Below are 55,338 nucleotides of genomic sequence, written 5' to 3'. Positions count from 1 at the left end.
ACAGGTTCTACGAACACCTAGGATTCGAGGCCAGCCATGTCGGGATGAAGTTGACCCTCTGAGGCTTGACTGTTAGGTACCCTAAATGTTAGGCTACCTAACGATGAATGACGTAGATCCGAAACTGCAGGAACTTGCCAGCGGCTTCCGCGAGGCCCTCCGCCACAGCGTTTACCTGGTCCGCCGCCTCGATGCCGACGGTGACCTCAGCGCCGCCCAGCTCAGCACCCTCAAGATGCTGCTCGGCGAAGGCCAGCGCGTCGGCGAGATCGCCAGGAACCTCGGCGTCCGCGTGCCCAGCGCAACCGAGCAGATCATCAAGCTCGAACGCGCGGGACTGGCCCGCCGCGAGCCTGATCCCTCGGATTCCCGCGCTGTCCGGGTGATCCTGACCCCTGAAGGGCGGGCCGCCGTCGACTCCGCGAACAAGCGCCGCAACCAGGTGATGGCCCAAATACTCAGCACGCTCACCGACCAGGACCGCAAGGCCTTGGCGGACGCCCTGCCGGTCATCGACAAGATCAACGCATCCCTCCAGAACTGAACCAGCTAAACCAGCCACGAACTTAGGAGTACCCTCCATGGACGGCCAGCTCGCAGAAACCCTGCAAGCACCAGAATCAACCTTGAAGGCCGAAAAGGCGTCCTTCCTGAAGCAGCCCAAGGCGGTGTGGGCCACCGCCCTGGCCGCAGTGTTTGCCTTCATGGGCATCGGCCTGGTGGATCCCATCCTCCCGGCCATCGCCACAAACCTGGATGCCAGCCCCAGCCAGGTATCCCTCCTCTTCACCAGCTACTTCCTGGTCACGGCGCTGGCCATGCTGATCACCGGGTTCGTCTCCTCCCGCATCGGCGGCAAGAAGACCCTGCTGATCGGCCTGGCCGTCATCGTCGTCTTCTCCTCGCTCTCCGGACTTTCCGCCAGCGTCGGTGAGCTGGTGGGGTTCCGCGCCGGCTGGGGACTGGGCAACGCCCTGTTCGTGGCCACCGCGCTCGCCGTGATCGTGGGCGTGGCCAGCGGCGGCGCCGGCACCGCCATTATCCTCTACGAGGCCGCCCTGGGCCTGGGCATCTCCCTCGGCCCGCTCCTTGGCGCCCTCCTGGGCGGCTGGCAGTGGCGGGCCCCGTTCTTCGGCACGGCCGTCCTGATGGCTGCCGCCTTCATCGCCCTGATCGCCCTGCTGCCCAAGACCCCGTTGCCTGAGCGCAAGGTCCGGCTGCGCGACCCCCTCCTGGCGCTGGGCCACAAGGGACTGCGGACGACGGCGGCAAGCGGCTTGTTCTACAATTACGGCTTCTTCACCATCCTGGCTTTCACCCCCTTCATCCTGGGCATGAACGCCTACGGCATCGGCGGCGTCTTCTTCGGCTGGGGCGTGGCCGTTGCGGTCTTCTCGGTCTTCGTGGCACCGCCCTTGCAGCGACGCTTCGGCGCCGTCAAGGTCCTGACCGGCACGCTGTTCCTGCTCATGCTGGACCTGGCCGGGCTGGGACTGGCGGCCGGGCACTCGGTTCCGGCCGTCGTCGTGCTGGTCATCGCTGCCGGTGCGCTGCTGGGCGTCAACAACACCATCTACACGGAACTGGCCATGGGGGTCTCCGATTCGCCCCGCCCGGTGGCGTCCTCGGGCTACAACTTTGTCCGCTGGATGGGCGGCGCGCTGGCCCCGTTCGCGGCGGCGCAGTTGGGGGAGCGCTTTGGCCCGCAGGTTCCGTTCTTCGCCGGAGCCGTGGCCATGGTGATCGCCATCCTCATCGCCTTCGGTGGTCGGGCCTACCTGTCCGCACACGAACCGCACGTTGTGTAGGCGCTGCTTCCCAAGCGGCAACAGCAAACCCTCCGTCACGCCAGGTGATGGAGGGTTTGCTGTTTATGCGCAGGATGTGATGGGGCGTTAGTTGGCCTTAGCCGAACCCTTCGGCACGAACAGGGTCTCCGCCTGCTCCAGCGACATGCCGTTGGTCTCCGGCACCTTGAACATGACGAAGAAGAAGGACGCGGCGGCAAACAGGGCGTACATGGCGTAGGTCAGCGGCAGCGAGGCCGAAGCCATCACCGGGAAGCTGAGGGTGATCACGAAGTTGGCCACCCACTGTGCGGCAGCGGCCAGGCCCAGGGCCCGGGCGCGGATCCGCGACGGGAAGATCTCGCCCAGGAGCACCCACACCAGGGGTCCCCAGGACGCTCCGAAGCTGACCACGAAGACGTTGGCGGCCACCAGGGCCACGGGACCCCAGGCCCCGGGGAGGGTGATGTTCTCCCCGGAGCCGGTGGCGGAGGAGAAGGCCAGCGCCATGGCGCCCAGGGACACTGCCATGCCGACCGAGCCGGCAAGCAGGATGGGCCGGCGGCCCACGCGGTCCACCAGGGCAATGGCCACCAGGGTGACCAGGATGTTGGTGATTGACGTGGCCACCGAGATGGCCAGGGAATCCTTTTCCTGGAACCCCACGGCCTTCCACAGGGTGGTGGAGTAGTAGAAGATCACGTTGATCCCCACGAACTGCTGCAGCACGGACAGGATGATGCCCACCCAGACCACTGCCTGCAGGCCCAGGGTCTTGCCGCGCAGGGAGCCCTTCTGGCCGGCGAGCTTGTCTTCCTCGATGGCCTCCCGGATTTCGCGGATATGCCGGTCATTGTCCTCGGCCGGAGCGATGGAGGCGAAGACCCGCCGGGCCTCGTCCTCCTTGCCCTTGAACACCAGGAAACGTGGGGATTCGGGCAGGGTGAAGGCAAGCCAGCCGTAAACGACGGCCGGGACGGCGGCAGCAAGGAACATCCACCGCCAGGCTTCGATGCCCAGCCAGAAGGACTGGTCCGCGCCTCCGGCACTCGTGGCCAGCAGCGCATCCGACAGCAGTGCGGCAAAGATACCGGTGGTGATGGCCAGCTGCTGCAGCGACGCCAGGCGGCCGCGCACCTGCCGCGGCGAGATCTCGGAGATGTAGGCCGGGGCGATCACCGATGCCAGGCCGATGCCCAGGCCACCCACCAGGCGCCAGAACACCAGGTCCCAGACGCCGAACGCGAAGCCCGTGCCCACGGCGCTGACCAGGAACAGCAGCGCGCCGAGCTTCATGGCCGGGATGCGGCCATGGCGATCCGCCACCTTCCCCGCCAGGAAGGCCCCGGCCGCGCAGCCCAGCAGGGCGATGGCCACGGCGAAGCCCGTCACGGCCTCGGACAGCGCGAACTCTCCCTTCAGGGCGTCCACCGCGCCGTTGACCACGGACGAATCGAAACCGAAGAGGAATCCGCCTACCGCCCCCGCCAGTGCCAGCCAGATCACCCGCCGCGGTATCCCGGTTTTGGTCTGCTCCTGTGCAGTGGGCATGGTTCTCCCTGGGTTCTGGAATGGGTGGAAGCGGTGCGGACGTCGTCGGCTGCTGAACCGGTTACGTCCCCGGTGCGCTCACGCCAGTGTTCCATGCCCCGGCGCACCGATCCACTTGGCGCCCTGCGGGAGGAGGAGCTAGTGCGCGGGGATCTGCATGTTGTCCTTGTCCTCCGGTGATGCCTTCTGGTCACTCAGTTTCTTCCGGGGAAGGGCGAAGCTGACCAGGAACGCCAGCCCCGTCAGCGCCGCCGCCGTCAGCATCACCGTGTCAATGGACGTGGCGAAGCCCTCGGTGATGGGCCGGGTGAGGGTGCTGTTGGCACTGTGCAGCCAGCTGGTGTCGTTCAGGGAGTCGTTGGAGGCGCCGTTCTTGAAGAAGTCGTACAGCTTGGCGTTGGCCGGATCAGACGCCACGGCGGGGTCCTTCAGGACGGCCAGGTAGGCAGGATCCGTGGCGGCGGACTTCATGCTGTCCGCAATCCGGCTGGCAGCCAGGCTGAAGAGCATGGAGATGAAGACGGCGGTTCCCACGGCGCCGCCCATGGAGCGGAAGAACGCTGCCGAGGACGTTCCCACGCCCATGTCCCGCGGGGGGACCGAGGTCTGCATGGCCAGGGTGAGCGGCTGCATGCAGAAGCCCAGGCCGACGCCGAAGAACACCGCAATCAGGCCCGGAACCCACAGTTCGGTGTCCACTCCCAGGGAGAACCCCATGACCAGGGCGGCCGCGGTCAGGATGCCGGTACCCATGATGGGGAAGATGCGGAACGTGCCGGAGGCCGAGATGGTGCGGCCGGCCGTGATGGAACCGAACAGGATGCCCACCGTGAAGGTGATCATCATCAGGCCGGCCTCGGTGGGAGTGAGCCCCTTCACCAGCTGGAGGTACATCGGCAGCATGGCGATGGCACCGAACATGCCGATGCCGATGATGAAGTTCAGCAGCGAGGACAGCCCGAAGGTCACGTTGTGGAAGAGCCGCAGCGGGATCAGGGCGTAGTCGCCGGCACGCTTTTCTGCCAGCAGGAACCAGGCGATGCCTACCACGCCCAGCCCGTAGCAGAGGAAGGAGTTCACCGAGGTCCAGCCCCAGGTACGGCCCTGTTCAGCCACCAGCAGCAGCGGAACGATGGCAACGGTGATGGCGGCGGCGCCCCAGTAGTCGATCTTCTGCTTCAGGTGCTTGGCAGGCAGGTGCAGGAAAAGGAACACCACGGTCAGTGCGGCCAGGCCGATGGGCAGGTTGATGAAGAACACCCAGCGCCAGCCGTCAAAGCCCAGGATGTTGGCGGAGCCAGCGAACGCGCCGCCCACCACCGGGCCCAGGACGGAAGAGATGCCGAACACGGACATGAAGTAGCCCTGGAACTTTGCGCGGTCCTTGAGCGAGACGATGTCGCCGATGATGGTCAGCGCCAGGGCCAGCAGGCCGCCGGCACCCAGGCCCTGGATGCCGCGGGCGACGGCCAGTTCGGTCATCGAGTGCACGGACCCGGCGTAAAGCGAACCCACCAGGAAGACGGCGATAGCGGTCAGGTACAGCGGCCGGCGTCCGAAGATGTCGCTCAGCTTGCCATAGAGGGGGGTGCTGACGGTGGAGGTGATGAGGTACGCGGTGGTGGCCCACGCCTGCAGGGAAAGCCCGTCCAGGTCGTTGGCGATGGTGTAGATGGACGTGGAGACAATGGTCTGGTCAAGGGATGCCAGGAACATGCCCAGCATCAGGCCCACCATTACGGTGACGATCTGGCGTTGCGTCAGGGCTTCTCCGGCACCGGGCGCGGCAGTGGCTTTGGACATGGGTGCTCCAAGGGGAAAGAAAGGGATATAAGCAGTGATAGTTGCTTTCAGTAACTATCTTACCTGCTCTTTCTATTCCCTTACTGCGAAGTTTTCCCCTACGGCTCCACGAGGATGCCATCCGGGTCGCACCAGATCGTGGCTCCGGGACGGAAGGTCACGCCGTCGATCATGACATCCACGTCCACCTCGCCGGCGCCGGCCTTAAGGCTTTTCCTGGGGTTGCTGCCCAGGGCCTTGACGCCGAGGTTGAGTTCCGCGATCGCCAGGCGGTCGCGGATGGCGCCATTGATGACGACGCCGGCCCAGCCGTTGGCCACGGCGCTTTCGGCGATCATGTCCCCCATGAGGGCAGTCCCCAGCGATCCGCCGCCGTCCACCACCAGTACCGCCCCGTTCCCGGGCGAGCCGAGCGTGGCCTTCACCAGCGCGTTGTCCTGGAAGCAGCGGATGGTACGGACCGGACCGCTGAAATGGGACCGGCCGCCCAGGGACTGGAACTGCAGCGACACGGAGGCCAGTTCGTCACCGCGCTCGTCGTAGAGGTCTGCGGTATTCACCGCTGTACCTTCTGCCGGGACGGGTGCGTTCATCTGGTTCTCCTTGATGGTCAGGCAACGTGGACCGGCCGCCGGGTGCCCCCCGGTAGCCAGGTACCGCCCACGATAGTCTGATTCCACCGCCAACCGGCCGCACCAGGGGGAGCATGCCAATGAGTCTGTCCAACACACCTCCGCCGCCGGGGCGCGCCTTCGCGGAGGAAAGCACGACGGCGGCGCTTGCAGAGCCGGCGCGCAGGGTCACGGCCCGCTGGGTGACCGGCCTGGTGCTGGTGAACGTGGGCATCAACGCCGCGTTCTTTGGCCCCATCAACGTCTTTATTGGCCAGCAGGCGATCAGTATCGACGCGCCCGGCAAGGAATCCATCCTCTCGCTGGTCACGGCCTGCGGCGCGGCTGTTTCACTGGTGGCCAACCCGCTCTTCGGTGCGCTCTCGGACCGGACCACCTCACGCTTCGGCCGGCGCGCCCCATGGGTGCTGGCCGGGGCGGTGCTGGCCACTGCGGCGCTGCTGGCCATGTCCTTCTCGGGCATTGTGGCGCTGATGGTGCTTTTCTGGTGCCTGGTGCAGCTGGGGGCAAACGCCGCCTATGCCGCCATCACGGCCGCAGTCCCGGACCGGGTGCCGGTGGTCCAGCGCGGGCGGGTAGGTGGACTCGCGGCCATGGGCCAGACCCTTGGAATCCTGACCGGGGCTGTCTTCGGCGCGGTGGTGTCAGGCAGTTTCATGGTGGGCTACTGGCTGTGCGCCGGCGCCCTGCTGCTGTCCGTGCTGCCGTACCTGTTCCACCGGAACGACCCCCAGTTGTCCAAGGCACCCCGAGAGGCTTTCCGCGCTGGCGGTTTCCTGAGGGGGTTTTGGATCAGCCCCCGGCGTTATCCGGACTTCGCCTGGGCCTGGCTCACCCGCTTCCTGGTCAACGTGGGCAACCAGCTGACCATCGTCTACCTGCTCTTCTTCCTGCGTGATGCCATCGGTTACGGCGATCCCGCCGCTGGGGTGTTGGTCCTGACGGGCATTTACGCGGTGATGGTGATGGTCACCGCCGTGCTGGCCGGACCCTGGAGTGACCGGGTGGGCAGGCGGAAGCCTTTCGTCATTGGGTCGTCCGCCACCATCGCGATGGCCGGTGCCATCATGGCTTTTTTCCCAGTGTGGCCGGGGGCGCTGGCGGGTGCCGCCGTCCTTGGCGTCGGCTTCGGCGCCTACCTGGCCGTGGACTTCGCGCTGCTGACCCAGGTCCTGCCATCTGCCGCCAGCCGCGGCAAGGACATGGGAGTCATCAACGTGGCCAATTCGCTGCCGCAGGTGGTTGCTCCGCTCCTGGCGCTCCTGGCCGTGACGTACTTGGGCGGCTACCGGACCCTGTTCCTCACGGCGGCGGTCATTGGCCTGCTGGGCGCCGCCTTTGTGGTGAAAATCAAGGGCGTTGATTGAGCCTGCGGGCACCCGGAAGTAAGGCCGCTGACGAATGGCGGCACGTACCTGTGCCGTATAGTTGAAGCGGCTGCAGGGCGGTACGGAAGTGGGGGCGCTCCTGGCCGCAGTCCGTACAACACAACCCCGGAATGCTGATGCCCGAGACTTTTTCAGACCATCCGCCCATGGCCGCACGGCCTTCCGCTCCACGCCAGCGCCTCCGCTACGCGCGGATTCTCGATACTGCTGCTGGGTTTGCCCGCACGGGGCTTGATGCCGTGAAGATCTCCGAGGTCGCAGAAAAAGCAGACGTTCCGCTGGGCACGCTCTACCGCTACTTTCCGTCCCCCACCCACCTGATGCTTGCACTGTACCGGCAGCAGCTGGACGAGCTGCAGGGCAACTCCCGCGGCTCGTCCACCCGCTTCCGGGGCCGGGCCCTCTCCGGACTGCTGATGGAGATCTTCCACATGCGCGTCATGCAGCCCGCGGTGGAGCAGTGCCTCAGCCGCGGCGTGTACCTCCCGGACAAGGACACCACTGAACTCCTGCGCGAGATCGATGCCCTCAGCGAGAAACTCGTAACCGGTGCCTGTGGCGACGCCGTGGGAGCGAGGGTCCTCCTCCTGACGGTCACTGGTCTGGTCCAGTCCGTGCGGAACCGCCGGCTCTCCCTCTTCGAGGCCGAGGAGGACCTTAAAAAGGCGTGCGGAAGGCTCTCCCCCGAGACGGAGTCCGGGTTAACAGTGACCAGATCGGCGTAACTGGTCTAGACCAAAAGAGCCTTAAATCGGCCATAATCCCGTGATGTACGCCACAAAGCGCGGTGCCAAAACGTTTTGGCATCCCCAAAACCTGTCAAGGCGTGCCAGGCCGCAATGCTGACCCTGCCTACCATGGAGGCACCGGAGCGGCAGGGCGGAAACACCCCCGGCGTTCCTTCGGACCCGCCACCCCTGGGTTTCCTGTCGCACTACTTTCCACGCTGGGGCCCGGCCGGGCCCCGGCCCCAGGCGCCGTGCGCCCACGGCAAGCACCAGGAGACAACGACGTGTCCATTGACGCAATCACAGCCACCGACAATTCAGCAGCCGCTACCCTGACCGAAGAAGAAATCTTCGGCGCCCACCAGGGCGGCAAGCTATCCGTCACCAGCACTGTCCCGCTGTCCAACAAGCGGGACCTGTCCATCGCCTACACCCCGGGTGTGGCCGAGGTAAGCCGCGCCATCCACGCCAAGCCGGAACTGGCCCGCACGCTTACCTGGGCCGAACGCCTGGTGGTGGTGGTCAGCGACGGCACGGCCGTCCTGGGCCTGGGTAACATCGGGGCCAGTGCCTCGCTGCCTGTGATGGAAGGCAAGTCCGCCCTCTTCAAGACCTTCGGCAACCTTGACTCGATCCCGTTGGTCCTCAACACCACCGATGTGGACGAAATCGTGGAAACCCTGGTCCGCCTGCGCCCCAGCTTCGGCGCCGTCAACCTTGAGGACATCTCCGCCCCGCGCTGCTTTGAGCTTGAGGAAAAGCTGATCGAAGCCCTGGACTGCCCGGTCATGCACGACGACCAGCACGGAACCGCCGTGGTGGCCTTGGCGGCGCTGACCAACGCCGCCAAGGTGACCGGCCGCGGCCTCGACGACCTGAAAGTGGTGGTCTCCGGCGCAGGCGCGGCGGGCATCGCCGTCGCCGAAATCCTGCTCGCAGCCGGGATCACCGACGTGGTCCTGCTCGACTCCCGGGGCGTCATCAACAGCGGCCGGGCCGACCTCGCCGCCAGCCCCGCGAGCAAGAAGGCTGACATCGCCGGCCGCAGCAACCCCCGCGGTGTTGCCGGCGGTCCTGCCGAAGCGCTGGCCGGTGCGGACGTCTTCATCGGTGTCTCCTCCTCCAAGCTGGACGAGGCCCACCTGGCTACGATGAACCAGGACGCCATTGTGTTCGCCCTGTCCAACCCGGACCCCGAAGTCCTCCCCGAGGTGGCCGTAAAGTACGCCGCGGTAGTGGCCACGGGCCGCAGCGACTTCCCCAACCAGATCAACAATGTCCTGGCGTTCCCGGGCATCTTCCGCGGCGCCCTCGATGCCGGTGCCCGCCGCATCACGCCGGCCATGAAGCTTGCAGCGGCCCGGGCCATCGCCGAACTCGCCGCCGAGGACCTTTCGGCCGACTACATCGTGCCCAGCCCGCTGGACCCGCGCGTGGCCCCCGCAGTGACCGCTGCCGTCGCCGCGGCGGTGGAAGCGGAGTAGGACTCTTCCAGCCGGAAACCACGACGGCGGTGCCTCCTTCGCTGAAGGAGGCACCGCCGTCGGGCGTTGGGACCGCATCCTAGACTGGGGCCATGAGCTCCGAGACCGTGGTGACGATCCTGTGCGGCCTGGCGATCCTGCTTGGGCTGGCCGGTATCATCATTCCCGTCCTGCCCGGCAGCGTGCTGATCGGTGTGAGCCTGCTGGCCTGGGCCATCTGGGGAGGCGTCGGTGCCGCGGGATGGGTTGTCTTTGCGGTAGCCATGGTCTTTGTGGCCGCGGGGATGACGGCCGGTGCTGTCCTCACGGGGAGGAAACTCAAGCAGCATGCCATCCCCGGCCGCAGCATCGTGGCGGGCCTTGTGGGGGGCGTAGCGGGCATGTTCATCATCCCGGTGGTGGGCCTCTTTGTTGGCTTCGCCGCGGGGCTGCTGGTCAGCGAGTTCCTCCGGACACGGGAGTTTTCGACGGCGGCGAGGTCCAGCTGGGCTGCCCTGAAGGCCACCGGCCTGGGCATGCTCGCCGAATTCGGGCTCGCCTGCCTTGCCGCCAGCACCTGGGTGATTGGAGTGTGGATAGCCGCCGCCGGCTGAGCCTAGAGCCCCAGGCCGCCGAGCTTGTCGCCCAGCCCGCCGGGAAGTTTGTCGCCCAGTCCGCCAGGAAGCCTGGAGAGCAGTTCGGCAGGGTTGATGCCGAGTTTGGAGAGCAGGCCTGCGTGCTGTTCGGTGTCCACCTGGTCCGGCAGCTCCGATTCCGCCTGCGCGGCTTTGTCCTGCTCTCCCTGGGACCGCAGGAGCTCGAGGATCTGGTTCTTGTCGATCTGCATGGGTTTCTCCTTGCCGTAATTTGAGTACTAAGGGTGCTTGCCACCCTTCCGGAAAATGAGGGTGGGGACAAGGTCCTGGGCTGATTGCGGGTTCGAATGCCCGGGCCCCGGGCATGGGCTCCCGGTTAGCATGGACAGATGAGCGCCGGGGACACCGCACCGATCTACTGGGACAGCCGCGACCTGACCCCCTTCGGGCAGGCCCAGTTGCGCACCCCTGTCCACGATCTTGCCGGGGGAGTGGGCGGCCTGCTGAGCGGTGTCCTGGGCGGACGCAACCCAGCGCTGCTGTCCATCGACGGCGAGGTGCCGCGGCTCAAGCGCCTGCTCCCCAAACCGGCCAAGGCGGTCCACGAAGCCGTGTTCACCAGCCGCGAACCGGAGCGGCTGATCACCCTGGCGCGCGCCTACCCCGGATGGGCCGGGCTTTGCTACTTGATGGCCGGGTTGCTGGTCTACAAGCACGGCGGCTACCTCCGTGCTTCCGAGCTCCTCCAGCGGGGCCTCACCACCAGGAACGACGACGAAGCCAACAGGTACTCATCCACGTACCTCACCAGCATCGTCACCCGGATCGAACTCGCCGAGCGGGTGGAGATCCCCGTGCTCTTCAGCGAGGAATCGGTGTTCCTCGCCCTGGCCCACTCGTTGCGCGAGACCGGCCGCACGGAAGCCGCGCTCGATGCGCTGTCCGGGCTGCCGCCGTCGCTTCCCATGGCCCTGGCACGCTGCTCCCTGGCCCTCGCCCTGGGTCGAAGCCGCACCGTGATCGACTGGACGGAGGGGCTGCTGAATGCCGATGATCTTTCTGCCGCCCTGCTTCTGGTCCGCGCCCGTGCCCTGCGGAGGGAGGGCCATCTGGATGCGGCGCACCAGGCGATCGCGGAAGTCCTGCGCCGCCGCAAGACACACCTTGCGCTGCGTAATGACGCCCTGACTGACCGGGCTTTGCTGGTGCTGGAATCCGGCCGCCGGTCCCTCAACCCCCGCGACTGGGGGCGCCGGCGCGGGGATCCGGAACCGCAGCGCGAGCTCGAGGGTCCTGCGCCCATCCGCAAGGACGAGGAAATGCGGCGGATCTGGGAGCAGGACTGGAAGGAACTCAGCGGCGACTAGGATCGCCCGGGACTAAGAGCGGATGGCCAGGAAGGGCAGCAACTGTTCGCCGAGCAGGACGGCTCCCAGCGCCACCATGATGATGCCGCTGGCCAGGGTCACTGCCTGTGCGGCGCCGGGCCTGCCCTGCAGCAGCCTGCGCGAGAGCAGGGCCACCACCGTGTAGACCAGGCCAGCCACGGCAACGAACGTTATGCCCAGCAGTCCCGACTGCAGTGGCACGGGCAGCGAGGCGTCGGCGCTGACGAACTGCGGAATGAGCGCCACGTAGAAGAGCAGGCCCTTGGGGTTGATGCCGCTGGTGCCCATGCCCTGCAGGAACGTGCGCAGCTGGGTGACGGGGCCGACGGCGGCATCCGCGCTGAAGGTGGCGCCGCGCCAGGACCTGAGCGTCCCCACCCCAAGCCACAGCAGGTAGCCCGCGCCGGCCAGGGTTATCCAGCCCAGGACGCCGGGCATGCCCGCCAGGACTGCGGCCAGCCCTGCCACCAGCAGGACGGTGTGGAGGACGTAGCCCCCGCAGAGCCCGGCCACAGCCGGCACGAAGCTGCGCTGCCGGAGCCCGGCGGCGATGGTGTAGGCCCAGTCCACTCCCGGCGTACAGGCCAGGGCTGCGGCCACCACGAGGAAGGCCAGGAACAGCTGCGGATTCATCGGGTTCTCCTGTCGAAGTGTTCTCACGAGCAACCATAGGAAGAATCCGGCCAAAAGTGCTGTCTTCTTTTCGCCCGGCCCACCGTACAGGCTGTATGTTTATTGCGTGTTGGATCGAATCGACAGGAATATTTTGCGCCACCTGCAGGAGGACGGACGCATGACTGCCACCGCCCTCGCGGCAAAGGTGGGGCTGACGGTGGCGCCGTGCCACCGGCGGCTGCGGGACCTGGAGCAGTCGGGAGTGATCCGCGGGTACAAGGCGGACGTTGATCCGGCTGCCGTGGGCCTGGGGTTCGAGGCGATTGTGTTCGTCACCCTCCGCCAGGTGGACCGGCCCACCATGGAGATCTTCGAAAACCGGGTGGCGGACAATCCGAACATTGTGGAGGCGCAGCGGCTGTTCGGATCGCCGGACTACTTGTTGAAAGTCATTGCCGAGGACCTGCCGGCCTACCAGCGCTTCTACGATTCGGAGCTGACGTCGCTGCCCGGAGTGGAGCGGTTGACCTCCACCCTGGTGATGAAGAACCTGAAGTCCAACGCCGGGCCGCCTGTGTAGGAGCAGGCTATTCCGGGTTGTCCCCCAGGAGTCCTGTGGTGCGGTACGGTATCACCTCGCGCAGGAACATGCTGGTTGAAGTCCGGACGATGCCCGGGCAGAGCCGGATCTCTTCTGAGACGCGGTAGAGGTCGTCAGGGCTGGAGGCCACCACCCGGATCAGCAGGTCGGTATCCCCGGCGGGCGCATGGCATTCAAGAACCTCGGGGATCTCGCGCAGCGCGGCTATGGCCTCGTTGAGATGGCTCTGGTCCAGTTCTGCGCTCACGGACGCTGCCACGCCCCGCCCCAGCGCCGCGGGAAGGACCCTGCTGCTGTTGGGGCGGAGGGCGCCCGACGCCGTCATGCGCTCCAGGCGGGACTGTACAGTTCCGCGCGCCAGCCCCAGCCGTTGCGCCAGGACCATGATGGGCACGCGGGGATCGTCGTCCAGGGCGGCCAGGATCCGGCGGTCGGTTGTATCGAGTACCTGCAATTTGACTACTCCCTGCGCGCCGGCCTGGCCCCGGTTGGTCAGTTTGACCAGTTGTGCCCCTGCTTGTTGCACCTAATGTAGAGCTTCTGTTGGAATGATGGCAACAAGGGATGCAGGCTACCGCCGCATCCCGCAGGCTACAGGAGCCCCGGCACACCACCCGGTCCCTGGAACAGCCCTCCCGCAAGGAGGCCGCCGCTGATTGACTCTTGTTCACGCATTGTCATTCCGCACCACACGGCAAGAGCCCCTGAGCTACCGACGTCGGCATTCTCCGAAGTCGTCGGTAGCTGAGGGGCTCTTGTGGTGTCCCGTCTAGGGTTGTTTCATGACCTCCGCCGGCCGCTTCGCCCCCAGCCCCTCCGGTGAGCTGCACGTAGGCAACCTGCGCACCGCCATACTTGCCTGGCTCTTCGCCCGGTCCACAGCACGGCGGTTCCTGTTGCGGGTGGAGGACCTGGACCGTGCCCGTGCAGGAGCAGAGGCTGTGCAGCTGCGTGACCTTGCCGCAATCGGCGTGACCTGGGACGGCGGGGTGGTCCGGCAGGCGGGACGTGGCCCGCTCTACGCCCAGGCAATCGCCCGCCTGGAAGAAGCAGGACTCACCTACGAGTGTTTTTGCACGCGCCGGGAGATCCAGGAGGCGCCCACCGCCCCGCATGCCCCGCAGGGAGCCTACCCGGGAACATGCCGCAGCCTGGACCGGGCGGAACTGGAGTACAAACGGTCCACGCGCCCTGCCGCGATCCGGTTGCGCTCGGACGTTGCTGAGTACACCGTGCGGGACGTCCTCCACGGCGACTTCACAGGCGTGGTGGACGACTTTGTGCTGCGCCGCAACGACGGCGTCACTGCCTACAACCTGGCCGTTGTGGTGGACGATGCCGCCCAGGGCATAGACCAGGTGGTCCGCGGCGACGACCTGCTTCCGTCCACGCCACGGCAGGCCTATCTGGCTTCCCTCCTGAATATTCCCGTTCCGGAATATGCCCACGTTCCGTTGGTGGTAAACCATGACGGCGCGCGGCTGGCCAAGCGTGACGGCGCGGTGACGCTGGCGGACCTCGCCGCAGCCGGGGTTTCCGTCGGAGAGGTGCGGGACCGGCTGCTGGCCTCCCTGGGACTTCCGGCCGGACCGCTTGGGCGGGCGCTGGATTCCTTCGACCCGGTTGCCCTGCCGCGGGAACCCTGGGTGTGGAGCGCTGGGGGTGCTGCCGCCAGGTAGCGGGCACGCCGCCGCTGGAATCCCCGGGGTCCTAGCGGATCTGCCCCCAGAGGACCCGTTCCCAGGCATACGGATCATCAATGAGTCGCGGTTCGGTGTCGAAGAGCATGGTGATGCGCCTGTCAAGGTCGTAGCCTGGCCAGCCGGGATCACCGGTCGAGGCAAAGGACACCCAGGCCCTGTGCATGGAATCGGCCAACTCCTGCGGCGGGTTTGGCCCCAGCAACGGTCCGAACAGCCTCGAGTTCTTGTCCAGGGTGTCGAAAACGAACGGCACCTCCACTGCGTGGACAGCTCCGAGCCCGGGTGCTTGCCAGCCAAACTCGTACATATAGGTGCGGGCGGCGGTTGCCAATGCCGCTCCCGCGTGGGCTTCCGCCAGCCTGATCGCTGGAATCCTCACCCACCAGGCCGTTTCCACGGCTGCAAGGAGCTCGCCCGGGGAGTTGGCCGGATAGTGGGACCGGTACTCGCGCAGTGCCACCTCCGCGGGAAGCCCGTAGGCGGACAGGCGCGGAAAGCCTTCCACGCCTTTGTCTTCCGCGAGGTCCTGCGCCGTGACCCTGCCCAGCACGCCCGTAATCGCGAGGAACATCTTCCAGTCCTCGGTATTGGTACCCACCATGACGTCCACGGCCGCGCCGGCGCCCCCGCCGATCCGTTCGAGCGGCCGCCCCGGAACCACATCCCCGTCAATGACTGGCTGCCACAGCATCTGGCTCGCTGCAACATCTTCTCCCCAGAGTTCCGGGTCCGGCCGGGAAATCAGGTCCGTCTTCAGCTCCGCCTGCGCCGCGAGGAGTCGTGGCGTGGAGACCGCGGCGATGGCGTCCCGGGTGGGCGGAACACCGAGCTTCCCGGCAAAGTAGTGGCCGATCTTCTGCGCAGTTCCTGCTGGGATGGCGTGGTGGGCCGCGCCGCTTTGCAGGATGGCGCGCCGGAACAACCCCTCAGCGCGGGGCATGGAGAGCGGGACTCCAATGCTCATGGCACCCGCCGACTGGCCAAAGACGGAGACGTTGCCGGGATCGCCGCCGAAGGCGGCGATGTTGTCCCGCACCCATTCCAGGGCAGCAACCTGGTCCAGGAGGCCGATATTGGAGATGCCGTCGCCCAGGTCAAGGAAACCGTCCGGGCCGAGGCGCCAGTTGATCACCACGCAGACCACGCCGTCCCGGGCGAAGTTTGTCCCGTTGTAGGCCGCGGTTGAGCCGATTTCGAAGGCGCCGCCCTGGATCCAGACCATCACAGGCAGGCCACCGGCCCCAGGATCGGGGGTCCAGACGTTCAGGTTCAGGCAGTCCTCGCCGGCCAGCGCCACATCCCACTCGGAGCCTGCGCTCTCCGGCGGAGCCGGCTGGAAGGGTGACGCGCCGTACTTCGTGGCGTCCCGGACTCCGTCCCAGGGCCCGCGCGGCTGCGGAGGACGGAACCGGTTCCCTTCCACGATGGGCGCCGCGTAGGGGATGCCCAGGAACGTGTGCACGCCGTTGGAGGCGCTGCCCCGGAGCTGGCCCTGGCGGGTGGCGACGTGGCTCACTCAGCAGCCGGCTTCCGGTCAAGGTCGGCCACGAATTCCTCAGCGAACCGCCGGACCCCGTCCCACTCGGTATAGATGTAGTCGCGGCCGGTATCGGTGTCCGGGCTGCCCTGGCCACTGACGATCTTCTTCATCATCATCCGCTTGAGGAACCCGTACTGGGTGTACAGGAGTGCGCCGCCGAACAGTGCCACCTTGGCAGGGTGCCAGCCGGCGCCGTCCTCGAACTCCGTAACGTACGTCTCCGCGTCCTCCGGTTTCCCGTGGGCGGAGAGGCTGACGGAGAACAAGGCGGCCGGCAGGTTCTCCAGGGCGGCCCGGTTCCGGCGGACAAAATCTGCCACGTACCCTTCGCGCTTGCCCGCGTGGATGGAAGCCCCCACGATGACCCCGTCGTAGCCGTCCGGGAGGTCGTGGGCTGCGTGCTTAAGGTCCAAGGTGTCCGCCTGGTGGCCGTGGGCCTGCAGCACATCGGAGATGTAGTCGGCGATCCGCGCGGTCTGGCCCTCGGAGGTTCCGTAAGGGATCAGGATTCTTGCCATGACCACCACTTTGGCGTTCCCCGGGAATCAGGCAAAGGGGCAAAAGTCCCGGTAAGGTCCAACTGCTAGACGCGGCCCAGTGCCTCGATGTCCTCGAGGAAGTCCGCCAGCACCTCGGCGCTCACCGTGGTGCGGGTATCGCCAATGGCGTCGAGGTAGTCCTGGGTGGAGGGCCCTTTCCGGACCGCCTCGCGGACGGAAACTTCGCCTCCGGAGGCCAGCCCGCCGTCGTCGTACACTGCTTTTTCCAGCGCGCGCTGGGAGGCGCTGCGGGCCGCGTACTCGATGTCCGCCGGGGAGAACCCTTCCGTGCGTTCCACCAAAAGCTCCACGTCCACCGAATCCACCACCGCCGCGGGAATGAAACGCTGCCACATCGCCTCGCGCGCCTGCCGGTCAGGCAGCCCGATGGGAATGACGTAGTCGAAGCGGCCGTGGCGCAGGAACGCCGAATCCAGGGCGCGGATGAAGTTCGTGGCGCACACCAGGAGCCTGCCCGGCTGTTCGCGGAACGCCGGAATGATCTTCAACAGCTCGTTGGTGACGCCCTGCAGGGGCGACGGCGGATCCCCGGCACGCTGGGACGCGATCTCCTCCACCTCGTCGATGAACACCACGGCGTGCTCCAACTCGGCGATCTCCAGGAAGGTTTCCCGCAACGCACCCGCGAGGCCCTGGGGATCCCCGGCCAGGCGGGACGGGAACACCTCCACGAACGGCCACTCAAGCCGGGAAGCGATGGCCTTGGCAAAGGTGGTCTTGCCGGTGCCCGGCGGGCCGAAGAGAACGACGGCGCGCGGCGGCACCACGCCGAATTCATCGGCCAGGTCCGCCTCGGCAAGCGGAAGCACCAGGCGCCGTTCCAGCAGTTCCTTTTCCTTGCGCATGCCGGCCACGTTTTCCCACAGGTCGCGTGCCAGGACGCGGCCACCGAGCTGGCCCAAGGCACCGAGCTCCTGGCGCTGGACCGGAATGGTCCGTTCGAAGTAGCGCAGGTTCTTCTTGAGCGCGAAGCCGCGGCTCAGGAAGGCCTCCACCCGGGTTTCGGATTCCGGCATCAGGGCCGAGAGCTTGTTCAGGCCGTGCGGGGCCATCCGGTTTTCGACGGCGGCCAGCAGCGAGGTGCCGATGCCCCTGCCGCGGTACTCGGGAAGGGTGGCCAGGAACACGATCCAGCCCTGGTCGTGCGCGGCGCGTCCCACGGCGGCGCCCACCACCTGCTCGCCCTGCACGGCCACCACGGCATGGTCCTTTTCGCAGGACGCCAGGACCTCGGACAGGGCGTACACGGGTTCGACGTTGTGTGCCTTCAGCGTCTCCCAGAGGTGCAGGATCCCGTCCAGGTCGGCCGAATGGAAATCCCTGATCCGCCAGTTGGTCATGGGTTACTCCTGTTGGTTCGTCGTTGAGCCGGCGTTGCCGCCTCAGCTGAGCATATGCGACCGGAAGCGCAGCTCAGACGCCCAGGGCGTCCATGGTGTTGCGCAGGGTGTCCGCTGAATGGCGCAGGGCAGCCAGCTCGCCGCCGTCCATGGGCGTTTCCAGGACGCGGTGCACGCCGCCGCGCCCCACCACGCTGGGAAGGGACAGTGCCACCCCCGAGATCCCGTAAAGCCCCGACAGCACGGTGGATACGGGAAGGACGGCGTTGTCGTCGCGGAGCAGGGCCTCAACTATGCGCGCTCCGGAGAGGCCGATTGCGTAGTTCGTGGCCCCCTTGCCGGCGATGACCTTGTAGGCGGCCTGGACCACTTCCCGGGCGGTGGTGTCGAGGTATTCGGGCGTGAAGATGCGCTCCCCGTCCACTGTCCAGTCGCGGATGGGGACGGGGCCGATCGTGGCGCCGGACCACAGGGGAAACTCCGTGTCTCCGTGCTCACCCACCATGCTCGCGTGGACGCTGGTGACGGAAACCCCCGCCCGGCGGGCCAGCAGCCAGCGCAGCCGGGACGTATCCAGTACCGTGCCGGACGAGAAAATACGTTCCGGGGGCAGCCCGGAAATGCGCTGGGCGGCCACTGTCAGGACGTCGCAGGGGTTGGTCACCAGGACGTAGACGGCGTCCGGCGCCCGCTCAAGCAGCGGCGGCATCAGCTGTTCCAGGATGCGCACGTTGGTGCCGGCCAGGTCCAGGCGGCTCTGGCCCGGGTTTTGCTTGGCCCCCGCCGTGATGACCACGACGTCGGCGCCTTCGGTTACGGCGATATCCCCGCCGCCGCTGACGGTTGCCGACGCCGCGGCGAACTGGCTGCCGTGGGCAAGGTCCAGTGCTTCTGCCTCCGCCTTCGGCGCGTTGACGTCGAACAATGCAATGTTGCTGGCGGAGCCGCGGATCAGTGCGGCGTACGCCAGCGAGGTGCCGACGCTTCCGGCACCTACCACCACGAGTTTGGATCCTGCCATGGTTTCCGTCCTTCCCGGGGTCGTTGAGAGTGTCCTACCCGAAGAGTAGCGTGGCCCACATCACTCGACCTCCACCTAGGAGCCACCATGCCACATCTCGGACGCCGGCTCGCAGCTGTTACTGCGGCGCTGGCGATGAGCGTCACCACTGGGGCCCTCAGCCCCGCTTCCGCGGATCCGCGGCAAACCGACAAGAACCCCACGGCCACCGGCTACGGCGGTGCGGTGAGCACGGTGGACCCGGAAGCGTCGGCGGCGGCCATCGACGTCCTCAGCAAGGGCGGTAACGCGGTGGACGCTGCCGTCGCCGCGGCAGCCACCCTTGGGGTCACTGAGCCGTACAGCGCCGGAATCGGCGGTGGCGGCTATTTCGTCTATTACGATGCCAAGTCCGGGAAGGTCAGCACCATCGACGGGCGCGAAACGGCGCCGGCAGGAATCAAGCAGGATGCCTTCATCGACCCCGCCACCAAGAAGCCCTATCCGTTCACCCCGGAACTGGTCACCAGCGGCGTTTCAGTGGGTATCCCGGGTACGCCTGCCACATGGGAACGTGCACTGGAACGCTGGGGCAGCATCAGCCTGGGGGACGCGCTGAAGCCCGCCATCAAGGTGGCGGACCGGGGGTTCGTGGTGGATGACACCTTCCGCAACCAGACCAAGGACAACCAGGCGCGGTTCGCGGCATTCACCTCCACCCGGGACTTGTACCTGCAGGGCGGCAAGCTGCCGGAGGTGGGCTCGGTCTTCCAGAACCACGATCTCGCCGACACCTACCGCCTGCTGGCCCGGAAGGGCATGAGCGCGTTCTACACCGGCCCGCTGGCCGAGGAGATCGCCAAGACCGTCCAGAACCCGCCCAAGTCCCCGGACACCAAGCTCCCGGTGCCCGTGGGTTCCATGACCACGGAGGACCTGGCCAACTATGAAGCCCTGGACCAGGACCCCACGCACGTGGACTACCGCGGCTACGACGTCTACGGCATGGCACCCTCCAGCAGCGGCGGCACCACCGTGGGGGAGTCGCTGAACATCCTGGACGTGTTCGACCTTCCTGGCCTTAAGAAGGACCAGCCGGCCGTGCTGCACCACTACCTTGAGGCCAGCGCGCTGGCCTTCGCTGACCGGGGGAAGTACGTGGGTGACCCCGCCTTCGTGGACGTGCCCACCGAGGCCCTGACCGATCCCATCTTCGGCAAGGAACGTGCCTGCGAGCTCGACCCCAACCACGCGGCAGCCAAGCCCGTAAAGCCCGGTAACGTCACCTCCTACGACGGAACCTGCCCGGCGAAACCGGCGGCGCTCGCCGATGAAAAGGACACGGAGAACATCTCCACCACCAACATGACGGTCTCCGACAAGTGGGGCAACGTGGTGGAGTACACGCTGACCATTGAACAGACCGGCGGCTCCGGCATGGTTGTCCCCGGCCGCGGGTTCCTGCTCAACAACGAGCTCACGGACTTCTCCACGGTCTACAGCGCCACGGACCCCAACCGGATCGAGCCGGGCAAGCGGCCGCGGTCGTCCATGTCGCCCACAATCCTGCTGGAGGACGGCAAGCCGTTCCTGGCCCTGGGCTCCCCGGGTGGCTCCACCATCATCACCACTGTCCTGCAGACCATCGTCAACCGCATCGACCTGGGCATGAGCACCCCGGACGCGATTGCGGCACCCCGCGCCTCCCAGCGGAACACTGAGAAGGTGACGGCGGAGCCTGCATTCATCGACAAGTACGGGCCGGCCCTGACGTCCCGCTTCGGCCACAAGCTGACACCGTCGGGCGACTCGTTCACGTCGGCCTCGGAGATCGGGGCGGCCACCGCCATCGAGTTCCTTGAGGACGGGCGGACCCTGGCGGCAGCCGAGCCGGTCAGGCGCGGCGGCGGGTCGGCCATGGTTGTGAAACCGTCAAAGTAGGGCAGGCGGTGCGTTAAACCCCGACGGCGGCGCCCGGGTTCCGGAAATCCAGAACCCAGGTGCCGCCGTCGGACGTTTAAGCCTGTTACTTCTTGAAGGTCTCGGCCGGGGGGTTGGCCACCACCGGCGAAAGGCCGGTGAATCCTTCGCGGGTTTCCGCGATTTCCCGGATCCGTTTGCGGCAGGCGTACCAGCCCAGGACCATGAGGACTGATGCGATGGCGGTGACCAGCATGGTCAGGGGTGAGTCGATGAAGACCATGACCAGGACGCCCACCAGGAAGACCAGGGAGAGGTAACCAGTGTAGGGGGCCCCGAACATGCGGAAGGAGGGGCGCTCCACCCAGCCCTTGTCCGCCCAGCGCTTGAGCTGGATCTGGCACAGCACGATGGTGGCCCAGGTCATGATGATGCCCACGGAAGCGATGTTCAGGACGATCTCGAAGGCGTCGGCGGGGACGAGGTAGTTCAGCGGAACGCCCAGGAGGGACACCACCGCGGTGATGGCGATGCCGCCGTAGGGGACGCCCGCCTTGTTCATGCGGGAGGCGAATTTGGGGGCCGAGCCGTTGACGGACATGGAGCGCAGGATCCGGCCGGTGGAGTAGAGCCCGGCGTTCAGCGAGGACAGGGCGGCGGTGAGCACCACGAGGTTCATGATGACGTCCACGCCCTGTACGCCGATGGAGCCGAAGAACGTCACGAAGGGGCTGACGCCCTTCTGGTAGGACGTGAAGGGCAGCAGCAGGGCCAGCAGGATCACGGAGCCCACGTAGAACACGGCGATGCGGAAGACCACGGAGTTGATGGCCTTGGGCATGATCCTTTCAGGGTTCTCGGTCTCGCCGGCGGCGGTGCCCACCAGTTCGATGGACGCGTAGGCGAACAGGACGCCCTGCATGAGGATGATCATGGGCAGCAGGCCGTTGGGGAAGATGCCGCCGTTGTCTGAAAGCAGGTTGAGGCCCACCTGCTGGCCGTCCACCGGGGTGCCGAAGATGACGAAGTAGGTGCCGATAATGAGGAATGCGACCAGGGCGGCCACCTTGATCAGGGCGAACCAGAATTCCATTTCGCCGAAGACCTTCACGGAGACCAGGTTCAGGGCGAGGACGACGACGAGGGCGGTCAGTGCCCAGGCCCACTGCGGGACGTCGGCCATCCAGGGGACGTAGTTGCCGAAGAAGTGCATGTAGAGGGCCGCGGCGGTGATGTCCACGATGGTGGTGGTGGCCCAGTTGATCCAGTAGAACCAGCCGGAGACGAACGCGGCCTTCTCACCGAAGAATTCACGGGCGTAGGAGACGAACGAGCCCGAGGATGGCCGGTGCAGGACCAGTTCGCCCAGGGCGCGCAGGATCAGGAACGCGAAGAACCCGCACACGGCGTAAGCGATGACCAGGGAGGGGCCGGCCGCGTTCAGCCGGCCGCCGGCGCCCAGGAACAGGCCGGTGCCGATCGCTCCGCCGATCGCGATCATCTGGATCTGCCGGGGCTTGAGGTTCTTGTGGTAGCCCTTGTCCTCGGCGTGCAGGGAGGTCTCGGACGCGTGCGCGTGACCTCCGTCAATAAGGTGGTCTGGAAGGGGGGTATTTGTCATGGGGGTGTCCTTACTTGCTGAGGTTGGCCAGGCGTTCGGGGCTCAGGAGTTCCTGGAGCTGGGCATCGGTGAGGAGCCCGTGTTCGAGGACCAGTTCAGCCACGCCTTTGCCGGTGGCAAGTGCTTCCTGCGCGATGGCGGTGGCGGTGGCATAGCCGAGGTGGGGATTCAATGCGGTGACCAGGCCGATGGACTGCTCCACGGTCCGGCGCAGGTGTTCGGTGTTGGCGGTGATTCCACGGATGCAGCGGGCCGTAAGGGTGCGGCATGCTGCCTCGAGGTGGGAAATGCTCTTGTGGAGGCTGTGGACGATGACCGGTTCGAAGGCGTTGAGCTGCAGCTGTCCGGCTTCGGCGGCCATGGTGATGGTGACGTCGTTGCCGATCACCTCGTAGGCCACCTGGGAGACCACTTCCGGGATCACCGGGTTGATCTTGCCGGGCATGATGGAGGATCCGGATTGGACGGCCGGCAGATTGATTTCGCCGAAGCCGGCGCGCGGCCCTGAGGAGAGCAGGCGGAGGTCGTTGCAGATCTTGGAGAGTTTGACGGCCACGCGCTTGAGGACGCCGGACAGATGCACGAAGGCACCTACGTCCTGGGTGGCTTCGATGAGGTCGACGGCGGTCACGAGGGGCAGTCCGGTGACCTCCGCCAGGTGCCGGCAGGCCGCCTCGGCGTAGCCGGCGGGGGCGTTCAGCCCGGTGCCGATGGCGGTGGCGCCGAGGTTGATCTCATGGATCAGCAGCTCAGCCTCCGCCAGGCGCAGCCGGTCCTCGCCGATGGTGACGGCGTAGCTGCCGAACTCCTGGCCGAGGGTCATGGGGACGGCGTCCTGCAGCTGGGTGCGGCCCATCTTCACCACGGTGCGGAATTCCAGCGCCTTGGCAGCGCAGGCGTCCTCGAGTTCCTTGAGCGCCTCCAGCAGTTCCCTGGCGGCGAAGATGGTGCCCAGCTTGACCGCCGTGGGGTACACGTCGTTGGTTGACTGGCTCAGGTTGACGTGGTCGTTCGGGTGCAGCCGGGCGTAGTCCCCCTTGGGGTGGCCCAGGATTTCCAGCGCCCGGTTGGCGATGACTTCGTTGGCGTTCATGTTCGACGACGTCCCGGCGCCGCCCTGGATGACGTCCACCACGAACTGGTCGGCCAAGCGGCCGGTAAGCACGTCGTGGCATGCCCGCTCGATGGCCCCGGCACGTTCGGCGTCCAGCAGGCCAAGTTCACGGTTGGTGCGTGCGGCGGCCAGTTTCACTGCGGCCAGCCCGCGGACCAGGTGCAGGTTGGAGGACAGCTTCTGCCCGGTAATAGGGAAGTTCTCCACAGCGCGCAGCGTGTGCACGCCCCAGTATGCGTGGGCGGGAATGTCGCGGTCGCCGAGCAGGTCGTGCTCGGAGCGGACCTGTGCGGGTACAGCTGTTTCGACGGTGGTCATGGTGTCCTCACAGGGCTTCGTCGTCGTCGGGCGTGGACAGGTTATTCAAAAAGTCGATGGCCTGCAGCCAGCCCACCTGGTGGCCGCCCCCCAGTACCGGGGCGGTGGCGATGCCGGCGAGCGGCTCGGTGTCCACGCCCAGCGCCTCCAGCAGGCGGACGGCGGCGGGCATCCGGGCGCGGTCGCCGCCGTCGGAAATCTTGACGGCCACGGCACTGCCGTCGGCCAGGCCCACCAGCTGCACGCCCTCGAAGCCGTCCTTGGCCACGGCGCCGGGCAGCAGGCGCATCAGCTCGGTGACGTCACGGCCTTCGCCGGCCACCATCTGCGGGTGCTGCTGCATGGCGAGTCCGACGGCGGCTTCCGGGCTTCCGTCGTCGTCCGCGGCCGCCTGGGCGATCCGGCCGAAGGCGCGGGCCATGCCGCCCAGCGTGAGGGCGGACAGGGGGGTGCCGCAACCGTCGGTGCTCACACTGGCCGGTTCCTCCCCGGCCAGGTCGGTGACGGTCCGGGCCACCAGCTGCTGCAGCGGGTGGGAGGGGTCCAGGTAGCCCTGCACGGGCCAGCCGTTGATTACGCAGGTGGCGGCCATGGCGGCGTGCTTGCCCGAGCAGTTCTGGGTGATCTGGGTGGCAGTGCCGCCGTTGCGCAGCCAGTCCTCCCGCTCGGCCGTGCCATAGGGGAGGTCCGTGCTGTTTTCCAGGTCTGCGGGAGTGAGCCCGTGCAGTTCGAGGATGCGCAGGGCGCCGTCGCGGTGGGCTGCCGCACCCGAATGGCTTGCCGCGGCCAGGGCCAGGAGATCCGCGGGAAGTTCCAGGTCCGCGCGGACCATGGCCACTGCCTGGAGGGGCTTGAGCGCGGACCGGGGATAGAACGGCGCCACGGGATTCCCCGCAGTTGCCGCCACTGAACCGTCAGCCGCAAGGGCAATGGCGGAGCCGTAATGGACGCTCTCTACCAGGCCGTCGCGGATGGCGGCGACCAGCGGGGTGTGCTGCGGCAGGTCCAGCTCGGCCAGGGCAGCGGTGTGGGCAGCGGAAGACACGGGGGATGGCATGGGGTCCTTGGAAGGGTTGGTTGGAGTTGGCTAGCTGTTGAGGATGGAGTCCAGGGCCACGCCCACGGCCTCCAGATGGTGGGCCATGGCGGCGCGGGCCTTTTCGGCGGAGCCGGCCTCGATGGCAGCGAGGATCTGTTGGTGTTCCACGTCGGAGGCGTGCTGGCGGTCTGCCACCATGTTCAGCGTCTCGGATTGGTGTGCCAGCGCGTCCCGGATGTCAGCCACGACACTCGCGAACACTTTGTTGCCGCTGGCGCGTGCTATAGCGGCGTGGAAGCTGGAGTCCAGGGCCACCCAGGATTCCGGATCCGTTTCCGCGGCCATGGCGGAAACCACCGCGCGGAGGACTTCGAGTTCCTCTGGAGTGCGCCGTTCCGCCGCCAGTCCGGCAGCCGGAACCTCGATGTGCGGGCGGGCTTCCGTCAGGTCCCGCGCCGAATACTGCCCAAGAGTGAGGTCGCTGGCAACTTTGCTGGCTTTGACGAACGTGCCCTTGCCGGTCCTGGTGACCGTCAGGCCCAGTGCGGTGCAGGAGCGGAGGGCTTCCCGGATCACTGAGCGGCTGACTCCGTACCGCTGGGAGAGCTCGGCCTCCGAGCTGAGCTTGCTGCCCACCGGAATCGTGCCTGATTCGATGTCCTCACGGATGGCATTGAACACCGCCTCGGCAGCGCTCAGCCGGGCAAGGGGACGGGACACAGGCTGTCCTGCTGTCCGGCTGTCTGACAGGTTCACGCCTTAAATATGGCACTGGTCACAGTGGCTGTCAAACTCCCCCTAGGAGTCGGAGGGGCTGTCCAGCGGTTGGCTGGCAGCGCGCCGCCGCCGCTGCCGCCGCCGTCGTGAGCGGAAGTGCCAGGCGAGGAGTGCCGCCACCGCCACTGCGGCGATGACGACGGCGAGGTCCTGGCCCACTGCCTTCGCGACGGCCTCATAGGAGTTGCCTGCAACGAAGCCCAGCAGGACGAAGCCGACGCCCCAGGTCACGCCGCCGGCGGCGTTGTAGGCGAGGAAGCGGCCATAGGGCATCCGCGACGTCCCGGCGAGGGCGGGCATCACGGCCCGGAAGAAGGCGGTGAAGCGGCCCAGGAAGACGGCAGAGCCACCCTTGCGCCGAAGGAAGTCCTGCGCGTTCTCCAGCCTGCCGGAGTGGCGGGCCAGCATTTTTGTCTTCAGGATTCGGGTGCCCAGGTGCTTGCCGACCTCGTAGCCGACGCTGTCGCCAAGGATGGCGGCGGCCACCACCAGGGCCATCATGGTGGCCAGGTCCACCTCGCCTCGGCTGGCCACCACCCCGCCGAGGACGGCAGCTGTTTCACCCGGAATGACGAAGCCGATAAACAATGCGTCCTCGGCGAACACCAGGCAGAAGACGGCGATGTACGCCGCGAGCGGGCTGACGTTCAGAAGGCCGTCGATGAAGCCCGTCATGACGTGATTCTATGCCTGCCGGACCGTGACCGGTCCGAACTTTGCCAGGAACGGCACCCGGCCCAGCACTGACAGGCCGAAACGGTTCCACAGGCCGGTCAGGAATGCAGCCCCGGTGGCCGCGGTGAGGAAGGACGCCGCGACATCGGTGGGGTAGTGCACGCCGAGATAGACGCGCGAGAAGGCGACGGTAACCGCCACGACGATACCGAGGGTGGCCGCGGGCCGCTGCCACCTGGTGCCACGGGCCAGTAGGAAAACGGCAATGGCCAGCGCGGAGGCCAGTGCGACGTGTCCACTCGGGAAGCTGTCCGTTCCCGGCTCTGGGATCAGCAGGGGTGCGGTGTGGTCATGGCTGAGTTCGGCGTCCACCGACATGTCCGCTGAGGTCAGTGCGGGAATGAACCGCAGGGCCAGGCCAGCCGCCACGATCAACACTGCCGCGATGAGGGGCGCGGCGATCCAATGCCGCAGCTGCGGAAGGACCGCCATGCGGACGGCCGCAGGCTCCGCCGGGGGTGCTGCCTGCGGGGAGCGGTTGGTGGGGGACATCAAGGTTCAGCCTGGTTCTTTCGCCGGTTAAGGTACCTACGAGTATGCCCACGTTCTCCTGAAAAACCCCTGACAGTGCCGACTTTTGTCTGCCAACCGGAATTCGCTGGTTCGCTATAGGCACGTACGTGCCTATAGCGAACCCTTTACCGGTCTGCCCGGGATAGCTAGGCTGGCAATCAACAGAATCGGCACGTTCATTCCTATCTAAGGGGGTCCAGGTCCAGGTGCTGAACGAGTTTCCGGACCGTCTGGCGGCGGACGTCCGCGCCCGGCGCAAATCCCTGCACTTGACCCAGCGTGACCTTGCGGACATTGCGGGCGTATCCGAACGGTTCATCCGTTTCGTGGAGCAGGGAAAGCCCAGCGTCCAGTTGGATTCGCTGCTTTCGGTGCTGGACACGTTGGGGCTCGAACTTCGGATCACGCCGCGGACCAGCACGGCCGTCCGCGCGCTCGCGGGCGCGGACGCCGGAGACGGCGGTGCCGCAGAATGAGGCATCGGATAGCTGACGTCTACAAGGCTGGCGTCCTGGCCGCGAAGCTTGAGAGGCACGATGGCGGGACCAGGTTCAGCTACCTTCCTGCCTACCTGGCGTCCGGGGGACCCGCCGTCGCGAGCTCCCTGCCGCTCACCAGCGAACCCGTCCTGTCCGCCGCCGGTGCTGCCCCGCCTTACTTCACTGGCCTTTTACCGGAGGGTCGCCGGCTCAACGCGCTTCGCCGGTCAATCAAAACCAGCGCCGACGACGATCTCTCGCTGCTCATCGCGGCGGGTGGGAATCCGGTGGGGGACGTGCAGTTAGTTGGCCATGGGGAACCTGTAAACCCGGACGAGCATGCGGTGCACCTCGACTCCGGGCGGCCTGTGGACTTCGAACAGCTCATCGGGGACCCTGACCTGATCGACCCCGTGGCGCTCGCCGGCGTGCAGGACAAGCTGTCCGCCGGGATGATCTCCCTTCCCGTGGCCAACGCAGGCAAGCGGTACATCCTCAAACTCAACGCCCCCGAATTTCCGCATGTGGTGGAGAACGAGTTCGTCATGTTCCGCTACGCAGCTAAGCTGCGGATTCCCCTCAGCAGTGTCCAGCTGATCCGCGATGTTGCAGGGCGGCCCGGGCTGCTGGTGGAACGGTTCGACCGGGTCCCGCTGCCGGGCAGTGGACCGGGCGAAGTACTTTCCCTGGCTGTGGAAGACGGGGCGCAGGTGCTGGGCCTATACCCGGCGGACAAGTACAACGTGGGCTACGGGCAAGTCTGCAACGCGCTGGCGCATCACTGTTCAGCGCCGCTTCCCGCCCTCCGGAACCTCGCCATCCAGGCCGCGTTTGCATGGCTCACGGGCAACGGCGACCTGCACGCCAAAAACGTGTCCATGGTCCAGGATCCACACGGGGAGTGGGGGATCGCCCCGCTTTACGACATTCCCTCAACAGTTGTTTACGGCGACAAGACCCTGGCGCTGACCTTGGGCGGCAAGCGGACCGGCATATCCCACCGCCACTTCGTTGGCTGGGCGGCGGGGCTCGGGCTTCAGGAGCGTGCAGCAGCCAAGGTGGTGGAGTTGGCGCTCAGGGCGTCCGGACCGTTGCTTAGTGACCTTGAGGCAGGGACGGCCTTCGGCGCCGTCGCTCGCTTCGAGGGGAACGACGACGGCGGCTCGCCTTTTCCTGGGATGGTCACCAGGGCGTGGGTCAAGGAGCTGAAGCACCGCCGTCGATTGTTCGAAGGATGATGCGTTCCCAAACTGGGCCTAGAGGTGCTGGATGCCTGCCCGCTGCATCGCATCCCGGTAAGTTTCCACGCTCTTGGCGAGGAGCTCTTCCTGCTTGGTCTCAGAAACGGCAAAGGCCCTGCCGCCGAGCGCGGAGGCCTTATAGATCTTAATCCCGCTGTTCTTGAGTGATGAATGGTAGGTCTTCTCGAACAGGGTCAGGAACGTGGAGGCGTCGGTGCCGTGCGCGATGATCGCCGAAACCCGGGAGTTGATTTTGAGGAACTGGCGGAACGGGCGGAGACCGTCGGTCTTCTCCTGGACACTCAGCGCCGACGGGCTACCGGTCTCCCGGACCCAGGGGTACGCATTCCAGGGCATGACGTAGCGGGGGTTCAGCTCGGCGAGCTCGTAGATCTGGGTGGCGCGGCGGGCCGCTTCATCGTCGTTGTTGTGGGAGACAAATCCGGACTCGGTCCCCTTGCCGGGACTGGCCTGGAGGCTGATGATCCTGCACTCATCTTCGTCATGGACCGGGTCGATGTAGGGGACAGTGGAACCGGGCTTCTTTTCCATCAGTTCTTCGCAAAGCTGGGATACCTTTGCGATATTCGGTTCCTTTAGCAGGGCCTTTTTTTCGTCCCAATCAATCGTCACGATTTCTCCCTTGGCAGCGAGGCGTCCAGAATCGGCGTCCTATGTCACTCTACGCTTCCCCGGGGAGGGGTGGGCACACTGATTCCCTCAGCACCCCTGCCGGTGCCGTGCTGAGGCCGCCTGCCTGACTATTGCCGTCGACGCAGGTGCTGGTTTTGAAGTTCGTCAAGTTGCTCGTCGGTCAGTTCATCGAAGGCGCCGGCTTCCCTCTTGTCGCTGCGTGAGAAGCGGATGAACATGAGGATGATCAATGGCAGGTCCAGTAGTTCGCAGATGAACCACAGCAGGTTTCCCGCAAACTGCTGGTCCTGGAGCGCGTCCCTGAACCACCATTGGGGATTGGGAACTGACATCACGTTGTCGAGCACCTGGCCGTTGAGGCTCAGCAGGATCCCGGGGACCGCGTCGATCAGCAGCTCGATGAAGACGAACATGAATTCCAGGGTGAGGTAGGCGCTGGACCGTTGAAAGTCGGACTCTTCGATGATGGGAAGCGCCATCAGCAGGCCCAGCAGTGGGACGGCCAGGGTGAGGAGTGCACCGGCCACGGGGTCGGTCCGCAGCGTGTAGAAGGCCGGGGTGAGGAAAGTGGAGAAGAGCGCCAGGCCCAGCAAGGGTGCGCCGAATGAATTGCTGACGAAGCGTATCGGCCGGCTGGACAGGACTGCGTCCAGCGCTGCCCTGCCATTGGCCGTCGATGCCGCCCGGGCGAGGGTAAGGGGCTTTCCCAGCCCGATGAGCAGCGGAACAACAAAGAGCAGCAGGGATATCTTGAGGGTGAACGCCCACCGTTGCTGCGGACCGTAGACTCCGGTGAACCCGCACGTCAGGATAACAAACGAGCCCAGGCCGAGAACGTAGAACGCTACCGCCCGCCACGCCGGCCAGCGGTGGCCCGTCCGCGCGGCTGACCTCATTCCCCACCCGTACAGGACCCCGGCCAGCATGACGAACGCAGCGGCTGCCCAGTCAAGTTGCCAGGAGGACATAAGGATCTCAAGGGGTGGCACGCGCCAATGCTAGGCGGTGTTCCTGAGAGCTGCCTGTCCGTGTGCCCGGCAGTGGTGGTGCGGTGGAGTGGTAGGTGTGGCCGGTTGGGGTGGTGGTTGCGACGGTGTGGCGTGGGCCGGGGATGGGTTTTGCGGTCCAGCCGGGTGTTTCTTTGGTGTGGTTGCAGGCTTCGCAGAGGCCTTGGCCGTTGCCGGCGCTGGTGGGTCCGCCGTTGTGCCAGGCGGTGATGTGGTCGTGGTGCCTGATGGGGGCGTCGCAGTACGGGGTCCGGCAGGTATCGTCGCGGATTTGGAGGAAGCGTTTCAGCCCGGCAGGGAAGATCCGGGCTTTGGAATCGATCGCCACCAGCTCTCCGGCGCCGGGTGCGGTGTACAGGCGGCGGACCCACAGTCTGAGTTCTTCAACGGCTGCCGGGCCGGCTGCTGGTGTTCCAAAGTTGCTTGACCCGCCGGTGAGGGCGATGTCCCGTGCCCAGGGTGCCGGGACCGTGCCGTAGCCGGGGAGCCTTGCTGGTTCGGCGTCGGCCTGGAGGAGGGTGCGGTCGGTCATGACGAGCTGGATCTCCACGCCGCTGATCCCGCCCGGAGTGTCGGTGATCCTTTCGACGAGGGTGTCGGCCATGACCTGCCCCCGGGACCGGTCATCCCCTGCCGAGCGGGCGGCATCAGCCTCCTTCCCGAGGGCGGCGTACGCGGCCACACCCTGTGTGACCGGCAGCAGCGCGGTCAGGTAGGTCATGGTGTCAGGGGCAGGGCGCAGACTCACACACCGTTCCGTGACCGCACGTGCGGCCCGCTTAGCGACCGAGGCAGGGTCCCGCCGGTAGGCGGCGGCGCGGACGGTGGCGATGATCGATTTGTCGCCTGCGCCGTCCAGGGTGCCGGTGTCGGCGGCGAGTTCCTCATCGACCCCGGCCCGGTCCTCCACCGAGAGGCAGATGGTTTCCTTCACGATCAGGGTCACCCGCCACTCATTCAGTCGACCGCTCCGGAACGCCGCGAATGTGCGGGGCATCCCGGTGAGGGCCTTGGCCAGCCCCAGCAACCTCGACCCCCGGGCCGGGGACTCCCGACGGGCCAACGCGATCTGCGCCGCGACCCCTGCACCCTGCTCCTCCACCGGCACCCCGGCCGCGGCCTGCTCCCGCCGCTGCTGGACATCCAACGCCACGGCAAGCCGGGCCTGCTGCGCGCCCGCCAGGCACTTCACGTCCTCCCACAGCCGCATCTGGTCGATCATGCCTGCACCATCGGCCGGCACAGGAACGCGGGCGAGCAACCCCAAGACAGCAGCAAGGGACGGCGTAGCAGACGAGCCGCGTAGCGCTGGCTCATCAGCAGCAAGAACAGCAGTCGGGGACTCCGGCGCATCAGCAACGGTGGCAACAGCAGGCGAAGAGCGAGACAAACCAGCAGCAAAGGGCACCTGGGGCTCCGCCCCCACCACTGCCACCGTCCCCAAAACCGCTTCCATAACCAAAGTCTTCCACCGGGGCGAGACAACCACAGCCACCCAAAACCCTTATGTGGAAAACGCAAACGCAGTAGCAGTCGCAGGACGTGCTGTTCAATGGATTATGCAGTTCACCAGGAAGGGCCTGAAGGCCGAGGGTTTCGCTGGCTTCCGGCCGATCCAGGACCTCGAAACCATGAGGATCCCGCAAGGAACAGGCCTCTTCACCGTCTTGGCTCCGGAAGATTTCCAGCCGCGCTTCCTCACGAAGAGCACCGCGGGCGTCTTCAAGAAGAAGGAACCATCCCTCCCCGCAGCCGCGCTGAAAGCCGAGTGGGTGGACGGCGCCGTCGTTCTCTACGTGGGAAAGGCCGGGCCCGGAAGCAAAGGTAACCGGGGACTGCGACGCCAGATCCAGGAGTTTGTGGACTTCGGGCAAGGCAAGCCGCCCGGGCATTGGGACGGGCGGGCAATCTGGCAGCTTGCCGACGCCGGATCGCTGGCCATTGCGTGGAAAGAACTCCCGGCGGAACAACTGAATGAAGCAGAAGCGGCTTGCCATTCCGCCTTCGTGGCGGAATTCGGTCGGTTGCCGTTCGCTAACCTCGTGCAGGCGCGCACCAGGTCCGGCGGGTGACGTCTCCAGCCGCGCTTAAGCCGGCCCCCGCAGGCGCTCCATCTCGCGGCGGTCCTTCTTGGTGGGCCGGCCTGCGCCCCGGTCCCGTTGAGGCAGGCCAAGCGCCGGCAGTACAGGCCGCGGGGGAGTGTGGTCCGAGAAGCAATGGGAAGCCGCCTCGGCCCCCACACGTTTGACGATCAGCCGGCGCACTTCGAGGATGCGCTCGTAGCCGGACATCCGTACCGTCACGGTATCGCCGGTGACGAGGGTTGCAGAGGCCTTGGCCGGGGTGCCGTTGAGGCGTACGTGGCCGGCACGGCAGGCCGCGGTGGCGGCGGAGCGTGTCTTGTAGGCGCGGATGGCCCACAGCCACGCATCAATGCGGGCGCTGGCAGGGGAGGACGGAAGGCTGGTCATGGCTGGCACCGAGTATAGCCCCGCCCCGAAGTGAGCCGTGCTATTCGACCGTGACGCGCACCTGCTGCACCACGTTGTTGCCCATCCCCTGGTAGTTCCAGTTCTGTTCGAGGGGCTGGGTGGCCCCGGTGATGTCCGTGGCGCGGCAGGCCAGGACGTGCTCCCCGGGGTCAGCCACCCATGGCAGGGTCCACCTCCGCCACGCGTAACCGACTGCCGGCTTGTCCAGGTGGGCAGGCAGCCATGAGCCGTCGATTCCCACGTCGACGGCGGTCACGGCGCCTTCCCCTGACCACGCCCTGCCTTCCAGCATGACCGGCCCCGGGCGGAGGAACCGTTGCCGCGTAAAGAAGTCCGGGACACCCGGGGGAACCATCAGCGACCGCACCCTGATCCGCGAAACCGGTGTGCCGGCGTCGTCCGCGGAGTCCTGGTAGCGGTAGGCAACCTGTTGCTGGAACCCTGTGAACGGCGCCTTGACCACATCGATGGACTGCAGCCATTTGACGCTGGCCATCCCGTACCAGCCAGGGACCACCAGCCGCAGCGGGTAGCCGTGTTGGGGCGGCAGGTCGGTGCCGTTCATTTTGTAGGCGAGGACGACGTCGGGACGCAGCGCTTCACGGATCGGCAGGCTCCGCGCGTACTGCTGGGGGACGCCGCCCTGTACCCCGGCATCGGCTCCGGTGAAGACCACCTCCACGGCGTCCGGCTGCACCCCTGCCTTGCCCAGGAGGTAGGCCAGCGGAACCCCGGTCCAATGGGCCGTGCCAACCGCCTCCAGGACCCAGGGCTGGCTGAGTGGCCGGGGCTCCAGGAGGGACCGGCCGTTGCCCGCGCATTCGAGGGTAACGCGCACGGTGATGGCCGGATCCCGGCGGAGGGCTGCCATGCCCAGCTCCAGGGCACGTTCAACCGCCCCTCCGATCCGCAAATGCCAGGACGGACCGTCGAGGTCTGGAATGTCGAAGTGCGTGAGCACGTAGTGGAGCCCCGGCGGCGTGACCTCCCGGCGGAGCGCCTCAAGCGGCATGGAATGGTTGCGGGCGGCGAGCTGGAGCTCCTCCGGGGTGAGCGGGCCGGCCGTAGGCTCAGCGGCCGGCGGCAGCCCCGGCGCCGGTCCCGCGGCTGGCTCCTGTTGGGTGGACTGCTGGTTGCTGTAGTTCATGGCGGTGCGATTCTGATCGGCGGACTGAGGACGCCCCCGCCACAGGTCTACGCCGGGCCCACCCGCCCGTCAACGCTTAAAAGTCCGCGTTACAGAACCGGCCGCGTCAGGAAGTCGGCGAGGCTGATGGGGTCCTGCCCGGTCAAGCCGTGAACGTCCGGTGAAAGCCCGGCCATCTCACCCGCCGCCATCGCCGTATAGGTGCTGACCCACGCGTCCAGCTGCCACTGCGGCGCACCGTAGGAGGCCCGTGATGCGTAAGCTTCCTCCACCGTCTCCGGCTGGTACCTGACGGTCCGCCCCGTGCCGGCGCTCAACACCTCGGCGGCCTGCTTCATGGTCAGTTCCTCCGGGCCGGTCAGGTTGTAGGTGGTGGCCTTGTGGATGGCCGGATCCCTCAGCACGGCATGGGCGCAGCGGGCAATGTCCTCCCGGGCCACTCCCGAGAAAACGCCGTCGCCTGCAGGCCCGCGGATCACGCCGTCGTCTCCGGTCATCAGCGGCAGGAAGTCGAGGTAGAAGTTGTCGCGCAGGAATGTGTATTCCATCCCGGAAGCCTTGATCCGTTCCTCTGTGGCGTAATGGTCCCGGGCCAGGGTGAAGGTGGCATCCGGCGCGGCCCCGTAAAAGGACGTGTACACCACGTGCTCCACCCCTGCGTCCGCAGCGGCGTCAACAAACGCATAGTGCTGCTGCAGCCTGTCTTCGGCCTCCGCGGCGGACACCATGAACAGGACTTTGGCCCCGTCCAGCGCCTGCCGTGACGCCGCGCCGTCCGCGTAGGAACACACCACGGCGTGCGCGCCGTCCAGCTGCGGCGCCCGGGCGGCATCGCGCACCAGCAGGCGCTGGGCGAAACCGGACGCGGCAAGATGCCGCGCCACCATTCCGCCCAGGCCGCCGGTGGATCCAGTGACCGCAAGCTCCGGCAGCTCCGGCACGGCTTACGCTTCCCGGGTAGCCGGCGACTTGGTCTGGGCAGGGTCCCGTTCGGCGAGGCCACCGATGGCGTCGTCGATCCGCTTGAGGACCTCCGCCTCCAGCTTCACGCCTGCCGCCCCCACGCTGTCAGCAATCTGCTCGGGCCGGGAGGCCCCCACGATGGCGGACGCAACATTGGGGTTCTGCAGCACCCACGCAACCGCAAGCTGCGGCATGGACAGCCCCGCCTCCTGGGCAATCGGCTTCAGCTCCTGCACGCCGGCCAGGACGTCGTCGCGCATCCAACGCTGGATCATCTTGGCACCGCCCTTCTCATCCGTGGCCCGGCTGCCCTCGGGAGCCGGCTGCCCGGGCAGGTACTTGCCGCTGAGGACCCCCTGGGCCATGGGCGACCAGACGATCTGGGACACACCCAGCTCTTCCGACGCCGGGACCACATCGGCTTCGATCACGCGCCACAGCATGGAGTACTGCGGCTGGTTGGAGATGAGCTGGAAGCCGAGTTCCCTGGACAGCTTGTGGCCCTCGCGGAGCTGGTCCGCGGTCCACTCGCTCACGCCGATGTACAGCGCCTTGCCCTGCCGGACAATGTCTGCGAAGGCCTGCATGGTTTCTTCCAGGGGCGTTTCGAAGTCGTAGCGGTGGGCCTGGTACAGGTCCACGTAGTCCGTCTGCAGCCTGCGCAGCGAACCGTTGATGGATTCCATGATGTGCTTGCGGGACAGGCCTAGATCGTTCTTGCCCTTGGGCCCGGTGGGGCCGAAGACTTTGGTGAAGATTTCCACGGATTCGCGGCGCTCATCCTTCAGGGCCTGGCCCAGGACGGTTTCCGCGGCCGTGTTGGCGTAGACGTCCGCCGTGTCGAAGGTGCTGATGCCGGCGTCGAGGGCCGCGCGCACGCACTGCGTTGCGACGTCGTTTTCCACCTGCGAGCCGTGCGTCAGCCAGTTGCCGAAGGTGATTTCCGAGATTTTGAAGCCACTGTTTCCGAGGTATCTGAATTCCATGGGTTTCACGCTAACCCAGATGGTTGCTCAGGGTAAGGGCTTAGCCGTTCTCCTTGGCCTGCTCCTTGAGCACCTGCTGCGGCCCGGCCAGGGAAACAAGGGACCCGGTATCCAGCGGCGGCAGGGGATGCAGTGGCTGGGGCTTCTTGAAGGACCTGGGCATTTCGTGCGGCGGCCGGTGATTGTGCAGGGCGGACTCCACCAGCGGAGCTACTTCGGAGACCTTGTCGGCAGGGACGGCCGGGTCCGGAAGATCCCGCACGGACAGTTTGATCTCGGGACGTTCAGCCCGGGCCCTGGCCTGGGCGCGCCTGTCCGCTTCGGCAACGGCAGAGGCCCAGTCTTCGGCGAGGACGCGGGGATCGGGGCGGGCCGCGGCAAGTTTGGGATGGCGTTCGACGGCGGTGCGCAGCGACTTCTTCAGCCGGTTTGGCTTGAGTGCGGCGGCACGTTCACGAAGCAGCTTCCTGCTTCCTGCCTGCTGCGCGGGCGCGCCGGCAAAACGCAGGGAATCCCGCTTGCCGGGACCGCGCCCGAACAAGGCCATCAGCACGACGGCGGTCAGGCGGCCCAGGCCTGCGAGGACCAGGGTGATGACTCCGAGCAGGAAGAGGACAAGGAACATCAGGAGAGCAACACCCATGGTGCCCAGGAAGGTCAGGTTGAGGACGAGAGTGTCCGGGTGCTCCACGTCATCTCTCCTCTCTGCCAACATCCTGGGTTCGGATCCGGTGAACAGCGCCCGGTGCCAAGCTCCTTCTCCACCATACGGATTTTTGCCGTGCCATGCCGCCGTGGGCAGGACACGGGCCAGGTTGTAGCGAAGCTGTTACCCGATATGACAGCATCACCGGGTGACAGAATCGATTGCGTCCGCGAACTGCATGTGCCTGTCAGGCGAGCCGTACGCCGCGTGCTGCGGCCGGTTCCATTCCGGCCGGGCCCAGGCGGCCACGGCGGAACAGTTGATGCGGTCCCGCTACAGCGCGTTTGTCCGGCTGGATGAGGGCTATTTGCTGCGGACCCACCATCCGTCCACCGCGCCGGCTGGCCTGGACCTGGACCCCGCCATGGAATGGCGCCGCCTGGACATCTTGGCCACCGGCGGCGGCGGTCCGTTTGATACTGCTGGGACGGTCGAGTTCAAGGCGTACTACCGGCACGGCAAGGCGCGCGGTGTCCTGCACGAGAACAGCAGGTTCGTGCGGGAGGACGGCCGCTGGCTATATGTAGACGGCGACATCCTAAGCTGACTATTCCTCGTCGTCGTAAAACTCGCTGTCCGGCGTGAAGCCGGCGCGGTCAACCTGCCGGTGGAACCGCATGCCCGCCAGGCCGCCCAGCACTGCGCCGATCAGGGCCACGACGGCAACTACGATCGCGGCGACGATGCTGGTGGTGGTCAGCTGCCCTTCGTTGACGGGGATGCGCGGGAAGCTGTTCAGGTTGGCCAGGACATTGAACTGCTGCCCTGCCACGAGGCCCAGGATGGCTACCACAACGGCCGCGACCAGGGCCCAGAGCCAGACCATGATCCCCTGCCTGGCGCCGTTGAAGCGGGCCATTCGGCCAGCCACGTAGCCGCCGCAGTAATAGGAGAGGAACAGGATCACTAACAGGACGATGATGCCCACCAGCCCAACCGTGCCGCTGTTCTGCGCGGCCTGGTTCACGGCCTCGTTGACGTCGGTGTTGCTGGCAAGCCCCACCGCGGTTCCGGCGGCTGCCACAAGTGCGGTCAGCAGGACCGCCATCCCGGTGGCGGTCAGCCACCCGAAGAAGGCAGAGCCCACTTTGATCCCGCCAAACCGCTCCTTCTGGCGCGCGACGGCGGTTTCCCGGTCCACCAGCGCGGGGTCCACCACGGGTGTCGCGGTGGTGGGGGCAGGCTTGTACTCCCGCTCCGCGGAGGGCGGGGCAGATTCAGGCGACCGCTCCGCGATGGGGGCTGCGGCACGGTCGCGTTCCACCGGACGGGCCGGCGCCTGGTCGAACGAGCGCGTGGCGGCGTCGTCCGCTTCGCCTGCGCGGTAGCTTCCGCTGCGGGTGGTTTCGTCCTCCCGGGCACGGCGGGAAGGCAGGTTCTCTGGTTCCGTTGAGCTGCTCATGTCTCAACTCAACCACTCGCTCCCGGTGATAGCAAGCCTGCTTACTATTTTGTGACCTGCGGTTTTACCGGTATTTCCGGTGCAGGTCCTCCTTCGTGGACGGTCCCGGCGAGGCATCGGCGATCCACGGGCCGGTGCCTTCGGACTGGTCCAGGACCCCCGCCTCCAGCCACGTGTAGTCACCGGCCAGGACCCTGCGTGTCAGTGCATGGTCGGCATCGTCCGTGTTCCGCCACAGCTTGTCGAAGTACTCGTCCACCCGCACCCTGGCCTGCTCGCAGTAGGCGTCGGCGAGCTCGTACGCGCCGGCGGCCTTTTCAGGGGACGTTTTGAGGAGCATTTCCGCGCGCGAGCAGCACGCCGTCATGGCGAAGAGCTCGGCGCCGATGTCCACCACGCGGCCCAGGAACGCCTGCTTGCGCTCCAGCTTGGCCTGCCACCGGCCCATGCCGTAGAAGGTCTGCCGCGCCAGCCGCCGCGACGAGCGTTCAACGAACCGGAGGTGTTTGGCCAGCCTGCCGAACTCAGCATAGGAGCGGGGGTCCATTCCGGCGCCGGCCACCAGCTTTGGCAGCCATTTCGCGTAGAAGCTGGAGGCGCCGACGGCGGCTTTCGCTTTGTCGGCCAGGCTGGCGTCCAGGGACGCAAGATCGCCCGCGGCGGCCAGGTGTGCATCGACCGCTTCCCGGGCAATCAGCAACCGCATGATTTCGGAAGACCCCTCGAAAATCCTGTTGATGCGAAGGTCCCGTACCTGCTGTTCCGCCGGCACCGCACGTTCCCCGCGGGCTGCCAGTGATTCGGCCGTTTCAAAGCCGCGTCCACCCCGGATCTGTACCAGCTCGTCCGCTATCTGGCAGCTGATCTCCGTGGCCCACAGCTTTGCGAGCGCGGCCTCGATGCGGACATCCTTCTGCCCGGCATCGGCAAGTTCGGCGGAAAGTTCAAACACGGCGTCCAGGGCAAAGGCCGAGGCCGCGATGAAGGCGATCTTCTTGCCCACGGCCTCGTGTTCGCCCACGGGCCTGCCCCACTGGGTGCGGGCATTGGACCATTCGCGGGCAATCTTCAGGCTCCAGCGCCCGGATGCCACGCACAGCGCCGGCAGTGCGAGCCGGCCGGTGTTCAGGGTGGTCAGCGCGATCTTCAGGCCCTGGCCTTCACGGCCCAACCGGTTGGCGGCCGGCACCCGCACCTGGTGGAACCGGGTCACGCCGTTCTCGATGCCGCGCAGGCCCATGAAGGCGTTGCGGTTTTCCACCGTGATGCCCGGCGAGTCCATCTCCACCACAAACGCGCTGATGCCGCCCTTGTGCGTGGTGCCGTCCGGATCCGTGTGGGCCGGCACAACCGCCATGACCACCACCAGCTCAGCGATCACCCCGTTGGTGGTCCAAAGCTTCACGCCGTCCAGAAGGTACGCGTCGCCGTCGTCCGTGGGCGTTGCAGTGCTCCCCAGCCGGGCGGGATCGCTGCCCACGTCCGGTTCGGTGAGGAGGAACGCGGTGACGGCGCCGGCAGCGCAGCGCGGCAGGTACTCGCGCTTTTGCCCAGGCGTGCCAAAGACCTTGACCGGCTCCGGAACTCCGATGGACTGGTGGGCGGAGATGAGGGCCCCGAGGCTGGGATGCACGCTGCCGAGCAGTGCAAGGGCCCGCCCGTAATAGACCAGCGAGAGGCCCAGGCCGCCATATTCCTCCGGGATCTTCATGCCGAAGACGCCGAGGTCCGCAAGGCCCCTGATGTACTCGTCCGGGATCTTCGCTTCCCGTTCGATCACCCGCCCGGACATGGTTTGTGCAAACTCCGTGAGCCGGGCCATGAACTCCTCGCCCCGCTCCACGGAGGAGGGGTCGGCAGCAGGCCATGGATGCACCAGGTCCAGGTCGAAACTGCCCAGGTAGAGGCCCTTGGCGAAGCTGGGGCGGTCCCAGCCGGATTCCCGGGCAGCTTCGGCGACGGCCCGGGCATCTTCAGCGGTGGCGCCGGCGCCGATGTGGCCGGCCGGGACGGGGGTTTCTTCAGCCGGGGCGTCTTTGGCCTGGCTGTCAGTTGCGGAGGTCATGGGTTATCTCCTTGGCCGGATTGGCCGGTGTAGCCATGGATCCGCCGGGTTGGAGAACCCTTCAGCTGTCCCTCAAGATTACCCGCGGGTAAGGTTCCCGTGCCAGGGGAAGGCTGGGCCGGGAAATCGCTGGGGAGCTCCACGTCGGAGGCGCGGTGCACCAGCCTGTCCCAGCCGGAATTGATCGCGTGGACAACCGCCATCAGCGTATTCACCACCACCATCCAGGTGAGCTTGCCCGCGCCCAGCACCACCAGGGCAACCAGCCCTGCCGCGAGGACGAACGCCGCCAGAATAGCGCCGAACACCAGTGTCCCGATGAAGACCAAGGTGGCTGTTTCCACTGAGCTTAGATCGAACTGCATGAATCCCCCTGCTGCGACAGTGCTTTGCGAAAGACTTGTGGTGAAGACCAGTAGCAGAAGCGTAGGGGGACAGCGGCGCGGCCAGCCAGACCCGGCGCGGGCACCAGCGCCTGTTGATACGGGATCGAAACACTACCCGCAGGTAGGTCACGGAGCGGTCGCGGCCTCCTGCGTTAACCTTGTAGTTGGCAGTTTTCGGGTCCGTCCCCTCGGACCCCCTGCCCAGCCCCGGAAACAGTCCAACAGCCAACAGCCCAAGGAGAGTGTGTGCCCCGCTCCGCCAGGTCATCCGCTGACGCCATCAGCGCCCGGCTCCGGGACCTCGAACTCCTCACCAAGGGGCCTGCCTGGGCCTTGACGCGTTCGGCGCCGTGGGTGATCGCGGTGCTCCAGGCTTCCTTCACCCGCACCCGGCCCCAGGTGCCGCTTGAGGAATTCCACGCCGACGTCGACTCCTTCCTTGAGGAGCTCCGGCGCCAGGATCCAGGGCTGGGGGGAGGGGCCAACGGAAAGGCTTTTGGCGATGAGTGGACACGGCGGCAGTTCCTGACCCGCCGGAACCAGTCAGGCCAGATCGTTTATGAGGCCACCGAGCCTGCGGCGCGCGTGCTTGCCTTCCTGGACAGCCTCTCCAGTGAGCGGTCCACCCTGAACGGTTCCCGCCTGGGCACCCTGCTGGGGGACGTGGAAAAGCTTGCCAACGAGACCAACCCGGACCAGAGCGCCCGCCTCGAAGCCCTCGAAGAGGAAATCGAAGAGCGGCAGCAGCTGATCCAGGACATCAGTACCGGCGAGTTCGACGGCCTGCTTGAGGACGACGAAGCAGTGGAGGCTGCCGGGAACATCCTGGACCTGGCCGCCAGCCTGCCTGCGGACTACAAGAAGATGCGCGACCGGATCGAGGAACTGGTGGGCGGGCTCCGCAACCAGATCATCGAGGAGTCGCTGACCAAGGGTGCCACCATGGCGCAGGTCCTGGAGGCCGACAAGCGGCTACGCGAAAGTCCGGAGGGCAGGACGTTCCGGTCCTTCACCGCGTTCCTGGAGGACCCGCAGCAGCAGGTGAGGTTCCGGTCCGCGATTGGCGAGGTCCTGAGCCGGCAGTTCGCCGACGACCTCTCGCCCGACGACCGGGAAACGCTGAAGAATCTGGTGGCCGAGCTCCGCCAGCAGCACAGCCAGATCCAGCGCATCTATGGCAAGCTCAGCGAAAGCCTGAACACCTACGTCCAAAGCGACGACTTCCGCCAGTCCGTCCGGCTTCGGCAAGTCCTGCGCGAAGCCGAACAGGCCATCCGGTCCCTCCCCTACGAGCGGGAACGCCCCGGCCTGGTTCCCGGACCGGTCCTATACAACGCCGGCTTCGAGTCACTGTCCATGGTGAAGCTCTTCGACCCCGACGAGTTCGCGGCGCCGCCCCGCCTGGCGGACCCCATCGCCTTCACCGACTCAAACCGGGTGCGCTCGCCGAGGACAGGCAAGGCAAAACCGCAGGTGGTCCGGGCGGCGATGGCCGGGGCCGCCACGCTGGCGGACGCATGGCAGCAGCTGCCGCCCGAAGAGCAGCACATCAACACCATCCGCGCCCTGCTGTCGGAAGCCCTGCACGCCGGTGCAGAGTTCAGCCGCGGAGCCTGGGACGGCCTGGACTTCGAACAGATAGACGGCTCCACCCGCAGGGCCTACCTGCCGGTGGTCACGCTCGCAAAGGATTCAGATGACTGAGGAAAGTACGACGCCGGTAGTTGAGTCGGCGGAAACGCCAGCGGGTGAGCGCATGGACGAGCCGGGGGTTGAGCAGGATGCAACCAGCGCGGCATCGGGCGCTGGGTACCCCGGAGCAGTCTCGCCCCGCGACACCTTCGTCGACGGCGCTGCCCTGTTCCCCGGCGATACCGGAGTCCTGTCCATGAAGGTGCGCCAGGCCCTGGTGAAGCTCCTCAAGGGCCCGTACATCGACGGCGGCCGGGACGAAAAGCTCTGGACGGTACTGCTGGACAACCAGGCGATACTCCGCAGCCGCCTCTCCGAGCTGTTCCTGGCGTTGCAGCTGGACCACGAGCGGAAGATCGCCGTTCTCCGCCCCGTGGACCCCGAGGTGATCGGCGGCAGTACCCGCTCCAGCATTCTGCGCCAGCAGCGTGCCCTCAGCCGGGTGGAAACCATCTTGCTGCTGAGGCTCCGCCTGCTGCTGGATCGGCACGTCACGGCCCAGACAGATCCCACCATCACCCGTGAGGAAATCGCGGACCTGGTGGCGCACTACCAGCCTGCCGGCCAGCAGGACGCCCTCCGCGACGCAGACGTCGTGACCCGTGCCATCACGAAGCTCCTGGCGCGCCAGCTCCTGCTCCCCACCGGACTGGACGACGTCTACACCATCTCCAACGCCCTGCCTCTGGCCCTGCCCTTTGAAAACATCGGCGACATCCCGGCCCACATCGAAGCCCTGGTGGCCGCCTCCACCGACCAGTCAGGAACAGAACCGCTGCTGGACCTGGACGCCGGCGCAGGTGACGGGGACGAGCACGACGACGGTGCTGCACCGTCGTCGTACCAAGCCGCGACCAAGGAAGGAGAAGCCAAGTGACCATCGCGAGCATGCTCCCGCTGGGGGACGTGGCGAACCCGGGGCAGATGCGGCTTGCGTTGGTGCAGGTGGTGAACTGGGGGACGTTCCACGGAGCCCACACGATGCACGTGGACCGGAACGGGACACTGCTGACGGGTAATTCGGGCGTGGGCAAGTCGACGCTGTTCGATGCCATGCTGCGGGTGTTCGATGCGCGGCCGCGGTCAAACGAGGCGGCCGCGCAGCGGTCGGGCGGGGCGGTGGAGGACAAGCGGACCACGTTCACGTACATGCGCGGCAAGGTGGGGGACAAGGCGGTGGGCGAGGGCTCGGCGAGTGCGTTCCAGCGCCCGGGAGCCACGTGGTCCGCCGTCGCCCTGACGTTCGATAACGCCGCGGGTACCCGGGTGACGGTGTCGGCGCTGTTCGACCTGCCTAAGAACGGAACGGAGTCTAGCGTCGGCCGGTTCTACCTGGTCGACAACGTGCCCCTGGACCTGGAGGCCGTTGAGGGCATTGCTGACAAGCGGTTCACCAAGGGTGCGCTGGAGGCGACCTTCCCGCACGCCCAGGTGTTCGACGTCCACAAGGCGTTCGCCGAGCGGTTCCGGCGCCTGCTGGGGATCAGCTCGGACCAGGCCCTGCCCCTGCTGCGCGTGATCCAGGCCGGCAAGGGGCTGGGCGGCAGCGTCAATACCTTCTTCCGCGACCAGGTCCTTGACGCGCCGGCAACGCTGGCCGCGGCGGACGACGTGGTGGAGGAGTTCAGCAACCTGATGTCCATCCGCCAGCGGCTGGAGGACGTCCGGCAGCAGCGCGACCAGCTGGCGCCGGTCCCGAGCCTGAACCGTGAGTATGCGCAGTCACTGCTGGACGCGAACCGGCTCCGGGAACTGGTGGGCGAGGAGTTCGAGGCGTACAGGCAGCAGCTCGCCGTCACCGTCCACCAGAAAACGCTGGTCCGCTTCAGGGAACTGGCCCAGGCAAAAGCCAAGGAGCTCGGCACGGAGCGGGCGGTCCGCGACGGCCTGGCCAAGGAACTGCGGCAGTTGGAGACCGACTACAACAATCAGGGCGGCAACGCGATCTCGGCGATCGAGCAGTCGCTGGAGAACGCTCGGGTTGGCCTGAAGCTGGGCCGGCAGGTTGAGGAGGCTGCGCAGCAGGCGCTGGCCGACGCCGGGCTGCAGCTTGAGTGGAGTGCCGCCGGTTGGGAGCAGGCCCACGAGCAGGCGGCGGCGAGGTCGGCTGAGCTAAGGGATGATTCGCAGGCCCTGCAGGAGCTGCGGTTCGAGGCGTTCGATGCCCACGCCGGCCGGAAACGTGAGCTGGCGGCCGCCGAGCAGGAACTCGTCTCGCTGAAGACGCGCAAGTCCCTGCTGCCGCCGTCGAGCATTGAAAACCGCGCCGCCATTGCCGCCGCCACCGGCATTCCCGAGGACCGGATGCCTTTCGCCGGCGAACTCATGGACCTCGCCGAAGGGGAGGAAAGGTGGCGCCCAGCGGCCGAACGCGCGCTCCGCAACCTGGCCACCACCCTGCTGGTCCCAGGGGAGCACTTCGGTGCCGTGACCCGCTACCTCAACGACCACAACGTCCGCGGCGCGCTGCGGGCGGTGGACGTCTCCAAGCCGCTCGCCGGCGGCGTGCTCGCCGTGGAGGACGCGCGCGCCGGCGACCTGCTCACCAAGCTGGACATCCTCGCCTCCGGTGCGGCTGCGGAAGCCGGCGAATGGGTCCGCGAGCGCATTGCGCTGGACTTCGCCTACCCGTGCGTGGAGGACCCTGACGAACTGGCCGCGCTGGACAGGGGCCTCAGCCTGGGCGGAGTGGTCAAGCGTAACCGGCACACGGTGGAGAAGGACGACCGCTTCACCAGCCGCCAGGACTACGTGCTGGGCTTCGACAACGCCGCCAAGCTGGAACTCGTTGCCGGGCAGGTGGAGGACCTCCGGCAGGAAGTGGCCAAGGCCGCCGAACTGGCGCAGAGCCGCGAGGACTCGCACCAGGGGATGAGCCGGCAGCTCGACGCATTGCGCCGCATCGCGGAAGACGACCGGCCCTGGGAGCAGGTATCCGCTGCGGTGGCCGCCGAGGAGCTCACCCGGATCGAGCAGCGGCTCAAGGACGCCCTGGCTGCACAGGCGGACCTGGAACCGCTGCGTGCCGCCATCGAGGAGGTCCGGCAGAAACACCAGTCCAGCACCGAGTCCGCGGCAGTGCTGCAGAGCGAATACAAGGCACTGGACCGCCAGCTGACGGCTGCCGACACCCTGCTGGAAGCCGCGCGTGACCGCCTGGCCCAGGCACCGCCGTCGGACGCCACCGTCACGGCGCTCGAACCGTACTTCGCGGAATTCGGCGACGTCACGGAGATGCACGAGCTGGACAACCTGGCCAACCGGGTCCGGACCGCCCTGCTGGGCGAGCTGCACACCGCTGAGTCACGGGGACAGGCCACGGCTGAACGGCTCACTCGCATCTTTGAAGGCTTCGTCCGCGAGTGGGGCAGCGCCATCTCGGTGGACCACGGCACCAGCATCGGCGCGGCCAGCGAATTCGAGGCCCGCTACCACGCGATCGTGAACGACGGCCTGCCCGCGCAGGAGGCGGAGTTCCGGCAGTTCTTCAACCAGCGCACGCACGAATCCTTCAGCACCCTGCTGCACCTGCTGGACGAGGAACGCCGCTCCATCACCAGCCGCATCCTGCCCCTGAACGGGATCCTGTCCCAGGTGAACTTCCACGAGGGCAGCTACCTGGAACTGGACATCAAGCAGACACTGCCGCCCACGGCCAAACAGTTCAAGGACGCCATCCAGAACGCCTTGAAGGTGCGGCACGCGCGGTCGGCGAAGGCAGAAGCCGGCCGCGCCGAGGGTCCCGGCGCGGAAAAGGACGACGACGGCGAGCTCACCGCCCGCTACAAGTCCCTGGAGACGCTGGTGAAGAGGCTAGGATCCCAGGCGCCCGAGGACCGCCGGTGGCGGGCCGAGGTACTGGATGTGCGCGGGCACCTGTTCATCCAGTGCAAGGAGCACAGGGAAGTCACCGGTCCCCGCGGCGGCAAGAAGACCGAGGTCTTTATGCATGCGGATACCGGTTCCATGTCCGGCGGCGAGCGGCAGCGGTTCACCGCGTTCATCATGGCAGCGGCCCTGAGCTACCAGCTGGGCATCGCCGAGCAGGGCTTCACCACGTACGGCACCGTGATGATGGACGAGGCCTTTGTGCTCGCCTCCGAGGAGTTCGCCGGTGCCGGGATCAAGGCGCTGCACGAATTCGGTTTCCAGCTGCTGCTGGCGGCCCCAGAAAACGTGATCGACCTGTCCCGGCACCTGGGCTCCGTCACGGAAATCCTCCGTGACCGGCGCACCAACCGCTCCGGCGTGCTCACGGCGCCGGTGATCCGCCCCCGCCCGGGGGAGGAAGGTGCCTGGCGGTCGGAGGCGAACCCGGTGGACATCGTCCTGCGGTAACCGCCGCTGCTTTGACTGCGGTCCTACCTGGACTGCACGCGCCCAAGGAATTGCGCCGCGCGGTCCTGCAGGCCCTGGATTTGGCGTTCCACGACGGCGGCCGGGTCCGGGTTGATCTCGTTGACCGGCGGTTCCTTGCGCACGTTGCCGCAGCACAGGAAATCGGCGCAGATCAGCGTGCCCACGGTATTTCCGTCACGCCCGGACTGGCCGGCCCGCTTGGCGACCCAGAGGAGCACGTCCTCCTTGGAGAACACGTCGCGGCAGAGTTCGCACAGCACCGACCGTTTCTTTTTGGCCCCTCCTTCGGGTGCCCGGAGCATGATCCCGGTGAGGCCCTTGGCCCCGGGAACCACCAGGTAGCCGCGCAGCGGCATCTTCCCGTCCCGCCAGCCCAGGAACTCCAAGCTGTCCCAGTCCAGGGAGTCGAAGTTCTTGGGCAGGGTGAGCTTGGCGGCTTCTGAACGGCTGGCGTTGACGAAGGATGAGCGGATCTGTTGAGGCGTGACTGATTGCATGGCTGAACTTTCGTGAAGGTGGGCAGCCCGGATCCGGGCCGCGGGCAACGGGGAGTCAGTCAGTCCCCGCGGTGCAGGCCAAAGCGGCCGCCCCGCCCTCTATGGCAGCGGCGGCCGAAACGACCTTTTGCGTGCGCATTGTTCCCGTTGTCCTTTTCCTGTTCAGCTGTCCGGTGTCTCTGAAGCCAGACCGGCATGGGCCATCCTGCCAAATGGGACGGGCGCTGTCCATGGAGCAATGCGGAACCGCCAATAAGTCCCACCGCGACGGTACCCAGAAACCTGATGCCAGCCCTGGAGTCGGTAGAACGTTACCTGCCGACGTGCATGCCTACTTGTAGACGCGGACCCAGTCGACTTGCATTTGAGATGGCTTGGTAGCTGAACCATCCGGGAACCAATCCAGCTGCAATGTCTGGTGCATGCCCACCGAGGGTTGATGCGCGGGAGTTGTGTCAGTGAATGTTTTGACCCCGTCCACGTATCCAGTGATACCGGATGGAGTCCACTCCACTGCATAGTTGTGCCACTGGTTGCTGTCAACCGGTGTCGACATGGCAGCCTGATGATCCGCTCCGCTGCAGGCGTAGTGCAGGAAGAACTTCATCATGGTGGAGTCCGAATTGCCTTCCGCATAATCGATTTCGGCGCAGTTCGGAGAGGCGTTGTTGTTGGGCCAGAGGATCAGGACCGGGTGGTACTTCGGATCGCGTGCAGTGCTTCTCATGCGCGTTTCCCAGCGACCGTACTTTTGCTGCGCGAACTTTGCGGACATTCCGCCTGTGGCGCCAACGGCATCGCCGCTTACGGTAGCCACACCGTTCGCGACAGACCAAGCCTGAGGGCTGCGAATGCCGTTGCCTGCGTGCCCTGGCCCGTTATACACGGTCCATTTAGTGGGGTCAGGTGTCCCCGTGTTGGAGAACTCGTCTCCCGCAACGACCGGGCCCCAACCCAAAATCGCAGCTGCCTGCGTACCGTCACCTGTCGTGGCGCCATTCTGATTCGAAGCGGTCGCCGACGCTCCCCCTACAGCCGCGGCGGGGACAGCCTGCGACGGGCTTGGGGGAGCGGCGGCCTTTGTCGGGTGCGAGGCACCCGCGAGGGGAGGCTTAGTGTCGCCGGCACCTTGTGTTTCCGGTGTTGCCACCGTCGAAGGCGCCGCGGACGGTGCAATCGGGGCTGCGCTGGGAGGTATTGACTCGTGACCAGCCATTGTGGCGGCCGCCCCCGTTGGGCTTGGGGCGGCGGTGCACCCGGTCAGGGACAATACGCCCATGGTTACTGTGATGGCCAGTTTTTTTAACACAAGACCCCTCCGGGTTCAGGACTTAGGCAAACGACTGCGGCGACGGGGCGCGGCTATTATGAGCATCTGTGGCGCCTCCGCAACGCGGGCCAGCCACCATAAAATGCATCGGGTCCGACCGGTGTTCTGTTCAGGCACTCTTCAACCCGGACCATCACCGACGTTACCTGATCGTGATCTTTGCCCGCAAATAGGCGGCGAGGAAGTGCGGCGTCAGGCGCGTTCTTGCGGGGGTCGTTCAATTTTGCCTTTTCCAGGGCACGGCCCCGTTACCATCCATTAACCATTGCTTTTCCTTGTCCCGCTACGTTGGGGCGGTGGTGCCTGAATCCTTGCTACCTGACTCCGGGCGGCGGGTGTTTGTCGCGCTGGGGGACTCTTTCACCGAAGGGGTGGGCGACTGGGATGAGCGGCTGCCCAACGGGGTACGGGGGTGGGCCGACCGGGTGGCCGAGAAACTGGCTAAAGCGCAGCCCGGGTGGAAGTACGCCAACCTGGCGATCAGGAGCAAGCGGCTGCGGCACATCATCGACGAACAGTTGGAAGCCGCACTCCGGATGCGGCCAACGCTCGTCACGCTCTATGCCGGCGGCAACGACATCCTGGACCTGAAAACCGATATGCCTGCGCTCATGGCTGACTATGAACAACTGGTGGCCCAACTCGCGGGCACGGGGGCCACGGTGGTCCTCTTCACCGGATTTGACGTGAAGGTTTCGGCGCTGCTGGAGCCGCTGAAGAAACGTAACGCCTACTACAACCAGCGGGTGCGCGAGATCGCAGGGAAGTACGGGGCGGTGCTGGTGGACTACTGGTGCCTGGATGCCTTCCACGACCGCAGAATGTGGGACTCGGACCGGCTCCACATGTCAAAGGCCGGCCACAAGTACCTGGCCGGGCAGGTGCTGGACCAGTTGGCCGTGCCGCACAAGATCAGACCGAAGGACTGGGAACCACCGGCCCCACTCAGCCTGCGCGAATGGGAGCGGCGGCAGCGGCGGTGGGTCCACGACTGGGTCCTGCCGCTCTTTGGCCGCAAGCTCCGCGGCGTCACGCTGGGGGACACGCTCAGCCCGCGCTGGCCCGAGCCCGTGAAAGTACCGCGGAAAGGCGGACTGAAGAAGGTGGCCGCGGAAACGTCCGACGCCGGCCGGGCGCCTTAGGTGGTCTGCGCGGGCGGGGTGTCCAGCAGGTTTTCGAACCCGGGCGCCACCCGGCCTGCGTGGAACTCCAGCACCTCGAAGTCGGCCACCCCGTTGAAGTAGAACGGATCCTGCGCCAGGCTGGCGTCCAAAGTTTCCCGCTCGGCTTGCGACAGCAGCAATCCTCCGGTGCGGGGAATCTTGCGGCCGGCGGCGATGAACACGCCGTTGTCGAAAGCCTTCTGCAGCCAGGCGATGTGGGCGTCATTGTGGAAGTCGACGATCTCCTGGGGCACGCGGTAGGTGAGGGAGACAACATACATGGGGCAAGCCTACGCCGCACAAGCTACTTGAAAGATCAATCGTAGAATGGGGAACATGACCGAACCCCGCTGGCTAAACGCTGACGAACGCCGCGCCTGGCTGGCACTGGTGAGCATCAACACGCTGCTGCCCGCCGCCCTCGACACCAAGTTGCATGCTGCGGGGAAGCTGTCCCTTTTCGACTACACGGTCCTGGCCATGCTGTCCGAAGCCGAAGGCCGGTTCCTGCCCATGAGCGAGCTGGCAGCCCGCAGCAGCGCATCCCTGTCCCGCCTTTCCCACGTGGTGACGAAGCTGCAGAAGCGCGGCTGGGTGGAGCGCCGGCCGCACCCCCACGACGCCCGGGTGACCACGGCGCACCTCACCGAGGAAGGCATGGCGACCATCGTCGGGCTGGCCCCGGCACATGTTGAGGATGTCCGCGACCTGTTCCTCGATGCGCTGACGGAGCAGGATGTGCTGGACTTGGCACGGATCGGTGAAAAGGTCGTGGGACGGCTGGACACGGACCACTGGATCCTGCGCGAGACTGAGGGCTGACCGGCTGATTCGTTGCTTCCGGCAACGGATGGCAAACTAGCCGCATGGAATTCACTTCCCGGTTTGTGGCTCTCGGCGACTCCTTCACCGAAGGCGTTGGTGACGACGACCCCGCCCGTCCCAACGGCGTCCGCGGCTGGGCGGACCGCGTGGCCGAGCAGCTCGGCGCCGCCGACCCGAACTTTGGCTACGCCAACCTGGCCATCCGCGGCCGGAAACTCCGCCAGATCCTGGCTGAGCAGGTGGACGCCGCCGTCGAGCTCAACCCCACCCTGGTAAGCATCTATGCCGGCGCCAACGACATCCTGCGCCCGCGCGTGGACATCGATGACCTGCTGCTGGAGTACAACGACGCGGTGGGGAAGCTCGCTGCCAGCGGCGCCACCGTGGTGATGTTCACGGGTTTCGACGCCCGCGGATCAAAAGTTTTCGGCACCATGCGCGGCCGCACCGCCATCTACAACGAGCTGGTCCGCGGGATTGCGGGAGACCACGGTGCCCTGCTGGTGGATTACTGGCGCTTCAGCGAGTACTACGACTGGGGCATGTGGGCCCACGACCGGATGCACATGTCCGCCGCCGGCCACGCCAACATGGCCAAGCGCGTGCTGGAGGTCCTCAAATATGACCACTCCGTCGACATCCCGCCCATGACGCCGGTGCCGGAGCTGAGCCGGACCGAGGCCCTGCGCGCCAATGCCCAGTGGTTCCGTGAGTACGCGGCCCCTTGGGTTGTCCGCCGCGTCACCGGTAGGTCCTCCGGGGACAACCTGCAGCCCAAGTACGCCCAGCTCACGCGGCTGTAGCTTCTTCTAGGCGGGCTGGAACGCCGGGGTCGCCAGCATCGAGCCGTCCGCGCGGATGGCCAGCACGGCAACGTCCCAATTGTCCGCGGCGCGGTCCAGCATGGGTGTCCCGCCGGACACGATTGCCGTGGCCAGGACGTCCGCGGTGACGATGTCCGCGGCCGCCACGGTGACCTGGACAAATTCGGCGCCGCTTCCCAGCCGCCAAATGTGTTCGCCGCGTTCAGCAGAGCCTGAAGTGGCGATCGCGCTGTGCCGGCTGTGGCCACCCAGCGCGTACCCGGTAATGAGGGTGAGGCGGTCCGCGGGGTCCACGATGCCGGCCTTCCAGGGTGCGGCGCTGCCGGGACGCGGGGAGCCGCTGACCAGCACGTCGCCGCCGGCGTTGAGGCACCAGTCGTGGCGGCCCAGCGCCAGGAGCGACGTTCCTGCCTCGCGGATCGCGTGGCCCTTGATGATCCCCGAAAGGTCCAGCACGCCGTCGGGCCTTTCAGGGGTGAAGGCGCCCTCCGTGCGCAACCGCCATTCATGCGCCTCGGCGTACCGCTCGCGCATCTGGGCCGAGGCGCCCCGCAGCGTCAGTTCGCCACGGGCCAGCCTGCTCGCCTCCGAATCGGCGCGGTAGAGGCTGAAGGTTTCGTCCAGGTCCCGGAAAAGGCGTTCGACGACGGCGGCGGCGGCAGCGAGTTCGTCGAACTTTTGCTGCCCTTCCGCAGGGGAGCCGACGGGCAGCGTCAGGCCGATGACCGTTCCCATGCACTCAAAGGTGCGGGCCTTGAGGGTTGGGTTGCCGGTGGTTGCCAGCCGGGGGTCAGAGGTGGGCTGCATCGATGGCTGCCTGGAGGGAGGTCAGGTAGGCGTCGCTGGTGATGGTGGCGCCGCTGACGGTTTGGACATTTGCCGATTGCGCCGCGAGGACCTTGCTGCGGAGCAGGGGGGCTGCGCGGTTGCTGATCTGGATCGACTTGCCGTCGGTATTGGTCAGCTGGAGGGCCGTGACATCCGTGATCTTCCCCTTCGCCACTGTGATCTGGACCTGCACGGGACCGAACCGGGTCTGCACTGCCGTTCCCTTATAGGTGCCGGAGGCAGAGGTCCCCGTGGACCCTGAAGAGCTTGAGGACCCTGAGGAGCTTGAGGATCCGGTGGAGCCCGAGGTGCCAGAGGTGCCCGACGTGCTGGAGGAACCGGATGTTCCCGTCCCCGTGGTACCCGACCCGGACGAACCTGTGCCGGACGAACCTGTCCCCGTCGAACCCGTGGTGCCTGTCGCCGTCGTACTGGATGCGACGGTGCTGATGCCGCCTACCTGCGTGCCTGTCTGCCAGCCCGCCAGGAGGATCCCGGCAGAGGCCAGGGCCGCCGCGACTGTTCCGCGTATTTTCACCAGTCAAACCTTTCGTGATGGATCTGTTCCTCCCGGACGCCGGCCTTCCCGGCATCCGCTATGACATTGGCTGCCCACGCTGCCGGCCCGCAGACGTAGACGTCCGCATCCGCGATGTCCGGCACGTAGGAGTTAAGGCTGTAACCGTTCCGAACGGCGTCGTCGGGAAGCCAGGTGGAGCGCCCGTGGCCCCGCGGCCCGGTGAGGTGGAAGAGCCGCGCCCCGCGGGCCTGGCAGAGATCGAGGATCTCGCCGCCTAGGTAAATCTCCTGGTCCGTATGGCCGCGCAGCAGGACCGTCGCCTCGCCCGGAGCGAAGGGCGTGGTTTCCAGCAGCGCCCGCAGCGGGGTGATGCCGATGCCCGCGCCGATCATCACCACCTTGTTCTTTGTCCGGGCTGCCGTGCTGAGCAGGCCGTAAGGACCCTCCAATGCCACTTTGGTCCCCTTCCGGAGCCGCAGGAGCTGGGCGGAGCCGCTGCCAAGGTTCCGCACGGTGACCCGCAGCGTCCCCTGGCCCTCCGGGCCGTTGAAGATGGGCTCGGCTGACAGGCTGAACGGATGCGGATGCCACCACATCCCCGGAGCCAGGAAGCGCCAAATGAAGAAGCGTCCGCCCGTTCCCGCCAGCTGATCGAGCTTCCGGCCCCGCATGACTATGTTCACCACGCCCGGCGCCACTGCCTCCACCTTCGCAACGGTGAGCTGGTGCCGAGCCGTGGCCAGCACCGGCTCCAGGATGCGGAAGTACACCAGGGCTGAGCCGGTGTAGATGCAGATGGCCAGCCAGTACCAGCGCTGCCAGGTGCCCGCCGCGAAGAGGCCGCCCACGCTGAACTGGTGCGGGATCGAGGTAGCCACCGCGGCGTACGTCAGGAGGTGCACTACGTACCAGAACTCGTACGGGAAACGGCGCCGGACGGCTACCAGGGATGTCACCACGACCGCGATAAACAACGCCATGGAGACGAAGGCCAGCCACATGTCGGGCACCTGCACCCACAGGTTGATGGACTCGCTGACCGGATCCAGTCCTTCGGCCATGCCGTAACCGATGGCGATCAGGACGCCGTGCGCCAGCAGCAGGTAGAGGGAAGGTTTGCCCAGCTTGCCGTGGAACTCCAAGGCGCGGTCATGGCCGATGGTGCGGTCAATGAAAGGGATCCTTGCGGCCAGGAGCAGCATGAGCAGGACCAGGTCCATGCCCGCCAGCCCGGCGACGATCCCCCCGGCAGTGAACAGCGCGGCGGGTGTTGTGATGTTGGTGGCCCCGCCGTCGGCAAGCCAAAGGGCGACGGCGGCGGCAACGGATGCCCAGGCAATAACAGTCAGGAGGTCCGTCCGCAGCATGCGCTGCCGGTACTGGCGGGCGAACCAGCCGCGGGCGGGTTCCTTCGTAGGTGAAAGCTCCGGGCGGCCGGAGCTGCTTGCGGCCGGTGATGCCGGCAGGAGCTGCGTCTTCATGTTTCCAAGATGCTTGGGGAAGCTATGTCCCTGCTGTGAAAAGGGGCAAGCGGCACCTGTGACCTTCGACTGGCCCTTATACACCCATCGACGCACGATTGGCCTTTAATTGCGCCAACTCGTAGACTTGGTAGGCGCTAAGTGCGCGGAGCGTGCGCAATTGCTCCGGTTGCCCGGTAATTTTCTCCAGGGTGGCCGGTAGTTAGGGGCTCAAGTTGCGTAACTAACCGTTGCCCGTACATTCTGTGGGTCGCACTTGGCAGCATGGTCCAGCAGCAGATATGCGGATCATTACTTTCAATTCTTGAGGAGAAGTCATGGCAGCACACTGCCAAGTGACCGGGGCCGAGCCGGGCTTTGGGCACAGCATTTCGCACTCGCACCGACGCAACAAGCGCCGGTTCGATCCGAACATCCAGAAGAAGCGCTACTGGGTTCCGTCCCTGCGCCGTAACGTCACGCTGCAGGTTTCTGCGCGTGGCATCAAGACCATCGACGTGCGCGGTATCGACGCAGTCGTCGCCGACATTCTGGCTCGTGGGGTGAAGCTCTAGTGGCTAAGGACAAGGACGTACGTCCGATCATCAAGCTCAAGTCGACCGCGGGCACGGGTTACACCTACGTAACCCGCAAGAACCGTCGTAACGACCCGGACCGCATGGTCCTGAAGAAGTACGACCCCAAGATCCGCCAGCACGTCGAATTCCGAGAGGAGCGCTAAACATGGCTAAGAAGTCCAAGATTGCTCGCAACGAGCAGCGCAAGGTCATCGTTGAGCGTTACGCTGCAAAACGCCTCGAGCTGAAGAAGACCCTGGTTGACGAGAACGCAACCGACGAAGCACGAGAAGCAGCCCGCCTGGGCCTGCAGAAGCTGCCCCGCAACGCGTCCCCGATCCGTCTGCGTAACCGCGACATCATCGACGGCCGCCCCCGCGGTACCTTCCAGAAGTTCGGCATCTCCCGTGTCCGTTTCCGCGACATGGCCCACAGGGGCGAACTCCCGGGCATCACCAAGTCTTCCTGGTAGTCAGCACTGCTGATTCCAGCTGCTTGAGAACGGCCGGCAACCTTAGGGTTGCCGGCCGTTCTGCGTTAAGCGCAGTCCTTCCGTGGTTGCGCCGGACGGCTGTGCGGCAGCACACACAACGGAAGTACCACGGCGGGAGGCAGTTTGGGTGCCCGATGCCCCTGCCGGCCGCGGAATTCCGGGGATTTGAGGGGCCCGGAGGAACGGTTTGCGGTGGGCGCCGAGTGCGTGTATTGTTTTCTAAGTCGCCGCGGGGGAGACAGTGAAAAACTGATCACCGGGCGGCCAAAACCCCCAAAAATCAAAGCCAGAATCTGGTTGCTCTTTAGGGCGCTGGAAATGGTTGGGGCGGTCCCTATGCCGGTAAGAATCCTGAAAGATGGATTTGCGCCGGGGCTGGGGATCGGGTAAGTTTGGAAAGTTGCTCCGGAGCGATCCTGGATCCTTGTGGGTTTGGGTGGTGCTGGGTGTGTCTGTTGTTTGAGAACTCAATAGTGTGCCAAGTTTGTTGATACCGATTATGTTATGTG

At 66.4% G+C, this 55,338-nt stretch carries 57 protein-coding genes (1 of these 57 only partly in view); 24 read left to right on the top strand and 33 right to left on the bottom strand.

Features of this window, described 5'->3' with window-relative positions; all coding sequences use genetic code 11:
* The 3 genes in view from IEW19_RS09950 to IEW19_RS09940 are tightly spaced (at most 41 nt apart) and all read left to right on the top strand, a layout consistent with a single transcriptional unit that may run on beyond the window.
* On the top strand, positions 1-62 hold the end of the coding sequence (locus IEW19_RS09950; RefSeq protein WP_188571564.1) for a GNAT family N-acetyltransferase. Its footprint begins 430 nt before the window's first position; 62 of the gene's 492 nt are visible here — the last part of the coding sequence; its start codon lies off the left edge, out of view; its stop codon occupies positions 60-62.
* 41 nt (positions 63-103) lie between these two features.
* Complete coding sequence (locus tag IEW19_RS09945) at positions 104-544, top strand: MarR family winged helix-turn-helix transcriptional regulator (RefSeq protein ID WP_188571470.1); 441 nt, start codon at positions 104-106, stop codon at positions 542-544.
* Positions 545-581: 37 nt separating this feature from the next.
* The gene (locus IEW19_RS09940) at positions 582-1,808 is read left to right on the top strand and encodes an MFS transporter (protein ID WP_188571469.1); all 1,227 of its coding nucleotides are present in this window, start codon (positions 582-584) and stop codon (positions 1,806-1,808) included.
* Between the two features lie 87 nt (positions 1,809-1,895).
* Here IEW19_RS09940 and IEW19_RS09935 read toward each other — a convergent pair whose 3' ends face one another.
* The 3 genes from IEW19_RS09935 to rraA form a co-directional block, all read right to left on the bottom strand.
* On the bottom strand, positions 1,896-3,338 hold the full coding sequence (locus tag IEW19_RS09935; protein ID WP_188571468.1) for a sugar porter family MFS transporter: 1,443 nt from the start codon (positions 3,336-3,338) through the stop codon (positions 1,896-1,898).
* Positions 3,339-3,476: 138 nt separating this feature from the next.
* A complete protein-coding gene (locus IEW19_RS09930; protein ID WP_188571467.1) occupies positions 3,477-5,141 on the bottom strand; it encodes an MDR family MFS transporter in 1,665 nt (554 codons plus the stop codon).
* 98 nt (positions 5,142-5,239) lie between these two features.
* Positions 5,240-5,734, bottom strand: coding sequence for a ribonuclease E activity regulator RraA (gene rraA, locus IEW19_RS09925; RefSeq protein WP_188571466.1), 495 nt, complete (start codon positions 5,732-5,734; stop codon positions 5,240-5,242).
* 119 nt (positions 5,735-5,853) lie between these two features.
* Between rraA and IEW19_RS09920 the strand changes: the two genes are divergently transcribed.
* The 4 genes from IEW19_RS09920 (at position 5,854) to IEW19_RS09905 (ending at position 9,966) form a co-directional block, all read left to right on the top strand.
* A complete protein-coding gene (locus IEW19_RS09920; RefSeq protein WP_188571465.1) occupies positions 5,854-7,140 on the top strand; it encodes an MFS transporter in 1,287 nt (428 codons plus the stop codon).
* A 137-nt stretch (positions 7,141-7,277) separates the two neighbouring features.
* Positions 7,278-7,886, top strand: coding sequence for a TetR/AcrR family transcriptional regulator (locus tag IEW19_RS09915; protein ID WP_188571464.1), 609 nt, complete (start codon positions 7,278-7,280; stop codon positions 7,884-7,886).
* A gap of 287 nt (positions 7,887-8,173) precedes the next feature.
* On the top strand, positions 8,174-9,373 hold the full coding sequence (locus tag IEW19_RS09910) for an NAD(P)-dependent malic enzyme (protein WP_188571463.1): 1,200 nt from the start codon (positions 8,174-8,176) through the stop codon (positions 9,371-9,373).
* A gap of 92 nt (positions 9,374-9,465) precedes the next feature.
* Entirely contained in the window at positions 9,466-9,966 is a 501-nt protein-coding gene (locus tag IEW19_RS09905; protein WP_188571462.1) for a DUF456 domain-containing protein, read from the top strand.
* A 2-nt stretch (positions 9,967-9,968) separates the two neighbouring features.
* Here IEW19_RS09905 and IEW19_RS09900 read toward each other — a convergent pair whose 3' ends face one another.
* Entirely contained in the window at positions 9,969-10,199 is a 231-nt protein-coding gene (locus IEW19_RS09900; protein WP_188571461.1) for a hypothetical protein, read from the bottom strand.
* Between the two features lie 138 nt (positions 10,200-10,337).
* On the opposite strand from IEW19_RS09900, the gene IEW19_RS09895 reads away from it, so the two are divergent.
* Positions 10,338-11,315: a hypothetical protein gene (locus IEW19_RS09895; RefSeq protein ID WP_188571460.1), complete on the top strand. Its 978-nt coding sequence runs from the start codon at positions 10,338-10,340 to the stop codon at positions 11,313-11,315.
* Between the two features lie 12 nt (positions 11,316-11,327).
* Here IEW19_RS09895 and IEW19_RS09890 read toward each other — a convergent pair whose 3' ends face one another.
* The gene (locus IEW19_RS09890; RefSeq protein WP_188571459.1) at positions 11,328-11,969 is read right to left on the bottom strand and encodes a LysE family translocator; all 642 of its coding nucleotides are present in this window, start codon (positions 11,967-11,969) and stop codon (positions 11,328-11,330) included.
* A gap of 106 nt (positions 11,970-12,075) precedes the next feature.
* On the opposite strand from IEW19_RS09890, the gene IEW19_RS09885 reads away from it, so the two are divergent.
* Positions 12,076-12,531, top strand: a complete 456-nt coding sequence (locus IEW19_RS09885; protein WP_188571458.1) for an Lrp/AsnC family transcriptional regulator — start codon at positions 12,076-12,078, stop codon at positions 12,529-12,531.
* A 7-nt stretch (positions 12,532-12,538) separates the two neighbouring features.
* Here IEW19_RS09885 and IEW19_RS09880 read toward each other — a convergent pair whose 3' ends face one another.
* Positions 12,539-13,006, bottom strand: coding sequence for an Lrp/AsnC family transcriptional regulator (locus IEW19_RS09880; protein WP_188571563.1), 468 nt, complete (start codon positions 13,004-13,006; stop codon positions 12,539-12,541).
* Positions 13,007-13,334: 328 nt separating this feature from the next.
* On the opposite strand from IEW19_RS09880, the gene gluQRS reads away from it, so the two are divergent.
* Positions 13,335-14,231 (top strand): tRNA glutamyl-Q(34) synthetase GluQRS, encoded by an 897-nt coding sequence (gluQRS, locus tag IEW19_RS09875; protein WP_188571457.1) that lies wholly within the window; start codon positions 13,335-13,337, stop codon positions 14,229-14,231.
* Between the two features lie 31 nt (positions 14,232-14,262).
* Here gluQRS and IEW19_RS09870 read toward each other — a convergent pair whose 3' ends face one another.
* From IEW19_RS09870 to IEW19_RS09855, 4 genes are all read right to left on the bottom strand, one after another.
* The gene (locus tag IEW19_RS09870; protein ID WP_188571456.1) at positions 14,263-15,771 is read right to left on the bottom strand and encodes a carboxylesterase/lipase family protein; all 1,509 of its coding nucleotides are present in this window, start codon (positions 15,769-15,771) and stop codon (positions 14,263-14,265) included.
* Positions 15,768-16,313 (bottom strand): flavodoxin domain-containing protein, encoded by a 546-nt coding sequence (locus IEW19_RS09865; protein ID WP_188571455.1) that lies wholly within the window; start codon positions 16,311-16,313, stop codon positions 15,768-15,770. Before IEW19_RS09865 ends, IEW19_RS09870 begins: the two co-directional genes overlap by 4 nt.
* Positions 16,314-16,378: 65 nt before the next feature.
* Positions 16,379-17,695, bottom strand: coding sequence for an ATP-binding protein (locus IEW19_RS09860; RefSeq protein WP_188571454.1), 1,317 nt, complete (start codon positions 17,693-17,695; stop codon positions 16,379-16,381).
* 73 nt (positions 17,696-17,768) lie between these two features.
* Positions 17,769-18,716, bottom strand: a complete 948-nt coding sequence (locus IEW19_RS09855; RefSeq protein ID WP_188571453.1) for an L-lactate dehydrogenase — start codon at positions 18,714-18,716, stop codon at positions 17,769-17,771.
* An 87-nt stretch (positions 18,717-18,803) separates the two neighbouring features.
* Here IEW19_RS09855 and ggt point away from each other — a divergent pair, with 87 nt between their 5' ends.
* On the top strand, positions 18,804-20,636 hold the full coding sequence (gene ggt, locus IEW19_RS09850; RefSeq protein ID WP_188571452.1) for a gamma-glutamyltransferase: 1,833 nt from the start codon (positions 18,804-18,806) through the stop codon (positions 20,634-20,636).
* 85 nt (positions 20,637-20,721) lie between these two features.
* Here ggt and IEW19_RS09845 read toward each other — a convergent pair whose 3' ends face one another.
* From IEW19_RS09845 to IEW19_RS09820, 6 genes are read right to left on the bottom strand one after another with little or no spacing between them, the layout of a single operon-like run.
* The gene (locus IEW19_RS09845) at positions 20,722-22,236 is read right to left on the bottom strand and encodes an amino acid permease (RefSeq protein ID WP_188571451.1); all 1,515 of its coding nucleotides are present in this window, start codon (positions 22,234-22,236) and stop codon (positions 20,722-20,724) included.
* A gap of 10 nt (positions 22,237-22,246) precedes the next feature.
* Positions 22,247-23,668 carry an aspartate ammonia-lyase gene (locus tag IEW19_RS09840; RefSeq protein WP_188571450.1) on the bottom strand — a complete coding sequence of 474 codons (1,422 nt, stop codon included), beginning with the start codon at positions 23,666-23,668 and terminating at the stop codon, positions 22,247-22,249.
* A gap of 7 nt (positions 23,669-23,675) precedes the next feature.
* Positions 23,676-24,725 carry an asparaginase gene (locus tag IEW19_RS09835; RefSeq protein WP_188571449.1) on the bottom strand — a complete coding sequence of 350 codons (1,050 nt, stop codon included), beginning with the start codon at positions 24,723-24,725 and terminating at the stop codon, positions 23,676-23,678.
* Between the two features lie 30 nt (positions 24,726-24,755).
* The gene (locus IEW19_RS09830) at positions 24,756-25,463 is read right to left on the bottom strand and encodes a FadR/GntR family transcriptional regulator (protein WP_188571448.1); all 708 of its coding nucleotides are present in this window, start codon (positions 25,461-25,463) and stop codon (positions 24,756-24,758) included.
* Positions 25,464-25,505: 42 nt separating this feature from the next.
* Positions 25,506-26,159 carry a DedA family protein gene (locus IEW19_RS09825; RefSeq protein WP_188571447.1) on the bottom strand — a complete coding sequence of 218 codons (654 nt, stop codon included), beginning with the start codon at positions 26,157-26,159 and terminating at the stop codon, positions 25,506-25,508.
* Positions 26,160-26,168: 9 nt separating this feature from the next.
* On the bottom strand, positions 26,169-26,711 hold the full coding sequence (locus IEW19_RS09820) for a phosphatase PAP2 family protein (RefSeq protein ID WP_229748412.1): 543 nt from the start codon (positions 26,709-26,711) through the stop codon (positions 26,169-26,171).
* A 227-nt stretch (positions 26,712-26,938) separates the two neighbouring features.
* On the opposite strand from IEW19_RS09820, the gene IEW19_RS09815 reads away from it, so the two are divergent.
* Complete coding sequence (locus tag IEW19_RS09815; protein ID WP_188571446.1) at positions 26,939-27,208, top strand: helix-turn-helix transcriptional regulator; 270 nt, start codon at positions 26,939-26,941, stop codon at positions 27,206-27,208.
* Positions 27,205-28,449, top strand: coding sequence for a type II toxin-antitoxin system HipA family toxin (locus IEW19_RS09810; RefSeq protein WP_188571445.1), 1,245 nt, complete (start codon positions 27,205-27,207; stop codon positions 28,447-28,449). Before IEW19_RS09815 ends, IEW19_RS09810 begins: the two co-directional genes overlap by 4 nt.
* An 18-nt stretch (positions 28,450-28,467) precedes the next feature.
* Here IEW19_RS09810 and IEW19_RS09805 read toward each other — a convergent pair whose 3' ends face one another.
* From IEW19_RS09805 to IEW19_RS09795, 3 genes are all read right to left on the bottom strand, one after another.
* On the bottom strand, positions 28,468-29,085 hold the full coding sequence (locus tag IEW19_RS09805) for a uracil-DNA glycosylase family protein (RefSeq protein WP_188571444.1): 618 nt from the start codon (positions 29,083-29,085) through the stop codon (positions 28,468-28,470).
* 128 nt (positions 29,086-29,213) lie between these two features.
* Entirely contained in the window at positions 29,214-30,095 is an 882-nt protein-coding gene (locus IEW19_RS09800) for a cytochrome c oxidase assembly protein (protein ID WP_188571443.1), read from the bottom strand.
* Positions 30,082-31,335: an HNH endonuclease gene (locus tag IEW19_RS09795; RefSeq protein WP_188571442.1), complete on the bottom strand. Its 1,254-nt coding sequence runs from the start codon at positions 31,333-31,335 to the stop codon at positions 30,082-30,084. Before IEW19_RS09795 ends, IEW19_RS09800 begins: the two co-directional genes overlap by 14 nt.
* Before the next feature lie 337 nt (positions 31,336-31,672).
* On the opposite strand from IEW19_RS09795, the gene IEW19_RS09790 reads away from it, so the two are divergent.
* A complete protein-coding gene (locus IEW19_RS09790) occupies positions 31,673-32,185 on the top strand; it encodes a hypothetical protein (RefSeq protein ID WP_188571441.1) in 513 nt (170 codons plus the stop codon).
* Between the two features lie 15 nt (positions 32,186-32,200).
* Here the strand turns inward: IEW19_RS09790 and IEW19_RS09785 are convergent, their stop codons facing one another.
* The 5 genes from IEW19_RS09785 to IEW19_RS09765 form a co-directional block, all read right to left on the bottom strand.
* On the bottom strand, positions 32,201-32,584 hold the full coding sequence (locus IEW19_RS09785) for an RNA-binding S4 domain-containing protein (protein WP_188571440.1): 384 nt from the start codon (positions 32,582-32,584) through the stop codon (positions 32,201-32,203).
* A 40-nt stretch (positions 32,585-32,624) separates the two neighbouring features.
* Entirely contained in the window at positions 32,625-33,752 is a 1,128-nt protein-coding gene (locus IEW19_RS09780) for a sulfite oxidase (protein ID WP_229748411.1), read from the bottom strand.
* Between the two features lie 89 nt (positions 33,753-33,841).
* Positions 33,842-34,693 (bottom strand): SDR family oxidoreductase, encoded by an 852-nt coding sequence (locus tag IEW19_RS09775; RefSeq protein ID WP_188571439.1) that lies wholly within the window; start codon positions 34,691-34,693, stop codon positions 33,842-33,844.
* Between the two features lie 3 nt (positions 34,694-34,696).
* Positions 34,697-35,701, bottom strand: a complete 1,005-nt coding sequence (locus tag IEW19_RS09770; RefSeq protein ID WP_188571438.1) for an aldo/keto reductase family protein — start codon at positions 35,699-35,701, stop codon at positions 34,697-34,699.
* A gap of 40 nt (positions 35,702-35,741) precedes the next feature.
* Positions 35,742-36,392 carry a hypothetical protein gene (locus IEW19_RS09765; protein WP_188571437.1) on the bottom strand — a complete coding sequence of 217 codons (651 nt, stop codon included), beginning with the start codon at positions 36,390-36,392 and terminating at the stop codon, positions 35,742-35,744.
* Positions 36,393-36,585: 193 nt separating this feature from the next.
* Between IEW19_RS09765 and IEW19_RS09760 the strand changes: the two genes are divergently transcribed.
* On the top strand, positions 36,586-36,954 hold the full coding sequence (locus IEW19_RS09760; RefSeq protein ID WP_188571560.1) for a YchJ family protein: 369 nt from the start codon (positions 36,586-36,588) through the stop codon (positions 36,952-36,954).
* Here IEW19_RS09760 and IEW19_RS09755 read toward each other — a convergent pair whose 3' ends face one another.
* The 3 genes from IEW19_RS09755 to IEW19_RS09745 form a co-directional block, all read right to left on the bottom strand.
* Positions 36,955-37,809, bottom strand: coding sequence for a hypothetical protein (locus tag IEW19_RS09755; RefSeq protein ID WP_188571436.1), 855 nt, complete (start codon positions 37,807-37,809; stop codon positions 36,955-36,957).
* Positions 37,810-37,873: 64 nt separating this feature from the next.
* Complete coding sequence (locus IEW19_RS09750; RefSeq protein ID WP_188571435.1) at positions 37,874-39,874, bottom strand: acyl-CoA dehydrogenase family protein; 2,001 nt, start codon at positions 39,872-39,874, stop codon at positions 37,874-37,876.
* Complete coding sequence (locus IEW19_RS09745; RefSeq protein ID WP_373283582.1) at positions 39,871-40,239, bottom strand: hypothetical protein; 369 nt, start codon at positions 40,237-40,239, stop codon at positions 39,871-39,873. Before IEW19_RS09745 ends, IEW19_RS09750 begins: the two co-directional genes overlap by 4 nt.
* A 267-nt stretch (positions 40,240-40,506) precedes the next feature.
* Between IEW19_RS09745 and IEW19_RS09740 the strand changes: the two genes are divergently transcribed.
* Genes IEW19_RS09740 through IEW19_RS09730 form a run of 3 tightly spaced genes read left to right on the top strand, consistent with a single transcriptional unit; the run spans position 40,507 to position 46,290 of the window.
* On the top strand, positions 40,507-41,964 hold the full coding sequence (locus IEW19_RS09740) for a DUF3375 family protein (protein ID WP_188571434.1): 1,458 nt from the start codon (positions 40,507-40,509) through the stop codon (positions 41,962-41,964).
* The gene (locus tag IEW19_RS09735; RefSeq protein ID WP_188571433.1) at positions 41,957-42,829 is read left to right on the top strand and encodes a DUF4194 domain-containing protein; all 873 of its coding nucleotides are present in this window, start codon (positions 41,957-41,959) and stop codon (positions 42,827-42,829) included. The genes IEW19_RS09740 and IEW19_RS09735 overlap by 8 nt, the downstream gene beginning before the upstream one ends.
* On the top strand, positions 42,826-46,290 hold the full coding sequence (locus IEW19_RS09730) for an ATP-binding protein (RefSeq protein WP_188571432.1): 3,465 nt from the start codon (positions 42,826-42,828) through the stop codon (positions 46,288-46,290). Before IEW19_RS09735 ends, IEW19_RS09730 begins: the two co-directional genes overlap by 4 nt.
* A gap of 23 nt (positions 46,291-46,313) precedes the next feature.
* Here the strand turns inward: IEW19_RS09730 and IEW19_RS09725 are convergent, their stop codons facing one another.
* Both IEW19_RS09725 and IEW19_RS23460 read right to left on the bottom strand, forming a co-directional pair.
* Positions 46,314-46,808: an FBP domain-containing protein gene (locus IEW19_RS09725; protein ID WP_188571431.1), complete on the bottom strand. Its 495-nt coding sequence runs from the start codon at positions 46,806-46,808 to the stop codon at positions 46,314-46,316.
* A gap of 331 nt (positions 46,809-47,139) precedes the next feature.
* Complete coding sequence (locus IEW19_RS23460; protein ID WP_229748410.1) at positions 47,140-47,583, bottom strand: glycoside hydrolase family 16 protein; 444 nt, start codon at positions 47,581-47,583, stop codon at positions 47,140-47,142.
* Positions 47,584-48,434: 851 nt separating this feature from the next.
* On the opposite strand from IEW19_RS23460, the gene IEW19_RS09715 reads away from it, so the two are divergent.
* A complete protein-coding gene (locus IEW19_RS09715; protein ID WP_188571430.1) occupies positions 48,435-49,280 on the top strand; it encodes an SGNH/GDSL hydrolase family protein in 846 nt (281 codons plus the stop codon).
* Here IEW19_RS09715 and IEW19_RS09710 read toward each other — a convergent pair.
* The gene (locus IEW19_RS09710) at positions 49,277-49,582 is read right to left on the bottom strand and encodes a YciI family protein (protein ID WP_188571429.1); all 306 of its coding nucleotides are present in this window, start codon (positions 49,580-49,582) and stop codon (positions 49,277-49,279) included. The two genes, IEW19_RS09715 and IEW19_RS09710, sit on opposite strands and share 4 nt — an antisense overlap.
* Positions 49,583-49,637: 55 nt before the next feature.
* On the opposite strand from IEW19_RS09710, the gene IEW19_RS09705 reads away from it, so the two are divergent.
* On the top strand, positions 49,638-50,123 hold the full coding sequence (locus IEW19_RS09705) for a MarR family winged helix-turn-helix transcriptional regulator (RefSeq protein WP_188571428.1): 486 nt from the start codon (positions 49,638-49,640) through the stop codon (positions 50,121-50,123).
* A gap of 44 nt (positions 50,124-50,167) precedes the next feature.
* On the top strand, positions 50,168-50,929 hold the full coding sequence (locus IEW19_RS09700) for an SGNH/GDSL hydrolase family protein (RefSeq protein ID WP_188571427.1): 762 nt from the start codon (positions 50,168-50,170) through the stop codon (positions 50,927-50,929).
* A 6-nt stretch (positions 50,930-50,935) separates the two neighbouring features.
* On the opposite strand, the gene IEW19_RS09695 is transcribed toward IEW19_RS09700, so the two are convergent.
* The 3 genes from IEW19_RS09695 to IEW19_RS09685 are packed head-to-tail and all read right to left on the bottom strand — an operon-like array spanning position 50,936 to position 53,779.
* A complete protein-coding gene (locus IEW19_RS09695; protein ID WP_229748409.1) occupies positions 50,936-51,757 on the bottom strand; it encodes an FAD:protein FMN transferase in 822 nt (273 codons plus the stop codon).
* Entirely contained in the window at positions 51,741-52,316 is a 576-nt protein-coding gene (locus IEW19_RS09690; RefSeq protein ID WP_188571426.1) for an FMN-binding protein, read from the bottom strand. The genes IEW19_RS09695 and IEW19_RS09690 overlap by 17 nt, the downstream gene beginning before the upstream one ends.
* Positions 52,313-53,779, bottom strand: coding sequence for a ferredoxin reductase family protein (locus tag IEW19_RS09685; RefSeq protein WP_188571425.1), 1,467 nt, complete (start codon positions 53,777-53,779; stop codon positions 52,313-52,315). The genes IEW19_RS09690 and IEW19_RS09685 overlap by 4 nt, the downstream gene beginning before the upstream one ends.
* A 317-nt stretch (positions 53,780-54,096) precedes the next feature.
* On the opposite strand from IEW19_RS09685, the gene rpmB reads away from it, so the two are divergent.
* Genes rpmB through rpsN form a run of 3 tightly spaced genes read left to right on the top strand, consistent with a single transcriptional unit; the run spans position 54,097 to position 54,808 of the window.
* On the top strand, positions 54,097-54,333 hold the full coding sequence (gene rpmB / locus IEW19_RS09680; RefSeq protein ID WP_018763944.1) for a 50S ribosomal protein L28: 237 nt from the start codon (positions 54,097-54,099) through the stop codon (positions 54,331-54,333).
* Entirely contained in the window at positions 54,333-54,500 is a 168-nt protein-coding gene (gene rpmG / locus IEW19_RS09675) for a 50S ribosomal protein L33 (RefSeq protein ID WP_013602737.1), read from the top strand. Before rpmB ends, rpmG begins: the two co-directional genes overlap by 1 nt.
* Positions 54,501-54,502: 2 nt before the next feature.
* Complete coding sequence (gene rpsN / locus IEW19_RS09670) at positions 54,503-54,808, top strand: 30S ribosomal protein S14 (protein ID WP_015938870.1); 306 nt, start codon at positions 54,503-54,505, stop codon at positions 54,806-54,808.
* Positions 54,809-55,338: the final 530 nt, after the last annotated feature.

The organism is Arthrobacter liuii, assembly GCF_014639275.1.
GTDB lineage: Bacteria > Actinomycetota > Actinomycetes > Actinomycetales > Micrococcaceae > Arthrobacter > Arthrobacter liuii.
Note: the sequence above shows the minus strand (reverse complement) of the source record. Positions and strands in the feature narration are given on the sequence as shown.

Bases quoted from the DNA above. Each gene is read 5' to 3' on its own strand.
- IEW19_RS09945 (WP_188571470.1), top strand. From the start codon at position 104: ATGAATGACGTAGATCCGAAACTGCAGGAACTTGCCAGCGGCTTCCGC.
- IEW19_RS09940 (WP_188571469.1), top strand. From the start codon at position 582: ATGGACGGCCAGCTCGCAGAAACCCTGCAAGCACCAGAATCAACCTTG.
- IEW19_RS09935 (WP_188571468.1), bottom strand. From the start codon at position 3,338: ATGCCCACTGCACAGGAGCAGACCAAAACCGGGATACCGCGGCGGGTG.
- IEW19_RS09930 (WP_188571467.1), bottom strand. From the start codon at position 5,141: ATGTCCAAAGCCACTGCCGCGCCCGGTGCCGGAGAAGCCCTGACGCAA.
- rraA (WP_188571466.1), bottom strand. From the start codon at position 5,734: ATGAACGCACCCGTCCCGGCAGAAGGTACAGCGGTGAATACCGCAGAC.
- IEW19_RS09920 (WP_188571465.1), top strand. From the start codon at position 5,854: ATGAGTCTGTCCAACACACCTCCGCCGCCGGGGCGCGCCTTCGCGGAG.
- IEW19_RS09915 (WP_188571464.1), top strand. From the start codon at position 7,278: ATGCCCGAGACTTTTTCAGACCATCCGCCCATGGCCGCACGGCCTTCC.
- IEW19_RS09905 (WP_188571462.1), top strand. From the start codon at position 9,466: ATGAGCTCCGAGACCGTGGTGACGATCCTGTGCGGCCTGGCGATCCTG.
- IEW19_RS09900 (WP_188571461.1), bottom strand. From the start codon at position 10,199: ATGCAGATCGACAAGAACCAGATCCTCGAGCTCCTGCGGTCCCAGGGA.
- IEW19_RS09895 (WP_188571460.1), top strand. From the start codon at position 10,338: ATGAGCGCCGGGGACACCGCACCGATCTACTGGGACAGCCGCGACCTG.
- IEW19_RS09890 (WP_188571459.1), bottom strand. From the start codon at position 11,969: ATGAATCCGCAGCTGTTCCTGGCCTTCCTCGTGGTGGCCGCAGCCCTG.
- gluQRS (WP_188571457.1), top strand. From the start codon at position 13,335: ATGACCTCCGCCGGCCGCTTCGCCCCCAGCCCCTCCGGTGAGCTGCAC.
- IEW19_RS09865 (WP_188571455.1), bottom strand. From the start codon at position 16,313: ATGGCAAGAATCCTGATCCCTTACGGAACCTCCGAGGGCCAGACCGCG.
- IEW19_RS09860 (WP_188571454.1), bottom strand. From the start codon at position 17,695: ATGACCAACTGGCGGATCAGGGATTTCCATTCGGCCGACCTGGACGGG.
- IEW19_RS09855 (WP_188571453.1), bottom strand. From the start codon at position 18,716: ATGGCAGGATCCAAACTCGTGGTGGTAGGTGCCGGAAGCGTCGGCACC.
- ggt (WP_188571452.1), top strand. From the start codon at position 18,804: ATGCCACATCTCGGACGCCGGCTCGCAGCTGTTACTGCGGCGCTGGCG.
- IEW19_RS09845 (WP_188571451.1), bottom strand. From the start codon at position 22,236: ATGACAAATACCCCCCTTCCAGACCACCTTATTGACGGAGGTCACGCG.
- IEW19_RS09840 (WP_188571450.1), bottom strand. From the start codon at position 23,668: ATGACCACCGTCGAAACAGCTGTACCCGCACAGGTCCGCTCCGAGCAC.
- IEW19_RS09835 (WP_188571449.1), bottom strand. From the start codon at position 24,725: ATGCCATCCCCCGTGTCTTCCGCTGCCCACACCGCTGCCCTGGCCGAG.
- IEW19_RS09825 (WP_188571447.1), bottom strand. From the start codon at position 26,159: ATGACGGGCTTCATCGACGGCCTTCTGAACGTCAGCCCGCTCGCGGCG.
- IEW19_RS09820 (WP_229748412.1), bottom strand. From the start codon at position 26,711: ATGTCCCCCACCAACCGCTCCCCGCAGGCAGCACCCCCGGCGGAGCCT.
- IEW19_RS09810 (WP_188571445.1), top strand. From the start codon at position 27,205: ATGAGGCATCGGATAGCTGACGTCTACAAGGCTGGCGTCCTGGCCGCG.
- IEW19_RS09795 (WP_188571442.1), bottom strand. From the start codon at position 31,335: ATGATCGACCAGATGCGGCTGTGGGAGGACGTGAAGTGCCTGGCGGGC.
- IEW19_RS09790 (WP_188571441.1), top strand. From the start codon at position 31,673: ATGCAGTTCACCAGGAAGGGCCTGAAGGCCGAGGGTTTCGCTGGCTTC.
- IEW19_RS09785 (WP_188571440.1), bottom strand. From the start codon at position 32,584: ATGACCAGCCTTCCGTCCTCCCCTGCCAGCGCCCGCATTGATGCGTGG.
- IEW19_RS09780 (WP_229748411.1), bottom strand. From the start codon at position 33,752: ATGAACTACAGCAACCAGCAGTCCACCCAACAGGAGCCAGCCGCGGGA.
- IEW19_RS09770 (WP_188571438.1), bottom strand. From the start codon at position 35,701: ATGGAATTCAGATACCTCGGAAACAGTGGCTTCAAAATCTCGGAAATC.
- IEW19_RS09760 (WP_188571560.1), top strand. From the start codon at position 36,586: ATGTGCCTGTCAGGCGAGCCGTACGCCGCGTGCTGCGGCCGGTTCCAT.
- IEW19_RS09755 (WP_188571436.1), bottom strand. From the start codon at position 37,809: ATGAGCAGCTCAACGGAACCAGAGAACCTGCCTTCCCGCCGTGCCCGG.
- IEW19_RS09750 (WP_188571435.1), bottom strand. From the start codon at position 39,874: ATGACCTCCGCAACTGACAGCCAGGCCAAAGACGCCCCGGCTGAAGAA.
- IEW19_RS09745 (WP_373283582.1), bottom strand. From the start codon at position 40,239: ATGCAGTTCGATCTAAGCTCAGTGGAAACAGCCACCTTGGTCTTCATC.
- IEW19_RS09735 (WP_188571433.1), top strand. From the start codon at position 41,957: ATGACTGAGGAAAGTACGACGCCGGTAGTTGAGTCGGCGGAAACGCCA.
- IEW19_RS09725 (WP_188571431.1), bottom strand. From the start codon at position 46,808: ATGCAATCAGTCACGCCTCAACAGATCCGCTCATCCTTCGTCAACGCC.
- IEW19_RS23460 (WP_229748410.1), bottom strand. From the start codon at position 47,583: ATGTCCGCAAAGTTCGCGCAGCAAAAGTACGGTCGCTGGGAAACGCGC.
- IEW19_RS09710 (WP_188571429.1), bottom strand. From the start codon at position 49,582: ATGTATGTTGTCTCCCTCACCTACCGCGTGCCCCAGGAGATCGTCGAC.
- IEW19_RS09705 (WP_188571428.1), top strand. From the start codon at position 49,638: ATGACCGAACCCCGCTGGCTAAACGCTGACGAACGCCGCGCCTGGCTG.
- IEW19_RS09700 (WP_188571427.1), top strand. From the start codon at position 50,168: ATGGAATTCACTTCCCGGTTTGTGGCTCTCGGCGACTCCTTCACCGAA.
- IEW19_RS09695 (WP_229748409.1), bottom strand. From the start codon at position 51,757: ATGCAGCCCACCTCTGACCCCCGGCTGGCAACCACCGGCAACCCAACC.
- IEW19_RS09685 (WP_188571425.1), bottom strand. From the start codon at position 53,779: ATGAAGACGCAGCTCCTGCCGGCATCACCGGCCGCAAGCAGCTCCGGC.
- rpmB (WP_018763944.1), top strand. From the start codon at position 54,097: ATGGCAGCACACTGCCAAGTGACCGGGGCCGAGCCGGGCTTTGGGCAC.
- rpsN (WP_015938870.1), top strand. From the start codon at position 54,503: ATGGCTAAGAAGTCCAAGATTGCTCGCAACGAGCAGCGCAAGGTCATC.